This window comes from Sphaerisporangium sp. NPDC005288, assembly GCF_040607475.1.
GTDB classification, from domain to species: domain Bacteria; phylum Actinomycetota; class Actinomycetes; order Streptosporangiales; family Streptosporangiaceae; genus Sphaerisporangium; species Sphaerisporangium rhizosphaerae.
Window position 1 is genome coordinate 1 of record NZ_JBEXGT010000023.1, and the last position, 55,370, is coordinate 55,370.

Consider the following 55,370-nt stretch of genomic DNA (forward strand, 5'->3'; position numbering starts at 1 on the left):
GCCTCGGCCAGCTCGCGGGCGAACGCGGCGCGGTCGGCGGCCGAGGCGAAGCGGATCTCGCCGTCGATGGCGAAGGTCGCGACCTTCTGGCGCGCCTTGGCCGCCCCGGTGATCAGCTGCCCGACGTCGCGCACCAGCCGGGAGGCCACCGCCAGCAGCCACCGCGCCGACAACTGATCGGGCGAGCGCGCCGGGTCGGGGGCGACGGCGGCCAGCGCCACCGGCGAGATCACGTAGGACGCCGCGGTGGCGCGCATGACCCGCTCGGTCACGTTGCCCTTGCGCCGCTCTTCCACCAGCTCGACCAGCCCGTACCGCTCAAGGGTCTTGAGGTGGTAGTTCACCTTCTGCCGCGGCAGGCCGACCTTGGCCGCCAGCGTGGTGGCCGACCCGGGGACGGCCAGCTCGGCCAGCAGACGGGCCCGCACCGGATCGAGCGAGACCTCGGCCGCCGCCGGGTCCTCGATGACCGCTACATCCAACATGACTACACGGTCTCAGCCGAAAGTATTAGTTGTCAAGACGCAGGAAGTTGTCGGGCCGATATCCGGGAAATGACCTGGACGTCACGCCTTCCGGACCGTGGCCTGGCGGCGGGGCCACGGTCCGCGGGGCGGCCGGCGCTCGCCCGGTCAGGGAACCTGGGGCAGCGTCGAGGTGGTCGTGGTCGGCGTGGAGGTGGCGGTGGCGCTGACCGGCGTGCCGGTCGAGTTCGGGAAGATCAGGCGGATGTTGATCGCCTGGGCCTGGCGGTTGACGTTGGCGCTGCGGCTGAGGCTGCGGTTCAGGTGGCGGGCCCAGTTGCGCGCCCAGCTGCGGGCGAAGGTCCGGTTCCAGTTGCGCGCCCAGTTGCGGTTCCAGTTGCGGTTACGGTGACGGGACCAGTCCCGGTAATCTCCCCCGCCCCCCTTGGTGATGGTGGTCGCCGCGTTCGCGCCGGTGATCGTGGTCGCGGCCCCCAGGCCGAGCATGCCCCCGGTGAGCGCTGCGCAGATCGTCAGCGTGCTCACGAACTTCTTGGCGTTGGGCATTGCGTATCCCCCTTGGACGACTTCGGGTGCTTGAAGGGTGCATTCAGCGGCATCGCGGTGAATGCTGTGGTGACTCAGTGAGTCTCGCTACTTGTCTGTTTTCCTCGGGCGACGTCGGACAAACGAATAACTGCCACTTTTGCGATGTGCTTAATCTCTTGTTGTGGTCTTCGGTTCCATATTTCCCGACTTCAGCGGACTTGCTCGTCTTGATCTTGCTATAACTCGGCACCCTCGGCGGCCTGTGCGCCCGCCGCTCGAACCGCTATTTCGGGGAACCTAGCCCTTAATCCTCATAAGGGCGTTTCCCGCTCAGTGTCCGTTGCGTACGGAAGAAGGATGCTTTCTCGCGCGGAAAGCCGCGACTGGTAATCGCGTGGAGAAGTGCCTGGATATCGGGACAAGGGCTGTCATGTCCGTCAGGCCGGATCTCTGGGCCCATGGACCCCGGTGCGGCAGCACGCGCCGGTACCACATATGGTCCGGTGCATGACTGCTCATTATGACGTCGTGGTGGTCGGAGCCGGCCCCGGTGGGTATGTCGCGGCCATCCGGGCCGCCCAGCTCGGCCTGAGCGCGGCCGTCGTCGAAGAACGCTACTGGGGCGGTGTCTGCCTCAACGTGGGCTGCATCCCCTCCAAGGCGCTGCTGCGCAACGCCGAGCTCGCCCACCTGTTCACCCAGGAGGCCAAGACCTTCGGCATCCACGTGGAAGGCAAGGTCACCTTCGACTACGGCGAGGCGTTCAAGCGCAGCCGCAAGGTCGCCGACGGACGCGTCAAGGGCGTCCACTTCCTGATGAAGAAGAACGGCATCACCGAGTACGACGGCCGGGGGACCTTCACCGACCCCCACACGCTGCAGGTGGCCCGTTCGGACGGCGGCGCCGAGACCGTGACGTTCGACCACTGCATCATCGCGACGGGCGCGACGACGCGGCTGCTCCCGGGCACCTCCGTCAGCGACCGGGTCGTCACCTACGAGGAGCAGATCCTCAGCGACGCCCTCCCCGAGAGCATCGTCATCGCGGGCGCCGGCGCCATCGGCGTCGAGTTCGCCTACGTCCTGCGCAACTACGGGGTCAAGGTGACGATCGTCGAGTTCCTCGACCGCATCGTCCCCCTGGAGGACGAGGAGGTCTCGGCCGAGCTGGCGCGCAGGTACAAGCGGCTCGGCATCGAGGTGCTCACCTCCACCCGGGTGGAGGACATCGACGAGTCCGGCGAGAAGGTCAAGGTCACGGTGTCGAGCGGCGGCGAGCGGCGCACGCTCGAGGCCGACAAGGTGATGCAGGCCATCGGCTTCCAGCCGCGCGTCGAGGGCTACGGGCTGGAGAACACCGGCGTGCGCCTCACCGAGCGCGGCGCCATCGACATCGACGGGCTCTGCCGCACGAGCGTGCCGCACATCTTCGCCATCGGGGACGTCACCGCCAAGCTCATGCTGGCGCACGCGGCCGAGTCCATGGGCATCGTCGCCGCCGAGACCATCGCCGAGGCCGAGACGATGGAGCTCGACTACGTCATGATCCCGCGCGCCACCTACTGCCAGCCGCAGATCGCCAGCTTCGGGTTCACCGAGGCCCAGGCGCGCGAGAAGGGCTTCGAGGTCAAGGTGGCGAAGTTCCCCTTCACCGCCAACGGCAAGGCGCACGGGCTCGGGGACGCCGTGGGGTTCGTCAAGATCCTCAGTGACGCCCGGTACGGAGAGCTGCTCGGCGCGCACCTGATCGGCCCCGAGGTCACCGAGCTGCTGCCGGAGCTGACCCTGGCCCAGCAGTGGGACCTCACCGTCAACGAGGTGGCGCGCAACGTGCACGCCCACCCGACGCTCGGCGAGGCGGTGAAGGAGGCGATCCACGGGCTGGCGGGCCACATGATCAACATGTGATTCCCCGGGACGCGCCGACGTGTCAACCGCACCGGTGTCATCACTTGGCGTGTAGCTTCGACTACCGAGAGTAGCGACGCGTACACGTGAAAGGGATCGGACATCATGCGGGGGAAGTTCATCAGAGCGGCTCGGACGTTCGCGGTCGCCTCCGGTTGCGCGGCGGTCCTCGCCGCCGCGACGGGCGCCTCGCCCGCCGTGGGCGCGGCCGCGGCGCCCGGCCCCATCCGCAACCACGCCAACTGGCGGTGCCTGGACGCCGATCTGAACACCATCGGGCCCAACGGCACCAAGGTGCAGCTGTGGAACTGCAACGGCTGGAACAACCAGAAGTGGACCTACGACGTGCGGACGCACACGATCCGCAGCCAGTACAACGGCCGCTGCCTGGACGCCGACCTCAACACCATCGGCGGCAACGGCACCAAGGTCCAGCTCTGGGACTGCAACGGCTGGAGCAACCAGAAGTGGATCTACGACGCCATCAGCCACACGATCTACAGCATGTACAACGGGCGGTGCCTGGACGCCGACCTGAACGGCATCGGCGGCAACGGCACCAAGGTCCAGCTCTGGGACTGCAACGGCTGGGCCAACCAGAAGTGGACCATCTGAGGGGCCTGAGATGCGACGCCACCTTCTCGCAGCGATAAGGACGCTCCTCGTCGCGGCGGGCTGCCTCGCCGCCACCGCCACCGCCGCCTCGGCGACCGCCGGCGGCGGCGCCGGGAGCGGCCCCATCCACAACCGCGCCGACGGCCGCTGCCTGGACGCCGACCTCGGCCGCATCGGCAGCAACGGCACCCGCATCCAACTGTGGAGCTGCAACGGCTGGGCGAACCAGACCTGGAGCTACGACCCGGCCACGCACACCATCAGGAACCTGGTCAACGGCCGCTGCCTGGACGCCGACCGCGGCAACCTCGTCAGGAACGGCACCCGGGTGCAACTGTGGGACTGCAACGGCGGCGCCAACCAGCAGTGGCTGTACGACCGGCGCAGCCACGCCATCTACAGCCTGGCCGGCGGGCGATGCCTGGACGCCGACCTCAAGGGCGTCGGGAGCAACGGCGCCCGCGTCCACCTGTGGGACTGCAACCGCTGGAGCAACCAGAAGTGGAGGCTGTGACCGCGCGGGCCCGGCACCAGCATGTTCACCGGTCCGGAGGGTAGAGGCAGGCGCAACGACCGGACCGAGGAGAACGCATGAAGAAACTGCTGAAACTCGTGGTGACCCGCTGGCTGGCCCGCACGCCGTTCGGGCTCGTCGTCCTCGGCGTCGGATGGTGGCTGATGCGCAAGCGCCGCGGCGACCAGCCCGGCGAGCGTCGCGACGCGCTGCGCGAGCCCGGCCGCTCGTCCCGCAACCCGTACACCGGCCGGCGTCCCGTGGCGGGCGGCCGCCGGTAAGGGGCCCGGGCTCCGGCGGTCACACCCGTTCCTGGCGAGGGAAGACCACTTCTCTCACCAGGAGCAGGACCGCGGCCGCCAGCGGGATGCCGAGCAGCGCGCCGACGATGCCGAGCAGCGCCCCGCCGAGCAGCGCGCCGATGATCGTGGCGATCGGCGGCACCGCGACCGACGACTTGAACACCGGCGGTGAGATCACGTAGTTCTCGATCTGCTGGTACACGATGAAGAAGATCACACACGCGATGCCGACCTGCACCGAGGTCAGGAATCCGACGCCGGAGGCCACCACGGCCCCGGCCACCGCCCCGACCATGGGGATGAGGTCGGTCACGGCCACGAAGATGGCCAGGGCCAGCGCGTAGGGCACCTTGAGCACCGACAGGAAGACGAAGGTCACCCCGCCGGCGATCAAGGAGATGATCAGGTTGCCGGCGACGTAGCCGCCGATCTGCCTGAGGATCTCGTCGCCGAGCAGCCGCACGCGCGTCCGCCGGGAACGCGGGACCAGCCGGTACCCGGTCTCCTTGATCGAGTGCAGCGAGCCGAGGAAGTAGAGCGTCAGCACCAGCACCGTCAGTCCGCTGAACAGCGCGCTGATCACGACGCTCGCCACGCCGAGCAGGCCGCCGAACATCTGGCTCGCGAGACTGCCGCTGGTCACGTACTGCTGCAGCTTCTCCAGCACCTGGTAGCGCTGGTCGACCGAGCGGATCACCGGGTGGTTCTGCAGTTGCTGGACGTACTCCGGCAGGTGCTGGATGAAGCCGGTGGTCTGGTCGGTGAGCGGGGGCACGATCGCCAGCCCGAAGGCCACGAAGAACGCGATGACCCCGCCGAACACGATCGTGATCGCCAGGCGGCGCGACAGGTTGCGGCGCTGGAGCGCCTCCACGGCCGGGTTGAGCCCGATCGCCAGGAACAGCGAGACGATGATCAGCACGATGGCGGACCCGGCGGAGGCGATGGACTGCACGAGCAGCCAGGCGGTGAGCACGCCCAGGGCGGCGGTCAGGCCGAACATGAACGGGTTGCTCCGCAACGGACGGCCGGGCCGGCCGAACGGCTGCTCGTACTCCTTGGGGTCGATCTTGCGGGGTTCTCCCGCGCCGTCGCCGGCCGGGTCGCCGGCCGTGCGGGACACCTCGGAGGAACCGGAGGGCGCCGCGGGGCGGGGGTCGCCCGCCACGCCCGCGTCCGTGGGTGCGGCGTCGGACGCGCCGGGGTTCTCGGCGCCTTCCGCGGGGAACGAGGGGAACACGCTGGAGATGTCTGCGCGCTCGGAGCTGCCAGTGTCGGACACGCGTCCTTGCTGCCCGGCGGAGGCGGGTTCAGTCCCGCTCCCTGCCTGATAAATGCCGGAATTTCGCGATCTGGACTATCGGCTGCGGCGCGTGACCGCCCCCAGGACGGCAGGAAGCGCCCCCCGGATGCTCCGGAGGGCGCCTCGCCGCTCGGTTCAGTACATCTTGCGCGAGGTGTCGTCGGCCCTCATGCCGCCTTCCTCGGCGCCGCCCATGTCGTCCACCCTCTCGCCGGGCCACCTGCTGGCATCGGCTCCGGTGTCCTTCATGGTGTCGGCCCACTGGCGGCTGTTGTTGCGGTAGAGCACGATGCCCACCGCGCAGGCCGCCACGCCGGCCGCCAGGGCGAGCATCGACCAGCGGCTCCGCCGTTTGATCGACGGCGCCGGATCGACGCGCTCGGCGGCGCGGGCGAGGAACGCGCTGACCTTCGGCGCGATCTCGTCCTCGACCGAATGAGCCGCACGGTCGAGCATGGGCGCCGCCCAGACGCGGGCGTCCTCGATGCGGTGCGCGGCGACCTCGCGGGCGGTGTGCGCCATCGGACGGACCTGGTCGGCCGTCCGCATGGCCTGGGTCTTCATCCGATCCATCCGCGTGGCCGCCATCGGTATGACCATGCTCACACGGCGTCTTCTCAGTGTCAGGGACACGATAACCTCCCCTGTCCTCGGGGCCCCGCAGGCTCACCTTCCCGATCGAAAGCGGCTCAATCCTGACGCGGCATGGGAGGATGCGGGGTAGGCCATTGCGCCATAGTGGACGAAACAACGCAAATCCGACGGGTAACCCGACATATCGAAGGGGGCAGCCCCCGTGGCTGAGAATCTCATCGCAAAACTCCGCACCACTCTGGGTGACGTCAAGCTCCGTCTTTTCCCCGACCACGCGCCCAAGACCGTGCGCAACTTCGTGGAACTCGCCGAGGGCACCCGCGAGTGGACCCACCCCGAGACCGGGCAGAAGACCAACGACAGGCTGTACGACGGCACGATCTTCCACCGGGTCATCCAGGGCTTCATGATCCAGGGCGGCGACCCGCTCGGCCAGGGCATCGGCGGCCCCGGCTACGACTTCGACGACGAGATCCACCCCGACCTGCGCTTCGACCGCCCCTACCTGCTCGCCATGGCCAACGCCGGCAAGCGCTTCGGCCGGGGCACCAACGGCTCGCAGTTCTTCATCACCGTCGTCCCCACTCCGCACCTCAACGGCGCGCACACAATCTTCGGCGAGGTGATCGAGGGGCAGGACGTCGTGGACGCCATCGTCAAGACGCCGACCCGGCAGGACCGCCCGCTCACCGACGTCGTCATCCAGGAGGTCGTGATCGAGCGCGTCCAGTCCTGAGGCGGCCGCGCCCCGGCGGCCTCGGCCGCGAGGCCGCCAGGGGCACACCTCCACGGCCGCACCCTGATGCGGCGATCCACGGCCGCACTCGGATGCGGCGATCCATGGCACCGCGCGCTCGCCGGCGTGCGTAGGGTGGCAGTCTGTGGATAGGCGCGCACAGGTGAAGGGGCCTCGAACAGGCGATGACCACTCAGCCAGACCACCCCAGTCCGTCCGACCGGCCGCAGGACCACTCCGAGCCCGGTCCCTCTGACGCGGTCCCCACCTGTTACCGGCACCCCGACCGCGAGACCTACGTGCGGTGCCAGCGGTGCGAACGGCCCATTTGTCCCGACTGCATGCGCGAGGCGGCGGTCGGCCACCAGTGCGTCGAGTGCGTGCGCGAGGGCAGCCGCACGGTCCGCCGCGCCGAGGCGCCCTTCGGCGGCAGGCCGGTGACCACTCCGATCGTGACGTGGGCCCTGCTGGCGATCAACGTGCTCGCCTACCTGGGCGAGGTCGTCGCTCCGGCCCAGGTGCTCGGCCGCTTCGAGATGTCGTCCTACGACGTCGCCATGGGCGAGTGGTGGCGGCTGATCACCGGGGCCTTCCTGCACGCGCCCCCGCCGTCCTACTGGCACATCCTGTTCAACATGTGGGCTCTGTTCGTCATCGGCCCGCAGCTTGAGAGGATGCTCGGCTCGGTGCGCTTCGCGAGCGTCTACCTGCTCGCGGCGCTCGGCGGCTCGGTCGCCGTCTACCTGTTCGGCTCGGCGGCCGTCGGCGCCTCCGGGGCGATCTACGGGCTGTTCGGCGCGATGTTCGTCGTCGCCCGGCGCCTGGGCTACGACGCCCGGGGCGTGATCTGGCTGATCGGGATCAACGTGGTGCTGACCTTCGTGATCCCGGGCATCAGCTGGCAGGGCCACCTCGGCGGCCTGGTCACCGGAACGCTGGTGACCGCGCTGTTCGCCTACGCGCCCTCGGGAAACCGCAAGGCCGTGCAGCTCGGCACGGTGCTGGTGGTGCTCGCGGCCTGCGTCGCCCTGGTGGCGCTCATGCCCCCGCTCGGGGCCTGAGCGGGGGACGCTTCCCGGAGGAGCCCCGGGCTTGCTTCCCCAGGTTGTGGATAAAACCTGTGGAAAACGTCACTCGCCGTGCGCGTCCGGTCGTGACCGGTTCGGCCGCCGGCGAGTGGACACGCCTCAACGCCAGCGGGTGGACAGCACCACACCGAAGATGATCAGGACGAAACCGACGCCCAGGTTCCAGTTGCCCAGTGCGGCGATGCCGGGCGTGGTCGGGGCGATGTAGAAGACCGCGATCCACAGGATGCCGATGATCCAGGCGACGACCATCGTCGGCGCCAGCCAGCGGGGGCTCACCTTGACCTGCTGCGACTTCTGCGGCGGAGTGTAGACCGCCTTCTTGCGGGTGTTGGACTTGGGCACGGCAGCTCTCCTGGTGGGGCCCGCGCGGTGTCGCGGGCACTGGCAGCCAGCGTAATCGCTGGCCTGTGAAGACCGCAGTAAGCCTAGTCGGCGTAAGCGGCGAACGGCGATTCACGCGCAAAAAGTAAGTCAAGCGCCGATCGTCGCCGGGACGCCGCGAGGGGTCCTGCCTACGCTGGCTTGCGCAGGCGTGGTCCGCACGCCTCCTCCGCTACTCCGGATATGTCGTGATTATGCCTTCTGGCGGTGGATATGAGGACCCTGCTGCGCACCTGCGGCGAGCTCAGCGTGACCGCCGGGGTGGCCATGCTCCTCTTCTGCGCCTACCTGCTCTGGGGCACCGGCTCCTACACCGAGTGGTACCAGCACGTCCTCAAGCAGCAGCTCCAGCAGACCGCCAAAGTGGCCAAGCTCGGCAAGATCCACCTCGGCGACGCCGTCGCGATGATCCGCATCCCCCGCCTCGGGCGCGACTACGAGTACGCCGTCCTGGAGGGCGTCGGCCAGGAGGACCTGCGCCGCGGGCCGGGACACTATCCGGGCACGGCCCGTCCCGGCAAGGTCGGCAACTTCGTGCTGTCCGGCCACCGCACGACCTACGCCGCCCCCTTCAACCGCATCGACGAGCTGCGCCGGGGCGACGCCATCGTCATCGACGCCCCCGAGGCCCGCTACACCTACCGCGTCTCCGGCAAGCAGGTCGTCACGCCGGACCAGGTGGACGTCATAGCGCCGGTGCCCGGCCGCCCGGGCGCGCGTCCCACCGAGGCCGTCATCACCCTCACGACCTGCCACCCCGAGTACTCCGCCCGGGAGCGGCTGGTCGTCTACGGCGTCCTGTCCGCCAAGCGCGACCGCCGCACCTGAGGGCGGCGCCCCTGCCCGACACTCCCACCGGATCTTTCAGGAAGCGAGGCGGCCGATGTACGGATGGCTCTGGCGGGTCATCCCCGGCGGAACCGGGGTCAAGCTGGCGACGATGCTCGTGCTGGCCGGTGCGGCGGGGGTCGTACTCTGGTATTTCGTGTTCCCTTCCTTGGAGCCGCACATGCCCGTCGACCGGGCGACCGTAGGCCGATGAGCCGCGTGCTCGTGGTGGACAATCACGACAGCTTCGTCCACACGATCGTGCAGTACCTCCGCGAGCTGGGCGCCGACTGCGACGTCCGGCCACGCGACCATGTGCGCCTCCAGGACGCCGAGGGCTTCGACGGCGTGCTCATCAGCCCCGGCCCCGGAACACCGGAGGCCGCCGGGGTGAGCGTGCCCCTGGTGGGCTTCTGCGCCGAGCGCGACCTCCCCCTGCTCGGCGTCTGCCTCGGCCACCAGGCCATCGCCGTCGCCTACGGGGCCGCCGTGGCCCGGGCCCCCGAGCTGATGCACGGCCGCACGAGCGAGATCGTCCACGACGGCGAGGGCGTGTTCGCCGGGCTGCCCTCGCCGGTCACCATGACCCGCTACCACTCGCTCGCCGTGATCCCCGGCACCCTGCCCGAGACGCTGACCGTCACCGCCGCCACCGGCACCGGCGTCATCATGGGCGTGCGGCACGCCACCGCGCGGGTGGAAGGCGTGCAGTTCCACCCCGAGTCCGTCCTCTCCCGGCACGGGCACGAACTTCTCGGAAATTGGCTCGCCCAAATCGTGTAACGCCGGGCGGGTCTGAGACGACTACCGAATGAGGGTCTCCGCCGTCGCCCCCGAGCGGCGGAGACCCTCTTCTCATGTCCGGCCCCGCGCGCCCCCGCCGCCGGCCGCCCTCCCCGCCTCATCGGGCAGCCCCGCCATCTCCGGCAGCCCCTTCGCCCCTGTCGGTCGCCTTCGCGCACACGGGAAAGCCCCTCCCCGGACGCCGAGAAGGGGCTCACACCGCGCTGAGCGGACGGCGCGTCAGTTGCCGAAGTTGTCCGGCGGCGGGTCACTGAACGGGTCGTCGGTGGGCTGCTCGTTCGGGTCGGTCGGCTGCTGGTTCGGGTCGGTCGGCTGGTCGGTGGGCTCGTCGGTCGGGAAGGTCTCCTCCGGCGGCCCCGAGGACACCACCAGCGTGATCGTCATGCCAGGGGTGAGCTTGGAGCCCGGCTTCGGGCTCATGCTGATGACGTTGCCCTGGGGGACGTCCGCGCTGGTCTGCTCGACGGTCCTGACCTTGAAGCCCGCGCCGCGCAGGGTGGCCGTGGCCTCCTTGGCGGTCTGGCCGGTCACATCCGGCACCTCGGTCTGCGCCTTGGGCACGTAGATCTTGACGATGCTTCCCTCGTCGACCTTCTCGCCCGCGGCCGGCTTGCTCTGGAAGACCTTCTGCTGCTCCTTGCCGGAGACGACGCTGACCACCTGCACGTTGAGATTGTTGTGCTTGAGCGTCTCAGTGGCCTCGTCCACCGTGCTTCCGACCACGTCCGGCACGACCGCCTGCTTGATGCCCTTGGAGACCTTCAGCTGGACGGTGGCGCCCTTGGCGGCCTTCTCGCCGGCCGCGGGCTCGGTGCCGATGACGGTGCCCTTGTCGACGTCGGAGCTGAACTCCTGGACGACCTCGACCTTCAGGCCCTGGTCTTCCAGCTTGGCCTTGGCGGCGTCCTCGGTCTGCCCCTTCACCAGCGGGATGGAGACCTCGCTCGCGGTCTGCTGCCCGCCGCCGTCGGAGCTCAGGAAGGCGTAGCCGATGCCGATGAAGGCGCCGATCACCAGCAGCGGGATGAGGATCCACGCGGCGGTCTTGAGCGCGGTGTTGCCGCCGGAGGCGGCCCGCCGGCGCTCGTACCGGCCGCCGCCACCCGCCTGCGTCGGGGCGTACTCGTAGGGCGGCACCGCGTTCGTGCGCTGGGTGGCCGGCCCGCCCGGCGCCTGCAGCGTGCGGGTCTGCTGGCCGGTGTAGTTGTTGTTGCTGATCGCCATCGTGTGCGCGGCGTCGACCGGCATGCCGCTCAGGGCCCGCTGGATGTCGGCGCGCATCTCGGCGGCGCTCTGGTAGCGGTGCGCCGGGTCCTTGGCCATGGCCTTCAGGACGATGGCGTCGGCCCACTTGGGGATGTCGGGGTCGATCTGCGACGGCGGGATCGGGTCTTCGCGCACGTGCTGGTAGGCGATGGCCACGGGGGAGTCGCCGGTGAAGGGCGGCTGGCCGGTGAGCAGCTCGTACAGCACGCAACCGGTGGAGTAGATGTCGCTGCGGGCGTCCACGCGCTCACCGCGGGCCTGCTCGGGCGAGAGGTACTGGGCCGTGCCGATGACCTGCGCGGTCTGCGTCATGGTCGCGGCGGAGTCGGCCATCGCGCGGGCGATGCCGAAGTCCATCACCTTGACGTCGCCGGCGAGCGTGATCATGACGTTGGCCGGCTTGATGTCACGGTGGACGATGCCGCCGCGGTGGCTGTAGTCCAGCGCGCGCAGGATGCCGTCGACCAGCTCGGCCGCGCGCTCCGGCAGCAGGCGCCGGTCCGCCCGCAGCAGGTCGCGCAGGGTGCGCCCGTCGACGAACTCCATGACGATGTACGGCACGGGGGTGGCGTCCGTCATGTCCTCGCCGGTGTCGTACACCGCGACGACCGAGGGGTGGTTCAAAGACGCCGCGGACTGTGCCTCGCGGCGGAAACGGGCCTGGAAGGTGTGGTCCCTCGCCAGATCAGAACGGAGTGTCTTGATCGCGACAACCCGGTCCAGCCGGATGTCCCGGGCGCGATACACCTCGGCCATGCCGCCGCGCCCGACGACTCCGTCGAGCTCATAGCGACCACCGAGTAGCCGAGGCTGAGTCATTTCCTGCACAGTCCCTTGCCGTTCATCTTGGGTACCGGCCCGCGGTGCGGCTGCCGGTGTCCATCATCGACCCCCCACCGCATTACGTCTCCCCGTTCGGGGGGATTGTGGTGCTTGCGGATGCACTGGGGCTTGGCGTCTCACTCGGCGTGGGGGTCGGTGTGGGCGTCGGAGTAGGGGTCGGAGTAGCGGACGGGGTCGGCGTCGGCGTGCGCGGCCGGGTGGGCGTGGCCGACGTGCTTACCGTAGCCGACCGTGACGCCGACGGCTTGACAGACTTCACCGGTTTGGGTCGAACGGATGCCGCTGACGTGCGCGTCGGCGACGACGACACCGGGCCGCCGGTCACCGGATCGGACGGCGCGCTCGGCCCGCCGTCCGTCCCCAGCTCGGGGATCCCGCCGGTCGCCAGCGCCCCCAACCCGACGGCGGCCGCGCACCCCGCGGCGGCGAACAGCCCGATCGCCCGGCGCCGGCGGCGGCGCCCCGGCGGCGGAAGCGGCCGGGGATGCCCGGGCCCGGGGCCGGGGCCCGCCGGAGGACGGCCGATGCGGGTGGGCGTGGCGGGCGGGACGTCCGCGGTGGTGTCGTCGTACAGACCGCCGAAGCCGTCGGCCGCAGAAGTCACCGCGCCGGCCGCCGGAGTGACCGCGCCGGCACCCGGAAGGACCGCGCCGGTCGCCGGGAACGCGGCGCCGGTCGGTGGGACGGGCGCGGCGCCCGGCCCGGACGGCCGGCCGGACTCCTCGACGGCCCTGCGCACGGCGAAGCCCGACGGATCGGTCAGCATGCTCAGGTGCGAGTCGTGGGCCTTCACCAGCGAGTCGCGCAGCACCATCGCCCGGTCGGCCAGCTCGCGGGCGGTGGGCGGACGGTGCTCGGGGGCCTTGGCCAGCATGGCCGCGACCAGGTCGCGCACCGGCCGCGGCACGGTCTCCGGCAGCGGGGGCACCTGCTCGTTCAGGTGGCGCAGGGCGATCGCGACCTGGTTGCCGCCGGTGAACGGCGGCTGCCCGGTCAGGCACTCGTAGGCCACCACGCCGAGGGAGTACAGGTCGGTCGAGGGGGTGAGCGTGCTGCCGGAGGCCTGCTCGGGACTGACGTACTGCGCGGTGCCGAGCACGGTGCCCGTCATGGTGATGCGCGAGCCCTCCAGGGCCCGCGCGATGCCGAAGTCGGTGACCTTGATGAGCCCGGCCTCGGTGACCAGCAGGTTGCCCGGCTTGACGTCGCGGTGGATGATGCCCGCCCGGTGCGCCGTGTGCAGGGCGCGCGCGGTCTGGCCGATGACGTCGAGGGTGGCCTCGGGGCTGATCGTGCCGTTGCGGCCGAGGATCGCCGACAGCGGCTCGCCGGTCACCAGCTCCATCACCAGGTAGGCCAGGTCGTCCTGCTCGCCGTAGTCGAAGATCTGGGCGATGCCGGGGTCGGACAGGGCGGCGGTGATGCGCGCCTCGTTGCGGAAGCGCTCGCGGAACTCCGGGTCGGCGGCCACGTGCCGGCGCAGCAGCTTCACCGCGACGTCGCGGGCGAGCAGCCGGTCGGTGGCGCGCCAGACCTCGCCCATGCCGCCGGCGGCGATGCGCCCGGTCAGCCGGTAGCGGTCGTTCAGCACCCGGTCGGCGAAGCTCACTGTCCGAGCACCGCCTGCATCACGTCGTGCGCGATCGGCGCCGCGACGACGCCGCCGGTGGCGTCGTTGCCGGCGCTGCCGGACTCGACGAACACCGCGACCGCGACCTTCGGGTCCTCGGCGGGGGCGAAGGCGATGAACCAGGCGTGCGACGCGGCGCCCTTCGCGGTCTCGGCCGTGCCCGTCTTGCCGGCCACGGTGATGTTCGGAAGCTGGGCGGCGGTGCCGGTGCCGTTCTGCACCACGCTGATCATCATCTGGCGCAGCTTGTCGGCGACGTCGGGGCTGATCGCCTCGTCGAGCTCCTGCGGGCGCGCGCTCGCGATCTCGTCGTTGTCCGGGCTGACGATCTTGTTGACCAGGTAGGGCTTCATGACCTTGCCCTCGTTGGCCACGCCGGCGGCCACCATGGCCATCTGCAGCGGTGTCATCTGGTTGCTGCGCTGCCCGATCGCCGTCTGCGCCAGCGCGGCCTTGCCCTCGTCGGGGCCGATGTCGCTCTTGACCACGTTCAGCGGGATGTTCATCTCCTGGCCGATGCCGAACTTCGCGGCCTGCTCCTGGAGCTTGTCGTAGCCCATCTCCAGCGCCATCGTGCCGAACGCCGTGTTGCACGAGATCGTCAGCGCGTCGATGAGCGTGGCCCGCCCGCCGCACGACTCGCCGTGGTAGTTGCGCAGGCCGATGGTGGTGCCCGGCAGCGGCAGGATGTCCGGCGCGTCCACCGTCGTGTTCACATCGCGCGACTCGTCCTCGCTGAGGTAGGCCGCCGAGGTGATCACCTTGAACGTCGAGCCAGGGGCATAGGTTTTGCTGGTGGCCCGGTTGATCAGCGGCTCGTTGTCGTCGGAGTTGAGCTTGTTGTAGACCCTGGCGGCCTTGGCCTTGTCGGGCACGGCCATCGGGCTCGGGTCGTAGCTCGGCACCGACACCATGGTGAGCACCGCGCCGGTCTTAGGGTCCAGTGCCACCACCGCGCCGCGCTTGCCGCTCTTCTGCAGGCCCTCGTAGGCGACCCGCTGCGCCTTGGGCACCAGGGTCAGATCGATCGCCGCGCCGCGCGTCGGCTTGCTGGTGATCAGGTCGACCGTGCGGCGGACGAACAGGTCGGGGTGGCTGCCGTTGAGGTACTCGTTCTCGGCGTTCTCGATGCCGCGCTCGCTCTCGGGCGCGAAGAACCCGATGACCGGCGCGAAGACCGGGCCGTCGACGTACTTGCGCTGGAAGCGGAAGTCCTTCCCCGCGCCGGTGTCGACCGACTTGGCCAGCGTCTCGCCGCCCGCGGTGATCATGCCCCGCTCACTCTCGTAGCGGGCGAAGAAGCTGCGCTTGTTGCGGTTGTCCGCGCGAAGCTGGTCGGCCTTGACCGCCTGGAGGTAGTTCACGTTGATCATCAACAGGGCGAACATGGCCAGGCAGGCGACCGCCGCCCGCTTGAGCGTGCCGTTCATCGCTGGAACACCTGCGTCAGCCCCTCGTCCTGGATCGCCTGCGGCGGCGGCCGCCGTGCCGCGTCAGACATGCGTACCAGAAGCGCGATAAGAATCCAGTTCGCCAGCAGGGCGGACCCACCCTGCGACATGAACGGCGTGACCAGGCCGGTCAGCGGGATCAGGTTGGTCACGCCTCCGACGATGATGAACACCTGCCAGGCCAGGATGAACGACAGACCGCCCGCCAGCAGCTTGCTGAACGGGTCGCGGGCCGCGATGGAGGTGCGCAGGCCGCGCTCGACGATCAGCGCGTACACCATGAGCAGCGCCATCAGGCCGGTGAGCCCGAGCTCCTCGCCGGTGGCGGCGAAGATGAAGTCGGAGAACGACAGCGGGATCAGGTACGGGTGGCCCTGGCCGAGCCCGGTGCCGAGGATGCCGCCGGACCCCATGCCGAACAGGCCCTGCATGAGCTGCTCGCTGCCGCCCACGCGGTTGAACAGCTCAGGATCGCCCGGGTTCAGCCAGACCTGGAAGCGGTCGCCGACATGGCTGAACAGCTGCCCGGCGACGAACGCGCCGCCCGCGAACAGCAGCACGCCGATGAGCACCCACGACGTGCGCTGGGTGGCGACGTAGAGCATCGCGATGAAGGCGCCGAACAGCAGCAGGGAGGTGCCGAGGTCCTTCTCCAGGACCAGGACGCCGACGCTGACGACCCAGGTGATGAGCACCGGGCCGAGGTCGCGGGCGCGGGGCAGGTCGATGAAGAGCAGACGGCGGCCGGCCAGCGCCAGCACGTCGCGCTTGGCCACCAGGTAGCCGGCGAAGAACACGACCAGCGCCAGCTTGGCGAACTCGCCGGGCTGGATGGAGAAGCCGCCGACCTGGACCCAGATGCGGGCGCCGTTGATCTGCTTGCCCAGAAAGGGGGTCATGGGCAGGATGAGCAGCCCCAGGCCCACGAAGCCCGCGGTGTAGGTCATGCGCTGCAGCGCCCGATGGTCGCGCAGCACGATGAGCGTGGCGGAGAACATTACGACGCCGAGCGCGGTCCAGAAGAGCTGGGTGTTGGCCGAGGCGAGCTTCGTGGCCAGCTCGAGGCGGTAGATCATCACCAGGCCGAGGCCGTTGACCAGCGTCACCAGCGGAAGAATCAGGGGGTCGGCCCAGGGGGCGAACTTGGCCAGCACGAAGTAGGCGGCCAGCATCAGCCCGCCGAGGCCGAGCCCGTAGCCCAGCATGCCGGCGGGAACCTTGCCGCCCTCACCCAGACCGACGTTGGCGTAGGCGACCATGACGATCGCGACGGCGAAGGCGAGCATGACAAGCTGCGCCCCGCGCCGTTTCGCGGTCATGGGGACGGCCGCGTCGTCTACGGCACTCACTTACGAGGACTCCGTGGGGGTCGGGGAAGCCGTCGGCTGCGTGGTCTTCTGGTCGCCGCCGGACTTGGCCTTGAGGTCGTTGATCTTCGTCGTTCCTGCCTGGAGGTCGGCCACCGGAATGCCCCGGCGCACCTGCTCGCGCTCCGGCTCGGGGATGGACGACACCGAAAGGCCGGTACTCTGCGCGACGGAATTCAGTTGGATCGGTCCGATGGTGGTGTCAACCCCGCGAAACAAGACTAGCTCGTCGCCTTTGGCGCCGACGTAGTACTGGTCCTGTGTCCAGCGGTACCCGAAATAGCCACCACCTCCCACGGCCACCGCGAGAAGCCCCACCACGACCACGGCCATCGGCCACGCGCGCCGCCGCTTGACACGCCGCGGGGCGGCCACGGCGTTCGCCGCCGGGCCGCCCGCGGGTTCGTCATCCAGGTCGTCGTCCACGATCACAGGCTGGGGAGCGGTGATCGTGGACGCGCGCCCCGCCGGCGTGTCGGGAGGCTGGGAACGCAGCCGGTTGGACCCGGCGGCGCCCACGACCGCGGCGTCACCCGCCACGACCTGGCCTTCCTCGATCTCGACGACGTCGGCGACGATGCAGGTGATGTTGTCGGGGCCGCCGCCCCGGTTGGCGAGGTCGATGAGCTGGCGGACGACCTGGTCCGGCTCGTCGACGGTGGTCAGGGTGTGGTGCAGGGTCTCGGCGCTGACGACGCTGGACAGGCCGTCCGAGCAGAGCAGATAGCGGTCGTTGATCTGCGCTTCGCGAAGCGACAGATCTGGATCGACCTCGCCGCTGCCGTCGAGGGCGCGCAGCAAGATCGAGCGCTGAGGATGACTGGCGGCTTCCTCCTGCGTGATCCTCCCGTCGTCCACGAGCGACTGCACCAGGGTGTGATCGTGTGTGATCTGGTACAGCTCGCCGTTGCGGAGAAGGTAGGCGCGGGAGTCGCCGACGTGGACGAGGGCGACGCGGGTGCCCGACCACAGCATGGCCGTGAGTGTGGTGCCCATGCCCTTGAGGCTGGGATCACGGCCGACCATCTCGTGCAGCTTGCGATTGGCGTCGCGCACCGCGGCCTCGATGGCGCTGAGCAGGTCACCCCCGGAGGCGTCCCGGTCGAGGGACGACATGGCGGTGATGGCGACCGAACTGGCCACCTCACCGTGAGCGTGCCCGCCCATGCCGTCTGCGACGGCGAGCAGGCGCGGGCTCGCGTACGCCGAGTCCTCGTTTCCTTCGCGGAGGAGGCCGACGTCCGAGCGGGCGGCGTAGCGGAGTGCGATTGTCATTTGCGCAATTCGATGACGGTTTTACCGATGCGGATCGGCTGGCCGAGGTGCACCGGAGTCGGGCGGGTCACTTTGGAGCGGTCGAGATAGGTGCCGTTGGTCGAGCCGAGGTCTTCCACGATCCACTGACCGTCCTGGGGGAACAGCCGGGCGTGCCGGCTGGAAGCGTAATCGTCGCTGAGAACCAGCGTGGCGTCATTCGCCCGACCGATAGTGATTGGCGTCTCCGTGAGGTTGATGATGGTTCCTTGCAGGGGACCACCCGTAACGACCAGTTGTTTCGGCTCCCCCTTCTTCGGCTTGGCTGGTTGGCGAGCGGGCTTGACGGGTTTGCGCGCGGCCGCGGGAGCGGTCGAGCGTGATCCGAACAAGTCTGTCCGGATCACTCCCACCGCGGCAATCACAAAGAACCACAGCACCGCGAGGAACGCGAGCCGGATCAGCAGCAGAGTGAGCTCGGACATGGACCGTCTGTCTACCCTTAATCGCGCCGGAACACCAGAGTCGTGCGCCCCAAGGTCACGCGGGTGCCGTCCTGGAGCTCGATCCGGCGAACCGGCTGGCCGTTGACGAATGTGCCGTTGGTTGAACCGAGATCGACGAGGGCCACTGTCGGCCCCTCGACCCTGAGCTCGGCGTGGTGCCTGGAGACGCCCGGGTCCACCAGCCGCAGATCGCAGTCGGTGCCCCGCCCGAGGAGCGTCACAGGGGTCGTGAGGTCGAAGGACCGCTGCCCCTGCGGGTCGTCCTGGGTGGACACCAGCAGGCGCGGACGGCCGGCGAACGCGCTCGGCTTGCTCGCCGGGAGATCACTGACGGGCTGCCGGATCTCGTCCTGCTCGACCGTCGCCCCTCTGATCACCCCCGAGCGGATGCGGAACAGGCCCACCGCCAGATCGTCGGCGGTCTCGAAGCGCACCCGGACAGGTCCCACGAACGAGTACCCCTGTTCCTTGGCGTACTCCCTGGCGAGGTTGGCGAGCTCGTGGCCGATGCTGTCGGCGTACACCTCCAGCCGCTCGCTGTCGGTCGTGGACAGCTCCACCACGAAGTCGTTCGGCACAAGCGTGCGGCCCTGCGCCACGATCGCGGCCCGTTCGTCCATCTCCCGCTGAACCGCGCTGGCGACCTCGACCGGCTGAAGGTCAGATTTGAACGCCCGCGCAAAGGCCCCCTCGACCAAGCCTTCGAGCCTTCGCTCGAAGCGCTGAAGGACTCCCACCGGGTACCTCCCTTCCTCCATCGTCTAGGAGGATCGTATCCGGGTTCGGTGGCATGCACGGATCCGTGCTAGCCTTTGGACCGCACTCAACAAGGGCGAGTGGCGGAATGGCAGACGCGCACGGTTCAGGTCCGTGTGTCCGAAAGGATGTGAGGGTTCAAATCCCTCCTCGCCCACTCGGGCCCCGCATGGTCGAAGCCTAAGCTTCCTCCCCGGGGCCTTTGTGTTACCCCAGGGGGACACCCCCTGGAACCCCCGAGCCCCGCATGGTCGAAGCTGGTGCTTCTTCCCAGGGGCGTTTTTTGTGCGCCTGGGTGGTTCGGTGGTGGTCATCGGTCCTCCGGGGTTGCGTCGTCCAAGGAGTCGACCCCTGGAACCCCCGAAGGTTCGAGGTCCCGCGGCTCCCGATGGGCGTTACCCCGCAGGAGGCGCAAGACACCCCTGTGATGAAAGGGCTTCGATCAAGGTAGTCCGCGGTGCCCGGCGAGAGAAGCCCCGCCGGGCGCGCGATGGCCCGTTCTTCACATCCGATGTGGTCGATCCGCTCACGGATGTCTAGCCGTCCTGGCTTTCAGCCCGCTTTCGGGGTGCTTGCACGAGCGTTCAGCAGCTCGCCGACCAGGTCGCCCAGGCTCACCATGCCGGCCACCCGCCCGTCCCTGCCCGTGACGAGGCCCAGATGGGCGTGGGCGTCCTGCAGGCGCTCCACGGCCTCCGGGATGGTCGCCGACGCCGGAAGGCGCGGAGCGGGGCTCATGAGCTCCTCCGGCGGCGTGCCGGGGTTCAGGAGCGTGTCACGGACGTGCAGCACGCCGAGCACGTCCTCCGGGGCGCCGCCGTTGACCAGCAGCCGCAGGTGGCCGGACGCCGCCGCCGTCCGCCGCACGACCGCCTCCGGGGCGCCGGCGGGCACGGCCGTGGCCCGCCCGATGGGCACCGTCAGCCGTTCCACGGTCTGCGACTGTACGCGGAGCGCGCTGGTGAGCAGGTCGTGCTCGTCCCGGTCCAGCAGCCCCATGCGGGCCGACTCGCCGACGAGCATGGCCAGCTGAGGCGGCGTCCGGGTCGTGGCGAGCTCGTCGCGCGGCCGGACGCCGAAGGCGCGCAGCAGGCCGTTGGACAGCCCGTTGAGCGCCGCGAGCACCGGCCGGGCGATCCAGGTGAAGCCGCGGAACGGCAGGGCCAGGCCCATGGCCGTCCGCTCAGGGCGGGTCAGCGCCCAGGACTTGGGCGCCATCTCCCCCACGACCATGTGCAGGAAGGTGATGACCGCCAGGGCGATGACGTACGCCACGCCCACGCGCGCTGACTCGGGAAGCCCGACCAGCCCGAACACCGGCTCGAGCAGGTGCTCGATCGCCGGTTCGGTGACCATGGCCAGGCCCAGCGAGCACAGCGTGATGCCGAGCTGCGCGCCGGCCAGCATGAGCGAGAGCTCCCGCCCGTTGCGGAGGGCTGCGCGTCCGGCCGCCTTGGTGAGGCGGCCTCCGCCCGCGGCGGCCTCCTCCAGGCGGTGCCGGCTGCCGGACACCACGGCGAACTCGGCCGCGACGAACAGGCCGTTGCCGACGAGCAGCACGACGCCGAGCAGGAGGGCGGTGACGGAGTTCACCGGGCCTCACCGCTCATGACCGCCGCGTCGGCGGCCCGGGGCACGAGCCGCACCCGGTCGGGGATCCTGCGCTGGACGTCCAGCACGGTGACCACCGCCTCCCTCCCGGCCGGTTCGCCGGCCTCCAGAAGGTCCTGCTCGTCGGTCAGGGGGACGCTCACCTCGTCCCCGGGCTCGGCGAGGCGGCCGAGGCGCGACATGATCAGCCCGGCCACGGTCTCGTAGTCGTCGCTTTCGGGCAGGCGCAGACCGGTCGCGCGCTCCACCTCGTCCAGGCGCAGGGTGCCGCGCACGTCCCAGGTGCCGTCCTCCAGCGCGACGGCCTCGGCCGGGTCGGGGTCGTTCTCGTCGACCAGCTCGCCGACGAGCTCCTCGGCCAGGTCCTCCATCGTGACGACGCCGGCGAGCCCGCCGTACTCGTCGATGACGCACGCCAGCTCGCGGCCGGAGGCGCGCATGCGCTCCCGCAGCGCGGGCAGCGGGAGCGTGGTGGGCACGAGCAGCGGCGTGACGCTGATGCGCTCGATGGGCACGTCGTCCGTGGGCGCCCGCAGCAGTTCGCGCAGGCCGGTCACGCCGACGACGTCGCCGCCGTCGGCGCCGAGGACGGGATAACGGGAGTGGCCGGAGGACTTGACGGCGTCCAGCAGGTCGGAGGCGGGTCGTCCCGCACGCAGCGAGACCACGCGGGGACGGGGCACCATGACGTCCTCGGCGGTGCGGTCGCCGAACTCCAGGGCGCGCTCCAGCAGGTCGGACAGGCGCCCGGACAGCTCACCGGCCGCCTCGGACTCGGCGATGATGCGCGACAGCTCCTCCGGGGTCGCGCCGCGCTCCACCTCCTCCACCGGCTCGACGCCGACCAGGCGGAGCAGGCGGGAGGCGGAGGTGTCGAAGAAGCGGATGACCGGTCCCGCGACGGCCATGTAGGCCAGGGTGGGACGGGCCAGCCACTTGGCCGCCGGCTCGGGCCGGGCGATGCCGAAGTTCTTGGGCACCAGCTCGCCGAGCACCATCTGCACGACGGTGGCGGCGACCAGCCCGAGGATCACGGCGAGGCCGGGGATCGCGGCCTGCGGCACTCCGGCGGCGGCCAGGCCAGGGCTGATCAGCGGAGTAAGCGCGGGCTCGGTGATGAAGCCGACGAGCAAGGTGGTCACGGTGATGCCGAGCTGGGCGCCCGACAACATGAACGAGAGCCTGCCGGTGACCTTCAGGGCCCGCTCGGCGGCGGCGTCGCCCGCGGCGGCCTGCTGCCGGAGCGCCGCCCGGTCGGAGGCGACGAACGCGAACTCCTGGGCGACGAAGAAACCGGTCGCCAGGGTGAGAACAAGGACGGCGGCCAGACCGAGAACGATGGTCACAGCTCAGCCGTCCGATATTTGACGAGGCCCGTGCCGTGGCACGGGCAGGTACTCCATGGGTCCGGAGCGGACACGACTGTCCTTTCGCTAGATGTCGTCGTACACGCTAACGGCCGGGGGGCGGGCAATGTTTCCCGCGACCCAACATTGGTGACTTACTGTGACTCTGCGTACTTTTACCGGAGAAAACCTTGGTGAGAGAGCTACCGTCGCCTCCGCGACGGCGTAGCTTCGATGCAGAGATGGCTCTTGGCACAGGACGGGGACGGGAAAGTGGGCGATTGGCCGGGAAACGGCGGGTCGGGGGGATCCGACGAGACCCTGGAGGGGCCGACGCGGGCTCTCCGGCGCCCTGCTGGGGCGGGCGGCGAGGGCGCGTACGGCGCGCCGGCCGCGGGCCGGGCGGATGGCCGGGCGGAGGGTCAGGCGGCGGGCGGGTACTCCGCCGGTCAGCCCGCGCACCGCTTCCCGCAGGGGGCGCCGGCTCACGAGGGTGAGCGCGGGCGCGGCGGCGCGTCGGCCGGCGGTCCGGACGACGACGCCACCGTCCTGCAGCAGTACGGCGCGGGAGCCGAGGCCCCGCCCACCGCGCCTTCGGGCGAGGGCCGGGGCAGGGCGTCGCGCGTGTACGGCAAGCCGCGCGCGGGGCAGGCGCCGGTGCGTCCGCTGCCCGGCACGCAGCCGCCCGGCGGGGGAAGCGGCTCGGGCGGCGACCAGCCGCCTCATCCGCCTCGTCCTCCCCGGCGCATCGGCCGTCTGGTGCTCCGCGTCCTCGCGGTCGTGCTGGTGCTGCTGATCGTGCTCGTCGTCGGCGGGTTCTTCTGGATCAACTCCCGGCTCAACGTCGTGGACTCGCTCACCGATTACGCCGGGCGCCCGGCGGCCACCCCGGGCGAAGACTGGCTGCTGGTCGGCTCCGACAGCCGGGCCGGGCTGACGGCCGCCCAGCGCAAGAAGCTCGCCACCGGCCGGGCCGTCGGCAAGCGCACCGACACGATGATGCTCCTGCACGTGCCGGCCGGCAGCGGCCGGCCGACCCTGGTCAGCCTGCCCCGCGACTCGTTCGTGCCGATCGACGGGCACGGCAGCGACAAGCTGAACGCCGCCTACGCCTTCGGCGGCCCCAAACTGCTGGCCAAGACCGTGGAGAAGGTCACCGGCATCCGCCTCGACCACTACATGGAGATCGGGTTCGGCGGCTTCGTCGGCATCGTCGACGCGATCGGCGGGGTGAACATCTGCGTCAAGCAGAACATCAAGGACCCCAAGGCCGGCATCAATCTGAAGAAGGGCTGCCAGGACATGGAGGGCGGCACCGCGCTGGGCTTCGTCCGCACCCGGGCGACCGGCGCGATCCCCGACTTCGACCGCACCCAGCGCCAGCGGCAGTTCTTCTCGGCCGTGGTCAAGAAGGCCGCGAGCCCCGGCGTGCTGGTCAACCCCTTCCGCTCGGTGCCGCTGGCGATGGCCGCCACCGACTCGGTCGCCGTCGACGGCGGCACGGGCACCTTCGACCTGCTGTCGCTCGGGATGGCCATGAGCGGCGACCCGGTCGCCACCGCCGTCCCCATCGGCTCGCTGCCCACCATCAACGGCGCCGCGGTCGTCAAGTGGGACACCCAGCGCGCGCTGCGGCTGTTCGGCTCCCTGGCCGAGGACAAGCCGGTGCCCAAGGACGTGCTCACCAAGTAGGCCCGCGGTGAGCGGCCACGCGCGCCCGCCGGCCGCTCACCGGGCGGACCCTCGGTCAGCGGTTAGTGTGATGGCATGCCCGAGCTTCCCGAGGTGGAGTCGCTCGCCGAGTTCCTGCGCGAGCGGGCCGTCGGCCGCGTGGTCGCCGGTGTGGACGTGGTGGCCTTCCAGGCCCTGAAGACCGTGCGGCCGCCGGTCACCTCGCTCGGCGGCCTGGCGGTGACCGCCGTGGCCCGCCACGGCAAGTTCCTGGACCTCGACTGCGACGGGCTGCACTTCGTCACCCACCTGGCCCGCGGCGGCTGGCTGCGCTGGCGGGAGGACCTGTCGGGGGCCAGGCCGGTGCGTCTGGGCAAGGGGCCGCTGGCCGTGCGGCTGCGGTTCGCCCCCGAGGACGACGGCCGGGCGCCGGGCTTCGAGCTCACCGAGGCCGGCACCCAGAAGCGCCTGGCCGTCTACGTCGTCACCGATCCGGTCGAGGTGCCCGGCATCGCGAGCCTCGGCCCCGATCCGCTGGCGCCCGGCTTCACCCCCGACGTGCTCAAGGGCATCGTGAGCGGCAGTCGCACGCAGATCAAGGGGCTGTTGCGCGACCAGAAGATCATCGCGGGCATCGGCAACGCCTACTCCGACGAGGTGCTGCACGCGGCCAAGATGTCCCCCTTCAAGATCGCCGACTCGCTGAGCGACACCGCGGTCGCCGACCTGCACGAGGCGATCGTCACCACCCTGCGCGAGGCCGTCGAGCGGTCGCGCGGTCTGGCCGCCAAGGACCTCAAGACCGAGAAGAAGTCCGGCCTGCGGGTCCACGGGCGCGCCGGAGAGCCGTGCGAGGTGTGCGGGGACACGATCAGGGAGGTCTCCTTCGCCGACTCCTCCCTGCAGTACTGCCCGACCTGCCAGACCGGCGGCAAGCCGCTGGCCGACCGCAGGATGTCCCGGCTGCTCAAGTGAGGCGGCCTCGGCTCGTCCGGTGGGCCCCGCTCGTCCGGGGCCGTTCCCGCCGCGCGAGTGGTGGTCCCAGGTGGCCGGCCGCGCGGGGGCTCTGAGGTGTTTTGCGGCGCTTCGCCGGTGCGCGAAGGGAAAACTTCCCGGCGTCACGGCGCGACAACCCTCCGTTAGCGGGCGGAAGGCTCGCGAAGCGGGGACAATGGTCGGCATGACCGTCCCAGAGATCCAGGCCGGGGCCGTGCCCGACGACGCCTACCTGCTCGACGTGCGCGAGCCCGACGAGTGGCAGGCGGGCCACGCCCCGACGGCCGTCCACATACCGCTCGGCACGCTGCAGCAGCGGGTCGAGGAGATCCCCGCCGGAGTCCCGGTGTACGTCGTGTGCCGCGTCGGCGGCCGGTCCGCCCAGGCCACCGCCTGGCTCAACCACGTGGGCCGCGAGGCCGTCAACGTCGGCGGCGGCATGCACTCGTGGGAGGCGGCCGGGCGTCCCATGGTCGCCGAGAACGGGGGGCAGCCCTACGTCGCCTGACGGCCGGATGTAATAATCGCGCAAAATACATAGCGCGGGAGCTCGGGCGTCACCGGGCTGAGAGGGCGGTTCCCAGCGAAGGCTGGGCGCGCCGCCGACCGCCGGAACCTGTCCGGGTAATGCCGGCGTAGGGAGCGTGCGATGACGTCCGCCGTCGATGAAGTCCCCCTGACCCTCGACGAGGCCCCTCCGAAGACCCTCGGATTCCTCGACCAGGGCGCCTTCTGGGCCAACCTCGGGGTGAGCCTGCTCGGCTTCTCCGGCGCCCTGTACCTTCTCGACCCGCTGGGCGGCGCGCCGCTGAGCATGGTCGCGGCCGTGCTGGCCGCCGTGGTGGGCAGCCTGGTCGGCACCGTCATGGTGGGCCTGGCGGCCATCCCAGGCGCCCGCACGGGCGCGCCCGCGATGGTGCTGCTGCGCGGGCTGTTCGGGGCCCGGCTGTCGTACCTGCCGACCGTGCTGAACATCGTCCAGATGCTCGGCTGGGGGGCGTTCGAGCTGTGGGTGATCGCCCAAGGTGCGCGGGCTGTCTTCGGCGACTCCGTGCCGTACGCCGTGTGGGTACTGGTGGCCGGGGCGCTGACGATCGCCCTGACCATCCGCCCACTGGGCGCCATCCGCCTCCTGCGCCGCTTCGTGACGGCCGCCGTGGTCGTCGCGATGGTGTGGCTCGCGGTGGCGCTGCTGCGCGAGGCGCCGCACCTGGGCGGCGGGAGCTGGAACGCGTTCGCCCCCGCCGTGGACTACGTGATCGCGCTGTCGGTCTCCTGGGTCCCGGTCGCGGCGGACTACGCCCGGCACTCGCGGTCCGGGCGGGCGGCGTTCGCCGGGGTGGTCACCGGCTACACGATCGCCCAGGTGGCGTGCCTGGTGCTCGGCATCGTCGCCCTCGCCCTGGTCGGCAACGACCCTGAGCGGGTGTGGAACGCGTTCGTCGCGGTGCCGCTCGGCGCGCTGTTCTTCGGCGTCCTGGTGCTGCGGGAGGCCGACCAGTCGTTCGCCAACGTCTACTCCACGGCCATGTCCCTGCAGAACCTGCTGCCCCGGGTCGACCGGCGGGTCTTCTCGGTCGGAGTGGGCGTGCTGACGACCGGTGTCGCGCTGTTCGCCAACGTCAACTCCTACGGGGCCTTCCTCGGGGTGATCGGCGCGGTGTTCGTCCCGATGTTCGCCGTGCTCGTGGTCGACTACTTCGTGCTGGGCGGGGCCGCGCGGTGGGACACCTCGCAGGACGCGCCCTCGCGCTGGGCGATGCTCGTCCCATGGCTGCTCGGCTTCGTGGCGTACTGGGTGTTCACCGGAGCGGCCACTCTGAAGTGGTGGGACGAGCGCTGGGCGGCGCTTCGAAAACTGGTCGGGTTCGAGCGGGAGCCGTGGATGAGCGCGGCGCTGGCCGCGTTCGTCGTCTCGGCGCTGGCGACGCTGCTGGTGGGCCTGCTGAGGCGGCGCGCCCGCGACGGCGCCGCCCTCACCGACGCGCCGGTGGCCCGGTAGCACCCGTCGCCTGGTCGTAGTCGGTGGCCCCGTCGTAGCCGGTCGCCGGCCTCGACCGAGTGCGCCTAGTCCGCCGCGGCCTCCAGGCGGAGCAGGGCCTCCTTGGCGGCGGGGCCGCCGGCGTAACCTCCCGGCCGTCCCGGCGCCTCCAGCGCCCGGTGGCAGGGGACGATGACGCACACCGGGTTGGCCGTCAGGGCGTTGCCGATCGCGCGCAGCGCCTGCGGACGCCCGATGCGCTCGGCGATCTCGGGGTAGGTCGTCACGCGGCCGTAGGGCACGGCCATCGTCATCTGCAGCACCGTGCGGGCGAAGGGCGTGGCCAGCCGCAGGTCGACCGGAACGGTGAACGCGCGCAGCCTGCCGGAGAAGTAGGCGTCCAGTTCGCGCCGCACCGGGTCCAGGCGCCGCGGGTCGGGGCCGATGAACGTGCCGATCTCGCGGGAGACGCGGGCGAAGATGACGTGCTCGTTCTCGTAGCTGCACGCGACCACGCCGCGCGCGGTGACGGCGAGCGCGAGCGGCCCGACCGGCGTGTCGGTGGTGCCGAAGGCCACCTCGGGCGGGGTCTCGCCCACATAGCCGGGAGCGGTCACCCGCACCAGGGCCTCGAGATCCCCTGTCGTCATGGCCGTACCCCTCTCGCCTACCGGCAGCGTATCGGAGGGAGCCCTGCTCCCGGCCGTGCCGGAGGGAGTGGCGCCCATGTCATCGGCCGCTGCGCCGAATGCGATGATTCGCACATCGAAAGTGCCAAGGCGCGGGGGCAAAAACGGGCACGATGGGGGTCATGAGTGACGACAGGGGAGAGAACCTCGATGACGGCTTTGCCCGCGCTGTCATCGCGAGCTCGCCCAATGCCGTCGTAACCCTCGATCGTGATCTTACCGTACTGATCTGGAACCCCGCGGCGGAGCGCCTGTTCGGCTGGTCCGCGGCCGAGATGACCGGGCGCCGGGCGCCGCTCGTGCCGGACGAGCTGGTGGCCGAGCACAACGCGGTGCTGGAACGGGTGCGCACCGGCGGCCCGGTCTCCCTGCGCACCAAGCGCCTGCGCTGCGACGGCTCGCTGCTGGACGTGGGCGTGGACATCAGTGCGCTGCGGTCGGAGGCCGGCGCGCTGCTCGGGTACGTCAGCGTCTACCACCCGGCGGAGAACGACGCGGTCGCCCGCGAGCGGGCCGCCCGCCGCGCGCGCCTCGTGCGGCGGCTCACCGACGTGGTGGGCGACATCAACGCCGAGCTGGAGCTGGAGCCGGTCCTGGACCGCATCGCCGCGAGCCTCACCGAGCTGACCGGGGCCGACGCGGGCGGCTTCGTGCTGATCGAGGACGAGCGGCTGCGGCTGGTGAGCACCCACGGCCTGCCGGAGCGGGTGAAGGGCGCGACCGCCGACCTGCACAGCAGCCTGGTCGGCAAGCTGCTGCGCACCGGCAAGACGGTGCTGCTGGAGACCGGCGACCAGGCGGTGCTGGACGAGCTGATCTGGTCGGAGCTGCCGGGCCTGCACACCATCGCGCTCGGCGTCGCCGCGGTCGGCGGCCGGCCCTACGGGGCCCTGTACGCGCTGTTCGCCGAGCACAAGGCCGGCCACATCGAGCTGGAGCTGCTGGAGCTGCTCGCCGGGCACGCCGGCATCGCGCTCGCCAACGCCATGGCCTACCAGGACGCGGTGCGGCAGCGGGCGCACGAGCGCGCCGTCGTCGACGCCAGCGCGGACGGCATCGCCGTGCTCGACGGGGGCGGGCGGGTCACCCAGTGGAACCCCGCCGCGGAGGAGCTGACCGGCCTGACGGCGGCGGAGGTGATCGGCGTCCACCCGCCGTTCCCGCTGCCCGGGCCCGGCGAGAAGCTCACCACGCAGCTCCCCTCCGGCCGCTGGCTGGACGTGGTCAGCGCCGGGATCGGCGAGACCGCGGAGGTCGTCGTGGACTTCCGCGACGTGACGCTGGCCAAGGAGCTCGAGGAGGCCAAGGACCTGTTCCTGGCCACCACCAGCCACGAGCTGCGCACCCCGATCACGGTCGTCCAGGGCTTCGCCAGCACCCTGGACGCGCGGTGGGACAAGCTGTCGGACGTCGAGCGGCGCTCGGCCGTGCGCACCATCGCCGAGCGGGCGCGCGACCTCGGCCGGCTCATGGACCATCTGCTCCTCGGCGCGCGGGCGGGCGGGGAGAAGTTCAAGATCCGGCTGGAGAGCTTCGACCTGGGCGAGCGCGTGCGCGCGGCGACGCTGGGCATGCCGGTGCTGTCCGACCGGCACCACGTGGAGGTGGACATCCCGGGCGACCTGCCGCTGGTCGACGGGGACGCCCTGGCCACCGACATCCTGCTCGGCCAGTTGCTGGAGAACGCCTTCAAGTACTCGCCGGACGGCGGCCTGATCAGGGTGCTGGCCTGGCCGGAGGACGGCCGCGTCGTCCTGGCCGTGGACGACGAGGGGGTCGGCATCGCGCCGGAGGACCGCGAGCGGGTCTTCGAGCGGTTCGTCCAGGCCGACAGCGGCGACCGCCGGCGTTTCGGCGGCGTGGGGCTCGGGCTTTACATCGCGCGCACCCTCGCCCGTGCGCAGGGCGGTGAGGTGACCGCGCACGCGCGTCCCGGCGGTGGCACCCGAATGCGATTCGTTTTGAGCATCGCCGACGCCTATATCGGATCCGACACACCGAAGCGGTAACGAGCTGGTCACAGATGACCGCGCCTATTGTCGAATCTGCACAAGCAATGATCGCCGCGCGGTTTCCAGAACCATCGAACGGGGCATTTCGGTCGTACTGGGATGTGTTTTCCTCAGGGGGAAATGCAGGAGAACGGGGAAGTGAGGGCGTCGTGCTGTTGCCGTATGCGCCGACCAGCGTCGCCGTCGCACGCCAGCGTCTCAGCGCCGATCTCGAGGCATGCGGGGTGTTCGCCACCGCCATAGAGGACGCCGTCCTGGTGGTGAGCGAGTTGCTGAGCAATGCGTTGCGTCACGCCCACCCCCTCCCATCAGGCCAGATCATGGCCACCTGGGAGTGGGCGGAGGACCATCTCGAGGTCACGGTGAGTGACGGGGGAGCGGCCACGGAGCCCCGCGCGGGCCGGCCGGCCCTGTCCTCGCTGGGCGGCCGGGGGCTCGGCATCGTCGAGTTCCTCGCCGAGCGCTGGGGGGTGCGTCACGACGAAGACGTGACCACGGTGTGGGCGGTCATCCACGCCCCGGTCGCTGTCCTTAATTCGCAAGTTCGGACGCCCGAAATAGGGGCCCTACGCGAGTGCGGCTAGACGCTCCCTGCTTACAGGGCATGACATGCAGCGTGGACCTCCCCGGCCGCTGCCGAGTTCGCTGCCCGCAATTCGGATGACCTTCACACCCGCGGCCTCCAGGCGGGCGTTGGTCTCCACGTTGCGCTCGTAGGCCACCGCCACCCGCGGCGCCAGCGCCAGAGTGTTGTTGCCGTCGTCCCACTGCTCGCGCTCCGCGGTCACCGGGTCCAGCCCGGTGTCGATCACCTTCACCCGTTCGACCCCCATGGCCTGCGCGGCCGCCTCCAGGAACGGCCGGGGCTCGAAGACGCGCAGCTCGCCGCCCTCCGCCGAGGTCACGGTGTAGGCCTGCAGCGAGTAGGCGACCGGCGGGTACATGACCACGGTGTCCAGGTCCACCATCGTGCAGATGGTGTCCAGGTGCATGGTGGCCCGCTGCTGGGCGATCGGCACCGCGAGGACGGTGTGCGCCAGCCCCGCGGCGAAGACCCGCCGGCACAGCCGCTCCACCCCGGCCGGAGTGGTGCGCTCGCCGGTGCCCACGGCGAGGACCCCGGGCGCCATCAGCAGCACGTCCCCGCCCTCCACGTGCTCCAGCCACGGCTCGTACAGGTGGCCGGTGCCGGAGAACCTCGGGTGGTAGGTGTAGATCAACCGGGTGAGCAGGCTCTCGCGGGTGCGGGCGGGCATGGCAAGGCTCGTCACGGCCACCCGGTCGCCGATCCACACGCTGGAGTCCCTGGTGAACAGCAGATTCGGCAGCGGGTCGATCACGAAGTCGTGGCGGTCCATCAGTTCGTACACAAGACCCCGGCCGGTCTTCAGCTCCTCGCGGGCCAGGCCCGCGATCAGAGTCTGGGTCAGGTCCTCGGGGTGCAGCTCCGAAAGGTGGCGGCGCGCCAGCTCGGCGAGCCGGTCGCCGAGCTGGCGCTCCTGGAGGACCGCGCCGATGATCTCCTCACGCCCGGCGTCGTACTCCAGCGTGTCCTGGAGCAGCTCGGTGAGGTAGAGCACCTCGACGCCGTGGTCGCGCAGCGCCTGGGCGAAGGCGTCGTGCTCCTCCTGGGCCCTGCCGACCCATGGGATGCCGTCGAAGAGCAGCTTGTCGCTGTTGCGGGGGGTCAGCCGCTTGAGTTCGGCGCCGGGACGGTGCAGGAGCACCGTCTCCAGCCGTCCGACCTCGCTGTCGGCACCGTTCATCGTTCGGACCTCCCGGTCGGCGTGCGGTCATCGTTCCCGGCATTCCACGTTAATGGCGTACAAACCTCCATGAGGGCGCGAGGTCGCCGTATCGGGCCGGCAGGGGGTGCCCGGGACCGCCGGGTCAGACCGGACGGGGGTACAGGACCGCGCGCTCAGCGGCCGTCCACGCGGTGCTGACCAGCAGATACAGCCCGGCCGCGAGCGGCAGGACGGCGGCGGCGACGATCGTGCCGAACGGCAGTAGGCGCAGCGCGCGCGGAGCCACGGTGTCGTCCATCCGCCGCCAGGTCAGCCAGGCGACCACCGCCAGCAGCGCGAACAGCCCGGCGAAGACCAGGACGGGCGCGCTGAACAGGCCGCCGGACGCCAGCGCGGCGGCGAAGTGCTCGCCCAGCGGCACGCCGAGGGCGCTCTGGGCGAGCAGCAGGTTGGCATGGCCGGCGATCGTCGCCGAGACGAAGACGCGGTAGACGACCATGAAGAACGGCGCCTGCGCCAGGCCGGGCAGCAGCCCGGCGAACATCGAGGTCCCCTCGGCCGCGTACAGCTTGGAGGTCTCGCGGACCAGCCGCTCGGGATCGCGGGCGAAGCGCTCGCGCAGCTTGGCCACCTGCGGCGCCAGGCGCAGCCGCGCCTTGTGGGCGGTCGCCTGCCGGACGCTGAGCGGCAGGAGCAGCAGGCGCACCGCGATGGTGCACAGGACGATCGCCGCGACCGGCCCGGTGAACGAGCCGACGGCGCCGATGAGCCGGTAGGCGAAGTCGATGACGGTGTCGAGCAGTGAAAGCATGAAAGAGCCCCATTCGTCGGTGTGCGGACATGACGAGGCGCCCGTCAGGCGTCCGGCGCCGCCGGTGGCGGGCGGGACGCCGCTCGCGCGGCCACGCTCTGGTGGCCGGCGCGCTAGACGGGCGCGGGGCTGAGCGAAGGGGCTCTGGGCCGGGGACGGCCGGGCGCGGCGGGGTGGCTGAGCCGGACGAAGACCGCGTGCGCCGCGCGCGGGCGCATGCCGGCGGCCACCGCCACGGCGGGCTGCGAGGCCGGCCGGGCCAGCGCCCAGGCGAACAGGATCAGCGTGACGCCCACCAGGCCGACCGTCGCCAGCGTCCCCGGGCCGGTCTGATCGGCCAGGAGCTGCGCGAGGAGCGCGAAGGTGGCGTGGAGGGCGGTCATGTCACTTCGTCAGCTTGCCCACCACCGTGACCGCCGCCACGGCGACGACACCGATCACGGCGATGATCAGGAAGATCTTCAGGATGCCGGTGATGAGGGGGATGAGGAGCCCGAACACTACGTAGAGCGCGAGGAGGACTCCGAGGATGGTGAGCACAATGCGGGCCATATGCAGAAGGTACGTCGCACCGGCCCCGGCCGCGAGGCGACACCGATCTTTCCCCGGATCGTGACCTTCCGGACGGCAACGCACCACACGGCTCTTACGAAGTGATGACGGGTGTGGTGGCGCCCTCCCGGACGGGCTCACTGTGCGGTGTCATTGTCCGTGGGGGACGGTCCATTTCGCGTGTCGTCTGTTATGTCGGTTTTACCGGGTAGTCGATTCTGTTATTCCAGGTGCTTTGTGGCGATAAAATGTGACAAATTGGGCGAGCTGGGGGGCCGATGATGAGTACCGCTTCCCCGCCGCGCATCCTCGTCGTCGACGACGACCCGACCGTGGCCGAGGTCGTCGTCAGATACCTGGAACGTGACGGGCACACCGTCGAGAGCGTCGGCGACGGGGCCGAGGCGCTGCGCAGGGCGCTCGCCGACCCGCCCGACCTGCTCGTCCTGGACCTCATGCTCCCCGGCATGGACGGCCTGCAGGTCTGCAAGAAGCTGCGCGAACGCTGGCCGGTCCCGGTGATCATGCTGACCGCCCTCGGCGAGGAGATCGACCGCGTCGTGGGCCTGGAGACCGGCGCCGACGACTACGTCACCAAGCCCTTCAGTCCGCGCGAGCTGGCACTGCGCGTCCAGTCGGTGCTGCGGCGCGCCCGAGGGGCCCTGGTCACCTCCGGGACGGGCGTGCTGCGCGACGGTGACCTGCTGGTCGACGTGGGCGCCCACGAGGTGCGCCTCGGAGAACGCGAGATCACCCTCACGGCCCGCGAGTTCGACCTGCTCGCCCACCTCATGCGCAACCCGCGCCAGGCGTTCAGCCGCGCCGCCCTGCTCGACCAGGTGTGGGGCTGGTCGTTCGGCGACACCTCGACGGTCACCGTCCACGTCCGCCGCCTGCGCGAGAAGATCGAGCCCGACCCGGCCGCGCCCCGCCGCATCGTGACCGTGTGGGGGGTCGGATACCGGTACGAGCCCGTGGACGACGCGCCCACCACGGAGAAGGACGCATGACGGGGGCACGCCGGCAGTCGAAGTGCCGGTGCGGAAGCGGGCTCCGATGATCCTGCAGATCGTCGCCGTCACCGGCGGCCTCGGACTGGTGATCGCCGGGCTGGGCCTCGCGGTGCTCCGGCTGCTGCGCGGCCGGTCGATCGGCGTCATGCTGGCCGTCGTCGCGGTCGTGACCGTCGCCGCCACGCTCGCGGGCGTGGTCGCCATCACCATCGAGATGATCATCGACGGCCACCCCAAGAATGTCGTGCTCACCGTCGTCGCCGTCGCCGGGCTCGTCGGCCTCGGCGTCGCGCTGGCGGTGGCCCGGCAGGTCGTCGCCGCCAGCAGGAGCCTGGTCGCGGCCGTGGAGGACGTCAGCCCCTCCAGCGACTTCGTCCCGCCCGCCGGTCCGCTCCCGGCCGAGCTCACCACCATCGCCGAGGCGCTGGCGCAGGCGTACGAGCGGCTGCGCGAGGGACGCGAACGGGAGAGGGCCCTGGAAGGGGCGCGGCGCGAGCTGGTGGCCTGGATCAGCCACGACCTGCGCACGCCGCTCGCCGGCATGCGCGCCATGGTCGAGGCGCTGGAGGACGGCGTCGTGGAGGACGCCGAGACCGTGCGCCGCTACCACAACCAGATCAGGCACGAGGTCGACCGCCTGTCGCACATGGTGGACGACCTGTTCGAGCTGTCGCGGATCCACGCCGGCACGCTGCGGCTCTCGCCGCACCGCGTCGGCCTCGGCGACCTGGTGGCCGACGCGCTCGCGGGTGTGGAGGCCGTGGCCAAGGCCAAGGGCGTGCGGCTGACCGGCGAAGCCGAGCCGGTGCTGCCGATCTACGCCGACGCGGCCGAACTCGGGCGCGCCCTGCGCAACCTGGTCGTCAACGCCATCAGGCACACCCCCGAGGACGGCGCCGTGGTGGTGCGGGCGGAGGCCGACGAGCGCACCGTGCGGCTGTCGGTGGCCGACTGCTGCGGCGGGATCCCCGAGGACGACCTGCCGCGCGTCTTCGACGTGGCCTTCCGCGGCGAGACCGCGCGCACCCCGGGCAAGGACGGAGGCGCCGGCCTCGGGCTCGCCATCGCCCGCGGCATCGTGGAGGCCCACGAAGGCGCCATCGCGGTCGTCAACGACGGCCCGGGCTGCCGCTTCGAGATCAGCCTGCCCATCTCTGAGTCGACCGCCTGACCGGACGGGCGCGCCGGGCCCTTCACAGGTGCGCGGCCACCGGACGGGCGCGCGGGCCGTTCACAGATGCGCGGCCACCGGACGGGCGCGCTCGCGGGTCACAGGTGCGCGGCCATCGGACGGGTACGCCGGGCCTTCACAGGTGCGCGGCCACCGGGCGGCCGGGCGCGACCGCCTCCAGCGGGCCGGGGGCGTCCACCTCGGAGAAGCCGCCGAGGGGGACGCCGGCCAGGACGGCCTCCTCCCGCGGGATGGCGGGCGGCAGGGACTCCAGCGCCTCGGACATGGCGCGGAACGTCGGGCACGGCCAGCGCCACATGCAGCTGCGGCAGCGCAGGATCGGATGCGCGGCGTCGCTGGTGATGCCGCCGGCGTCACGGGGCTGGTGCAGGTCGAGCAGGCGCAGGCCCAGCTCGGCGAAGCACAGCAGTTCCTCGCGCGCGGCCATGAGCAGGTCGAGGTCGTCGACCGTGAGCCGCGTCTTGATCGGGACGTAGCCTTCCCGGTTGAGCAATGACTGCAGCGGGAGGGCGGCGGCTCCCCAGGCGCGCGCCTTCTCGGTGCGGGCGAGAATGCTCTCCAGCCGCTCGCGCATGCATTGTCGTCCAGGATCTTCGGGTATGTCACTGTTCATCGGCGATGTCGGGCTCGTCACGCTCCACGCCCGTCCCTCCCTCTCGAAGTGACGACCGGACGCGGAGGTTCCGGGCCTCCCCCCCTTCCGGCCGAGCCGGTGTCGCATAGCGTCAAGCTTCGCGCACGGAGCGTTTCCATGAGGCCGAAACGGGGAACAAAGGGCGGACGACTCTTCGGTTATAGCGGTAGAGCGTGACCCGGGGGCGGTACGGCGCTAGTGTGCCCGCTGTGGAGCTCAAGGTCTCGACTCGATCACATGCCGGACACGCCATCTTGACGGTCGCCGGCGAAATCGACCTATATACGGCGCCTCGTCTCCAGGCGGAGTTCGCCCGCCTGCTGGAGACCGGGCCCGACAGGGTCGTCATAGACATGTCCGGCGTGGAGTTCTGCGACTCCACCGGCATGAACGTCCTGCTGTCCGCGCTCAAGAGGATGCGAGAACGCGGCGGCGTGCTGGAGGTGGCCTCGCCGCGTCCCGCCGTCCGCAAGATCCTCCAGGTGACGGGGCTGGATTCGGTGTTCACCGTGCACGACACCATCCCGGCCGAGTTGCTCACCGCCGAACATCCCGGCTGACCGCGCGGCCACCTCCCGCCGTCCTGGCCCCCGGCCCGGCCGGCGGGACGTGACCGCGCGCGCAGCGCAGCCGTGCCCTCAGCACAGGGCCCTGGCCGAGCCTCCCACCGCGGCCCCCTGCACGGGGACCCCGGCGAGCCTCGCCCCAGGTCTCGACCCGGTCTCAACGAGGTCTCGGCGAAAGCCCCGGCAGAGCCCCCGACGGGAGTCCCTGCAGGGTGCTTGCGAGAGTCCCGGCAGGGCTCTCGGCGGGGGTCCTCATCAGGGTCTCGCCGGGAGTCGCATGCGGGTCCCGCAGGAGGTCCCGCACGGGCTCGGCGAGGTCCAAAAGGACCTCGCACAGGGCCACGGCGGTCCGGGGGGCTCGCATGAAGGCCCCAGCGGGATCTCGGCAGGGTTCGCACCTGGAATCCCGGCAAGGGACTCGGCGGGAGCCTTCGGCATGGTCCCGGCGGGAGTCCCCCGAAGGGTCTCGGACGGGGGCTCGGCAGGGCCAGCAGGGACTCGCACGAGGGCTCGGCAGGTCCTGCAAGGTCTGGCACGGGACCGCGGTAGGGCCTCGGCGAGGTTTCGCATGGAGGTCCGGGCAGGGTCTCGGCAGGGTCGGTCTCGCCTGGAATCCTCGGCAGGGTCTCGCACGAGGCTCGGCACGGTCAGCGAGTCCCGTACGAAGCGGCGGCAAGGCCTCGGCGGCGTTGCGCATGGAGGGCCTGGCAAGGTCTGGCGTGGATCGTCCCAGCAAGGGCCTGGCGAGGTCTGGCAGGGAAGCCCCGGCAGGGGCTCGCACCGGGTCACGGCATGGCCGCGCACGGGGTCGGCTGGGGCCTCGGTGATACGGGCATGGCACTACACAAGAGGCGTGACGCGGCCTCGGTGGTACGGGCATGGCCCGTGCGCAAGGGCGTAACGCGGCCTTGGTTGTACGGCATGGCACTGCACAAGGGGCGTGAGGCGACCTTGGTGGTACGGGCGGCCCCACACGGGGGGCGTGACGGGGCCTTGGTGGTACGGGCATGGTCGTGCACAAGGGGCGTGACGGGGCCTCGCGCCGGTGCTGATCGGTGCTAGCGTCGGTCGACCGTCACATGGCAGCCGACCGGACGAGGAGCGATGAGCGACCCATCCGCACAGCCCGACACCGCGGTGATCATCCCGGCCAAGGACGAGGCCGATCGCATCGGCGCCACCGTGACCGCGGCGCTGGCCATCCCGGGCGTCGACCTCGTCGTGGTGGTCGACGACGGCTCGGCCGACACCACGGGCCGGGTGGCCAAGGCGGCGGGGGCGCGCGTCGTGCGCCACAGCCGCAACCGCGGCAAGGCCGCGGCGATGGAGAGCGGCGCCGAGGCGGTGCGTCTCCTCGACGAGCAGGGGGCTCGTCACCTGCTGTTCCTGGACGCCGACCTCGCCGAGACCGCCGGCAGCGCCGCGCCGCTGGTCGAGCCGGTGCGGGCCGGCTCCGCCGACATGACCATCGCCAGGTTCGCCACCCGGGTCAAGCTGGGCGGGCACGGCTTCGTCGTGCGTCTCGCCCGCGAGGGCATCAGGCGTGCCTCCGGCTGGGAGGCCGGCCAGCCGCTCAACGGGCAGCGGTGCCTCACCCGGGCGGCCTTCGAGGCGGCCCGCCCGCTCGCGCACGGGTTCGGGGTCGAGACCGGCATGACGATCGACCTGGTGCGCAAGGGTTTCCGCGTCATGGAGGTCGAGGTCGAGATGTCCCACCGGGCGACCGGCACCGACTGGCGCGCCCAGATCCACCGGGCTCGCCAGTTCCGGGACGTCGCGCTGGCCATCGCCGCCCGCGAGCGAGTCGTCGCCGACATCGCAAGCGCTGTACGTGGCCCCCGCCGCTGATCTTCACTACACCGGCATGCCCAACACCGCTCGCGAGCGAGTCGTCGCCGACATCGCAAGCGCTGTACGTGGCCCCCGCCGCTGATCTCCACCACACCCGCATGACCAACACCGCCCGCGACCGGCGTGATCAGTGCCCCGGCGTGGCCGGTGCCGCTTCCGTGCCGGTGCCGTGGCCGGTGTCGTGGCCGGTGTCGGTTCCGAGGCCACTGTCTCGGCGTGAGCAGTGTCGCCGCGTTACCGATGTCCCGGCGTGTCCGGGGGGTCGGTGAGGGGTGGCTCGGGTGGGGCCGCGGATGTGCTGGAATCGTGCGGTGACTCGGGTCGGGCCGGTGGGCCGTGAAGGGTGGGCGGGCGTCAGTGCCACGCGCGCCGCGCCCGGCGTCCTGGCGGTCGTCGCCGTCGCGGGCGTCGCGCTCAGCGTCCTGGTCACCGTCGCCATCGGCGCGCTCGGGCCTTCGGCCGCCGTGCCGCCGCTTCCCGGGCCGGGGTGGCAGCCGCCGTACTCGCTCTCCCTGAGGCCGGGCGACCACCTGGTCATCGCCATGGAGGCGCTGGCCGTGCTGCTGGGCGCCGCCGGCCTGGCGGCCGGGCTGCTCGCCCTGCGGCGCGGGTGGGCGCCCGATCCGCGTCTGCTGCTGCTCGGCGGCTGCCTGGCCGCCGTGGTGCTGGCCTTCCTGCCGCCCTCCGGCTCGGCCGACCACCTCAACTACGCGGCCTACGGCCGGATGGCCGTCCTTGGGCACGACCCGTACGCCATGGGCGCGGACACCTTGCCCGGCGACCCGCTGGCCGCCGCGGTCGAGCGTCCGTGGCAGGAGGAGCCGAGCGTCTACGGGCCGGTGGCCACGGCCGTGCAGGCGCTGGCAGCGCTGGCCGGCGGCGGCTCGGTGCGGCTGACGGTGTTCGCGCTCTCCGCCGTCAACGCCGCCGCCTTCGTCGTGACTGCGTGGCTGCTGCACCGCACGGTGCGCGGAGACCGAGCCCGGCAGGCGCGCGCCGCGCTGCTCTGGGCCGCCAACCCGCTCGTCATCTACCAACTGGTCGCCGGAATGCACGTCGACACCCTCGCCATCGCCCTGGTCGTGGCGGCTCTGGCCGCCGGCGCGAGCGGGCGCCGCTGGGCGTCGGGGCCGCTGCTCGGCCTGGGCATCGCGGTCAAGGCCAACGCCGGCCTGGTCGCGCTCGGGCCGGCGTGGGCGCTGCGGTCGCGTCCGAGGTCGCTCGCGGTCGTGGCCGGTACGGCGACGGCGACCGTCCTGGTGGCGTACGCCCTGGCCGGGCCGCACGCCCTCGACCCCGTCCTGCACGCCACCAAGTCGATCTCGCTGGCCTCTCCGTGGCACGTGGTCCTGGGCGGACTACAGGCGACCTTCGGATCGGGGGGGTACCGGGTCTGGATCCAGGCGGGGTCCGTGGCGCTCCTGGTCTTCCTCGCCCTCACGCTGTCACGGGCCCTGCGGGAGCCGTACGGCCTGACCACGGGCCTGCTCCCGCGTACGGCAAGCGCCCGGGACCTGCCCCAGCAGACGGCAGGCCGCGAGGACGACGGCGGGCCGCTCCGGCGGGTGATGGAGGCCGGGGACGGCGATGAGCCGCTCCGGCGGGTGGCCGGCGGTGGGGACGAGGAGGGGTCGCTCTCGCGGGGGACCGGTGCCGAAGCCGATGGTGGGTCGCTCCGGCGGGTGGCGGGCGTTGATCACGAGGACGGGTCGCTCTCGCGGGTGGGGGATGCCGGAGGCGGTGGGGGAGCGCGGGGCGCCTGGAGGGAAGAGACACGGGCGGTTTGGCGGGAAGAAGCCGGGGTCGCGGTCGTCGTTGTGGCCGCCTGGCTGTTCGCGACGCCCTATGCCCTGCCTTGGTACGACGGGCTCGGGTTCGCGCTGTTGGCGGCCGTCCCGGCGACCTTCTTGGACGGTTTCCTGGTGGCGCGGCTGGTCGTGCTCTCGGCGGCCTACCTGCCGGCCCGCCAGGAGTATCAGCCGCAGGACCTGCACAACCTGCTCGTCACGGTGCTGCGGTCCCAGGTGGTGCCGTGGATCCTGCTGGCGCTGACGGTCGCTCTGGCGTGGTGGGCACTGACCTCTGGAGCGCGCGGATCGACGCGGCGAGGGTCAGCGGCACCGCCACCGTGAGCGCCATGGCCGGAATGGCGATGCCCGAGTCGTTGACCAGGAACCCGGCCAGCGCCGTGGTGAGCACGCCGAACAGCCCCGCCCGCAGCGCCGGCGCCTGCGCGTAGGCCAGCCCGAGCGCCGGGGCCCCCCACCGCGACGGCCTGGCCAGGACGAGGAACAGGAACGCCAGGGCGGCCAGCGACAGCACGGTGAGCTGCCAGTTGCCCAGCGTGCCGAGCATCGCGCCGATCTTGCGGCCGACGACCGGCAGCGCCTCGCCGTCGGCCACCTGCTGCACGAACGCGCCCAGGTGGGTGCGCTGGTCGCTCGGCCGCAGCCAGTCGGCCACCGCGATGAGGCCGATCAGCACGGCACCGGCGACGGCGACGGCCGCCAGCCTGACCACCGTGACCCGCCGCCCGGACAACAGCAGCATGAACACCGCGAACCCCAGCACGAACGCCGGGACGCCGCCGAAGTCGGCGCCCCACCCCGGCCACCCGTCGGCGAAGATCGCCAGTAACCCGTACCCGAGGCAGACCGACAGGCCGAGCACGCGCCGGCCCCGTTCGGCCAGCACCTGCGCCACCCCGGCGAGCGCGAGGAGGGTGCCGGTCGCGTACACGGCGAAGGCGATGTTGCTGAAACCGTAGAACCGGCCGCCGGTCACCGGCTCGTACCCGGTGACCGCGTTGACCTGGAGCCGCGAGCCGGTCACCACGTCGGCCAGCAAGGCGAGCGAGGTCACCGCCGCCACGATCGTGAGCGGCCCGAGCGGGTGAGCCCGCCAGGGCCCGGCGAACGCCAGGCCGGCCAGCAGGCCGGTGAACACCATGATCGTCACGATGAGCGCGGTCATCGGACGGCTCAGGCTCCACCAGGGCACGAGTTGCGCGAGGAAGGTGGACACGGCCACGGCCCCGCTCAGCACGGCCATGACCTGTGTGGCGACCGGTACCCACGAAGCCCAGCCGCGCAGCACGCGACGCGCGCCGACACCGGCGCCGGCACGCGCCCCTACGGGAACCCCACGCGCGTCCGGAGCGCCCCCCGCTTTCCCATCCCGCCCAGCGCCCGGTCCGGTACCCGGTGTAGTGCCTAGCCCAGTGCCCGGTCCGGCGTCTGGCCCCGCGCCTGCTTCAGTGCCTAGACCCGCGTCTGGCCGGGTGTCCAGCCTCGCGCCCGGTCCAGTGCCTGGTTCAAGGTCTAGTGCCGCGTCTGGCCCGGTGTCCGGCCCCGCGCCTGATCCCGTGCCCGGTCCAGTGTCGAGCCCCGCGCCTGGTCCGGCGTCCGGTTCAGTGCCTGGCCCCGTGCTTGTGGAAGGGAGTGTGGTGGTGGCCGGCATGCCTGAGCCGGGCCAGCGGCGGCGCATGGCCAGGGCGGTCAGCCCGTAGAACAGGAGCTGGACGGAGACGAAGACGGCGAAGAACGGCGCCCGCACCTGCACCAGCACCCGGCTGGCGAGGTCGGCGTCGGCCAACTCGGTGACGGTGCGCGAGACGTCGTCCGGGGCCGAGCCACCCGAGGTCCAGGGGCGCCCCACGGCCTCGGCGGGGACCGGGGCGCCGAGCAGGCGCAGCACGGTGGTGGTGACGTCGGTGACCGCGACCAATGCGTCCTGGCGGGTCGAGGTGGCGGTGAGGTGGCCGTGGCGGTACGGATCCGCCTGCGGGGACGGACCCTGAGCGATCGCCACGTGGAGGTGGGCGCTGGTGGAGGTGTCGGACAGGCCCGCGACCAGGATGGTGGCACCGGGGGGCACCAGGGGGAGCAGACGGCCGATCGCGCCGTCGGCCGCGGCGGCCGCTCGGGCGCGAGCGTCGGCGTCCAGGTCAGTAGTGGGGGCGTTCGCGGCGGCCGGCGGCCGGGTGATCCAAGCGCGCGCCAGGTCGTCCGCTTCGACGACGACCAGGTTGTATCGGCTCAGGTCACCGAGCGATCCCGCATTATCGGCATAGCGCTGGACGTTTCCGGTCTTGTCGGCTGCGGCGAGCGCGGCTCCCGGACCGACGGCGGCGACCGTGCCGCCGGCGTCGCGCACGGCCTGGCCCAAGGACCCGATCGTCGCGCGGTAGGACGTGGCGGCATTGAACGACGCCAGCGCCGGCCAGCCGGGCACGCTCGCCGAGCCGTCCGGGCTCACCTGGGGAACCGGGAGCGGCGCACACTCGCTCGCCGCCGAGCCGGCTCGCCTGCCCGCCGACACCGTCAGCCATCCGGCGACCGGGCACGTGCTGGCGTGGTCGGGCCGGGGGTAGGCGCGGGTGGACATCGACGCCGAAGCGCCGTTCGCGACGAGCTTCCACAGGTTGGGCGTTCCACTCTGGCTGATGTCCGCCCATTGCAACCCGGGGACCCCGACGAGCACGACCCGCCCGGTGGCCGCCCCGCCGGTACGGGTGTGACCCGGCGCCCGAGGACTCACCCCGGCCCCGGCGGCCGGCGCGTCCGCCATTTGCGCCCGCCCGGCGGCCCGCGGGCCGGCCGTCCCCGCATGGGTGGCGGCTGTGCGCGTGTTCGTCGCCTCCGCGTGGACGGCCTGGGTGTCCGTTGCCCTGGCATGGGCGGCGGTGGCCTGGGGGCCGGTTGTTCCCGCTTGGGCGGTGGCGTGGATGTCCGTTGTGCCCGTGTGGGTGGTCTTTGTGTCTGTCGTTTCTGTAGGTGTGATGGTGGGCGGTGGGGGCCTTGTTCTCGCGTGGGCGGTGGTGGGCAGGACGGCGAGGGCCATGGCGCCGAGCAGCGCTGCGGCCGGGAGCCGCCAGGGGCGCCGCCCGGGACCGGACGCGCGGTCCCCCGGGACCGTCGTTCGCTTGTCCACCGGGAACCTCGCCTCCACGTGCGCCGACCACCTCCGCCCTGCAAACCATAGCCAGAACCCCGACCCCCCTCTCCCACATGCGATCGGCCTGTGGACGGCCGGCGCGCCGGCGCCGCGAAGTGGGTGGAGGCAGGGCGATGTCGGTGGCCTTCTGCGGTGGGTCACGGCCGGGGAAGGGTGCAGGTGGTGGTCACGGCCGGAGAGCGGTGCGGGTGGTGGGTCATGGCTGGAGCACGGTGCCGGTGGTGGGTCACGGCCGGAGAAGGTGCAGGTGGTGGTCACCGGCCGGAGAGCGGTGCTGGTGGTGGGTTACGGCTGGTGCACGGTGCTGGTGGTGGGTTACGGCTGGAGAGCGGTACTGGTGGTGGGGCGTGCTGGTCGGCGTGGGCGGCGGGGGGTGCGGGGAAGGGGGTAGCCTGCCACGTCGTGAGGACTGGTGGGGGGCGCGGGCGCTGGTGGGCGTGGCCGATCGCCCTGCTGATCATCGTGGTGGCCGCGGTCCCGCTGGTGCGTTACTGGCTGACCAACCCCGCCGACCAGCGCCTGGTCGACCTGGACGTCTACCGCACGGGCGGTGAGAGCCTCCTGCGCGGGCTCCCCGTCTACGACGCGGTCACGCCGGCGCCGCAGCTCCTGCCGTTCACCTATCCGCCGATCGCGGCGCTGCTGGCCGTGCCGCTGGCCGTGATGTCGTGGCCCGCGGCCCAGTGGGTGTGGACGGCCGGCGTGCTGGCCTGCCTGGGCGTCACGGCCTGGTTCGGCTTCCGTGAGCCGCTCACGCGGCTGCGGCCCGCCTGGGCGGGGCCTGTCGTGTTCGGCGTGATGACGGCGGCATGCCTGTACCTGATGCCGCTGCGCGACCAGATCCGGTTCGGGCAGGTGGACATCCTGCTGGTCATGCTGTGCCTGGCCGACTGCGTCGCGCGCCGGCCGTGGTGGCCGCGCGGCATGCTGATCGGGCTGGCGACGGCGATCAAGCTCACTCCCGGCGTCTTCCTGGTCTATCTGCTGGTCACGGGGTTCGGGCGCGACGCCGTGCCCGAGCAGCGCCGGGCGTTCTTCATGGCCGTCTTCACCGCCACGCTGCTGACGGTGCTGCCCTTCCTGGTGATCCCGCACGATGCCGCGTCCTTCTGGTTCTCGGCCCTGCTCGACGGCGACCGCGTCGGGGCGAACAACGCCACCACCAACCAGTCCATCCGAGGGATGCTGCTGCGGCTCTACCTGCCGGGGTGGCTGACCTCGCTCATCTGGCTCGCGCTGGGGGCCGTGGTGGCCTGGTACGGCTTCCGCCGCGCCCGGGAGGCCCTGCTGCGGGGCGACCGGATGACCGCGGTGGCGCTGACGGGTCTGATGGCGGTGCTCGTCTCGCCGGTGGCCTGGATCCACCATCTCGCCTGGCTGGTCGTGGTCCTCGCCGCGCTCGCGGGCCGCGCACTCGGCGACCGCACCCCTCTGGCCGGCACCCCTCTGGCCGAGGGTCCGCCGGCCCGCGGTTCGCTGGCCGGCGGAGCACTGATCGGCGGGACCCTGGCCGGCGGAGCCCTCACCGGCGGGCCCGCCGATGGGCGCGATGCAGGCGCCCGAGCCTCCGTGTCGTCCGGCCTGACGGGGGCGGCGGTCGTGGCCGGGGTCTGGCTGTACTACGTGCTGCCCATCCCCTGGTGGGGGGTGTCGCTGCGCGCCGCCGACATCCCGGTGCTCAGCCCGGTGGCGGGGCGCGTCGTCCAGGACGCCTTCGGGCTCGGCGCCGTCGCCCTGGTGTGGCTGCTCGGCCGCCGTCCGGCCGCAGGCGTTTCCGGCCCGGCCGAACCCAGCCCGGACGAGACCAGCCCGGACGAAACGAGCCCGGACGAAACGAGCCCGGACGAAACGAGCCCGGACGAAACGAGCCCGGGCGATGGGCGGCGTCTGGGTTCGCGTGCGATTCCGTGACTGATCCATTACTCTTCGTGATGTGCTCGGAACTGTAATGGCGCTGATCGGCGGCATCGCCGGCATGACCGGGGTGGCGATCGGCCTGCTGGCGCTGCGCAGCGCGCGCGGCGCCGTCGAAGACTGCCTCGACGTGCTGGGCCGCCGCTGCGCGATCGACGGCGTGGTCGACGTCAAGGCGATCCGCGATGTGGCGGTGTTCCGCTACGACGCGCTGGCCGAGATGACCGGCCGCCTGTCCTTCTCGGTGGCCATGATCGACGGCTTGGGCGACGGCGTCGTCCTCACCTCGATAAACGGCCGCACCGAGACCCGCACGTACGCGCGGCCGGTGCGCAGTGGCCGTGGGCTGCAGCCGCTCTCCCCCGAGGAGGAGCAGGCGGTCCGCGCCGCGCGCCTCGGCATCGGCCCCGATGTCGCCCCACAGCGTCTCCGGCGTTAGGGGTCCCCGTCTCCGGGCCGGGTCCTGGCGCGGGACGCGGGGTCGTTCCGGATCATTTCGGATCGTTCGGGGAAGGCGTGGCAAGAAACCGGTAAATATGCCAGGTGGGCGGTGACCTGCGGCAGGTAGCCTTCTGGTATGCCGAAAATCGCCTACCTCGGGCCGCAGGGGACGTTCTGCGAAGCCGCCCTGCGCATCCTCGCCCCGGATGCCGAGCGGCTGCCCTGTGCCAATGTCACGGCGGCGCTCGACGCGGCGCGCTCGGGGGAGGCCGACGGGGCGGTCGTCCCGCTGGAGAACTCCGTCGAGGGCGCGATCACGGTCACGCTCGACGAGCTGGCCTGGGGCGATCCGCTGCTGATCACCGCCGAGTTGCTGCTGCCGGTGGAGTTCTCGCTGCTGGTGCGGCCGGGCACCGAGATGACGCACATCAAGCGCGTCTACACCCACCCGGCGGCGATCACCCAGTGCCGCAACTTCCTGGCCCGTGAGCTGCCCGACGCCGTGGTGGTGGCCGCGCCGTCCACGGCCGCCGCGGCGCTGGAGGTCTCCATGGAGGACTCTCCGTACGACGCGGCCATCGGCCCGGCGATCGCCGGCGAGCACTACGGCCTGGACGAGCTCGCCGCGCGCATGGGCGACCGCGATGACACCGTCACCCGGTTCGTCCAGGTGGCGCGGCCGGGTCCGCCGCCCGTGCCCACCGGCGCCGACCGGACGTCCCTGGTGGCGTTCCTGCGGGACGACCACCCGGGCGCGCTGCTGGAGATGCTGAGCGAGTTCGCGGTGCGCGGGGTGAACCTGACCCGCATCGAGTCGCGGCCGACCGGTGACGGCATCGGGCGCTATTTCTTCCACTTCGACGCCGAGGGGCACGTCGCCGAGGCCCGCGTGGGCGAGGCGCTGTCGGGTCTGCACCGGCTGTGCGCCGAGGTCCGATTCCTGGGCAGCTACCCTCGAGCGGACCGCGTGTCGCCGCAGCTCAAGCCCGGCACCTCCGAGTCCGACTTCACCGAGGCCTCCGGCTGGATCGACAAGATCCGCACCGGCGCGATGTGACGGTGCGCCCGGCGGCGCGTCGCGGCCGGGTGTGACGGATCACATGTCGGGTCGATAGGCGCGCGAGCGCAGCTCGGACATCGGTAGCCTTTGTTACGTGATTGACCTGCGTACCCTTCGTGAGGACCCCGACCGGCTACGGGCGTCGCAGCGTGCCCGCGGTGAGGACGACTCGGTCGTCGACACGCTGCTCGACCTCGATGAGCGCCGCCGAAGCGCGCTGACCGCCTATGAGTCTCTGCGCGCCGAGCAGAAGAGCGTGGGCAAGTCGGTCTCCTCGTCCTCCGGCGACGAGAGGGCCGCGTTCCTCGCGCGCGCGAAAGACCTCGCCGCCGGGGTGAAGGGGGCGGAGGCCGAGGCCGAGAAGCTCGCCAAGGAGCTGGACGAGCTGCTGATGGCCGTCCCCAACATCATCGAGGAGGCCCCGTCCGGGGGCGAGGACGACTACGTCGTGCTGGAGGAGGTCGGTGAGAAGCCGCGGTTCGACTTCACCCCGCGCGACCACCTCGAACTGGGCGAGATGCTGGGCGCGATCGACGCCGAGCGCGGCGCCAAGGTCTCCGGGGCGCGGTTCTTCTTCCTGACGGGGGCCGGCGCGCGGCTGCAGCTCGGCCTGCTCAACATGGCCATGCAGCAGGCCATCGAGGCCGGCTTCACGCCCATGATCACCCCGGTGCTGCTCAAGCCCGAGGCGATGGCCGGCACGGGCTTCCTCGGCTCGCACGCCGCCGAGGTGTACCGCCTGGAGGCCGACGACCTCTATCTGGTGGGCACCTCCGAGGCGCCCATGGCGGCCTACCACTGGAACGAGATCCTCGACGGCGGGTCGCTGCCCCGGCGCTACGCCGGCTGGTCGTCCTGCTTCCGCCGCGAGGCGGGCTCGTACGGCAAGGACACGCGAGGCATCATCCGGGTCCACCAGTTCGACAAGGTCGAGATGTTCTCCTACTGCCGCCCGGAGGACGCCGCCGAGGAGCATCAGCGCCTGCTCGCCTGGGAGAAGGAGATGCTGACCAAGGTCGAGCTGCCGTACCGCGTGATCGACACCGCGGCGGGGGACCTCGGGTCGAGCGCCGCCCGCAAGTTCGACTGCGAGGCGTGGCTGCCGACGCAGAACCGCTATCTGGAGCTCACCTCGACGTCCAACTGCACCGAGTTCCAGGCCAGGCGGCTCGCTGTTCGCTACAGGGACACCGACGAGAAGCCCCGGCACGTCGCCACCCTCAACGGCACCCTGGCGACCACACGGTGGATCGTGGCAATCCTGGAGAACCACCAGCAGGCCGACGGCTCTGTCGTGGTCCCCAAGGCGTTGCGGCCCTATGTCGGACTAGACGTCCTCGAGCCGGTCAAGTAGCTATTTCTTGCTGAGTAAGCCGCTTATCCCCTGATGAGGATAAGCGGCTTACTCTCATACTGTCTGAGACGTATGTCCGGTTTGTCAGGACGTTCGGGTCTGGACAAACACGAAGGCGGGGTTCGCCTGACGCGAACCCCGCCTTCTGTGTGTCAGTGGTCAGACGGCGCGGACCTGCGACGCCTGCGGGCCCTTCTGTCCCTGCGTGACCTCGAACTCGACGCGCTGGCCGTCCTCGAGGCTGCGGTAGCCGTTGCCGACGATTTCGGAGAAGTGCACGAAGACATCCGGAGCGTCACCGTCCGGGGCGATGAATCCGTAGCCCTTTTCGGCGTTGAACCACTTGACGGTTCCCTGAGCCATTAAAGCTCTCCCTGCAATTGATCTTGGGGTTCACACCTCGCGAACCCCGGGTTGTGTCGCACAGCTTCCCGGGGCCGCTCAGACAGTCAAGCTGGTTCTGCACATCGGGTTCAGCTAATACAACGCCACCACATCTAACACCATCAGAGGGCCTTTGTTCCCCCCTCCTGGCGAGAATCTTTTACTCCCAGGGCTGACACCCGAGCTCGGGGCAACACAGGGCAAACTAGAGCTTGTTATGGTCAGCCCCAGACTCGTCGCCACCGACCTGGACGGCACCGCCCTGCGCTCGGACGGCACCGTCTCGCCCCGCACCGCGGCCGCCTTCGCGCTCGTGGAGGAGGCCGGTGCGACGCTCGTGTTCGTCACCGGCAGGCCGCCCCGGTGGATGGGCAACGTCGCCGGGGCGGTGCGCAACCGCGGGCTGGCCATCTGCGCCAACGGGGCGCTGGTGTACGACCTGCACGCCGAGCGCATCGTCGAGTCCCATCTCATCGAGCCCGACGTGCTGTCCGAGGCCGTCGGCCGGCTGAAGGACCGCGTCCCGGGCCTGAGCTTCTCCGTGGAGTACGAAGGGGGCTTCGCCCATGAGACGAGCTTCCGGCTCGGCGGCTGGGACAGCACAGAGGTCTCAGGGCTCCGCATGGGGGTCTCGGGGCTGATCTCGCGGCCGGGCGCGAAGCTGCTGGCCTTCCACCGCTCCATGGACCCCGACATCCTGCACGCCCTCGTGGACGAGATCGTGGGCGACCTGCTCACGGCCACCCATTCGAGCGGCCGGGCGTTGATCGAGATGAGCGCCCAGGGAGTGACCAAGGCGAGCGCGCTGGCCACCCTCGCCGAGCGGCACCTCGTCGGCGCGGCCGAGGTGATCGCGTTCGGGGACATGCCGAACGACCTGCCGATGCTGGGCTGGGCCGGCACGTCCTACGCCGTGGCGAACGCCCACCCGGACGTGCTGGCCGCCGTCACCCACGTGACGGCGGCCAACGACGAGGACGGCGTCGCCATCGTCCTGGAGAAGCTTTTCGGCTGACGCGCCCCGCGGCCCCGGACGCCGGGGGCGGCCGCGCGGCATCGCCTGAGGGATCTCACACGTGCTGACAGGTCTTACAAGGTCTTACAGGTAGGGACCGGAACTGCGGTGGGGCTGGTCCTCCGGGGCCACGGCGCCGGACATGCCGCCGGGCAGGGCTCGGCGCATCTGCTCCAACTGGGCGCGCGCGGCCATCTGCTGGGCGAACAAGGTGGTCTGGATCCCGTGGAAGAGACCCTCCAGCCAGCCGACGAGCTGGGCGTGCGCCACGCGGAGCTCGGCGTCGCTCGGCGCGCTGTCGTCGCCGGTGAAGGGCAGCGTGAGCCGCTCGAGCTCGTCCACCAGCTCGGGCGCCAGGCCGTCCTCCAGCTCCTTGATGGAGCTCTGGTGGATGTCCTTCAGGCGCTTGCGGCTCGCCTCGTCCAGGGGCGCCGCGCGGACCTCCTCCAGCAGCTGACGGATCATGCTGCCGATGCGCATCACCTTGGCGGGCTGCTCCACCAGCTCGGCGACCGAGCGCTCTTCGTGCTGCTCGCCGCCGTCACCCTCGACCGACAGACCGTTGGGGCCCACGACCACGATGTGCGGGGTGCTCTCCTCAGCATTCATGTCATTCAACCTAGCTCACCTGACCAACAGGACTTTTCCGATGTGCTCCCCTGATTCGAGCACGCGGTGGGCATGGGCCGCGTCGGCCATGGGGATGACCGCGTGGACGATCGGCCGGACCGAACCGGCGCCCACCAGGGGCCACACGTTATCGCGGACGCCGCGGAGGATGACGCCCTTCTCGGCGACGCTACGGGTGCGCAGGGCGGTCGCGTGGATCGAGGCGCGCTTGGCCAGCAGTCTGCCGAGGTCGAGCTCGCCCTTGGCGCCGCCCTGAAGCCCGATCACCACCAGCCGGCCGCCGGTCGCGAGCGCCGAGATGTTCCTGGCGAGGTACTTCGCGCCGATGATGTCGAGGATGACGTCCGCCGTGACCTTCTCGGCGAAGTCCTCCTCGCGATAGTTGACCGCCTCGTCGGCCCCGAGCTCCAGGCACCGCGCGATCTTGTCGGCCGAGCCGGCCGTGACGACGACGCGGGAGCCGAAGGCCTTGGCGAGCTGGAGGGCGAAGGTGCCGATGCCGCTGGCGCCGCCGTGGACCAGCAGCGTCTCACCGCGCCGCAGCCTGCCCACCATGAAGACGTTGGACCACACGGTGCAGGCGACCTCGGGGAGCGCCGCCGCCTCCACCAGCGAGACCCCCTCGGGCACCGGGAGCACCTGCTCCCAGGGGACGGCGACCTTCTCGGCGTACCCGCCGCCGGCGAGCAGCGCGCACACCTCGTCGCCGACCCGGAACCCCTCGACGTCCTCGCCCACCTCGGCGACGACTCCGGAGCACTCCATGCCGGGGAATTCCGACGCGCCGGGCGGCGGCGGGTAGTGCCCCTGGCGCTGCAGCAGGTCGGCGCGGTTGAGGCCCGCGGCGGCCACCTCGATCAGCACTTCCCCTGGTGCGGGGCGGGGATCTGGGACCTCCCGCCACTCCAGCACCTCTGGTCCGCCGGGCCGGGTAACAGCGATCGCGTGCATGTGACCAAACTATCCGGGTAGCCAAGTCGGCGGTTGACCACGTTGGTCGTGATAGCGGGCGGTAATCTTCCTTCTATTTGCTGCCCCTTTAGCCCAGTCCCGAGGGGGAACACGGTGGCAAGACACGATCGTGAGGATCCTCATTCCCTTGAAGAGCAGCTCGCCTGGCTCGACGCGATCAAGGAGAACGAGGACACCCCCCTCGCGGTGAGCGTCACCCCGGACGACACCGCCGCCTCGCCGTACCCGAAGGACCCGTGGGGCATGGTGCCCGCGGAGCCTCCGGCGCCCGCGTCCCCGCTGTTCCGCGCCGCGGGCGACCCCGCGAACGGCGCGGGGCAGCACGACGACGGCCTCGCCGGGCGCGCCGAGGGCGAGACGCGCGAGGTGCGCCCGCCTTCGACCCAGGGTCTGGGCACCGGCGCCTGGACCGGCCCGCTGGACCTTCCGCCGTCCGCGGCGCCCGGCAAGCCCGCGTTCGCCGCGCCGATCACGGCGCCCGGCGAGCCGCTGTCACGCGCCGACACCAAGGCCGAACCGCCGCCGGACTCCTCCAGCGCCGGCGCCTTCGGAGAGCGTCCCGCGCCGTCGTCGGGTGCGGGCGCTTTCGGCGGGCTCTCCTCGTCCGGCGCCGGCGCGTTCGGCGAGCGCCCGTCCTCGGGCACGGGGGCGTTCGCGGCGTTCGGCGAGCGTCCGGCTGGGTCCGGCGGGGCCTTGGGCGAGCGCCCGGGCTCCTCGGCGGGCTCGGAGGCCCCTGAGGGTTCCGGCGCCGGGGTCTCGGCCGCCGCCGGCGCCGAGGCCGTGAGCGACGACACCGACAGCTTCACCTTCGGGCCGCTCACCGACAAGCCCGGCGCCGCGCCGAGCGCCGACTGGCTCTCCAAGGACCCGCTCGGCGGCGGCAAGGCCGAGCCGTCCAAGCAGCGTGAGGACCCCGAGCCCGACACGGCCCCGGAGCAGCCGGTGCGCGGCTGGCTGGAGGCCGCGGTGCCCGCCGCCGAGCCGTCCGAGCCCGACCCCGAGCAGGAGCGCTTCAACGCCTTCGCCGCGGGCGCGGACACCGACGACGTGGTGGTCCCCCGCGTCGAGCGTCCGATGTACGAGCAGCCGACCGAGAACCTCGGCCTGCCCGCGCCGCAGGAGGGCCGGCAGGTCGTGGCGCCCCCCGCCGCCGAGCCGCCGGCCGCCGCCCCGGCGGCCCCGGCCCCCGCCTTCCCCGCCGCCTCCCCAAGCCGGTCGGCCCAGGGTTCGTCGGCCGCCACGCACGCCCCTTCCGCGCCGCCCGGCGAGTCGCTGGTGCCCGACCAGGCTCCGGAGGAGCGCGAGCCGTACCGGCCGCGCCGCAGGCAGACCGCCGCGACGCCGCAGCCCGCCCAGCCGGCGTTCGGCGTCCCGGCGCGGCAGCAGCCGGGCGCCAAGGCGGCGGGCGCGAAGGGCGTCACGGGCGTGCGGCCGACGGCCGACAGCCTCGACCCGGTGTCCCTGCTGCGCGGGCGCAGGAACGCTCCCGCGCGTGGCTGGCGCAAGATCGTGTTCAAGGCGTCCGCGGGCCTGATCAAGCCGGGCGAGTCGCCCGAGGTGCGCCGCCGCCGCGAGCTGGTCTCGCGGGCGCGCACCCCCGTCGCCACGGGTCACCACCGCGTGGCCGTGCTCAGCCTCAAGGGCGGCGTCGGCAAGACCACGACGACCGTGGGGCTGGGCGCCACGCTGGCCTCGGTGCGCGGAGACCGGGTGATCGCCGTCGACGCCAACCCCGACCGCGGCACGCTGTCGGACAAGGTCGAGCTGGAGACCTCGGCGACCGTGCGCGACCTGCTCAACGAGCGGCAGCAGATCAAGCGATATGTCGACATCCGCGCCTTCACCTCGCAGGCGCCCTCGCGGCTGGAGATCCTCGCCTCCGACCGCGACCCGTCGGTGTCGGAGGCGTTCAGCGCCGCCGACTACCAGGCGGTCGCGCAGGTGCTGGAGAACTTCTACTCCATCTGCCTGACCGACTGCGGCACCGGCCTGCTCCACTCGGCCATGTCGGGCGTCCTGGGCCTGGCCGACCAGCTCGTTCTGGTCAGCTCGCCGTCGGTGGACGGCGCGCGGGCCGCGTCGGCGACCCTCGACTGGCTGGAGGCGCACCACTACGCCGACCTGGTCAAGGCCGCGACGGTCGTGTTGTGCAGCGTCCGGCCGAGGTCGAAGTCCACCGTCGATCTCGACCGGCTGGAGGCGCACTTCGCGGCGCGCTGCCGTGCCGTCATCAGGGTGCCGTACGACCCGCACCTGGAAGAGGGCGCCGAGATCGACCTCGACCGGCTGCAGCCCGCCACGCGGGAGGCCTACCTGCTGCTGGCGGCCTCGGTGGGCGACGGCTTCGGCGGCGCGCAGGGAGGCCATATCTGAGCGGGCCATATCTGAGCGGGCCGCGTCCGAGGCGGGCCGCGTCTGAGGCGGCGGTCGCATTCAGAGGCGGCGGCCGCATGTGGGCCGCCCGCGTCTGAGTGGATCACGGGAGGCCGGTGGCGGAGGGTGTGGGATTCGAACCCACGAGGCCGTCGCCGACCTGGCCGCTTTCAAGGCGGCTGCACTCGTCCACTATGCGAACCCTCCAGTGCGACACCAACGATAGCGTTGCCCGCCGGGCGTTCGCGCGCGAGTGGCGGGCCCCGCGCCTATTCGTACGGCTCGGCCGGCCGGGCGACCTTGGCCAGTGCGGTGGCCGTCAACGCGGGGGCGGCCGTGCCCTTGGGGAGGCGGTCGTAGGGGACGGGCACCCAGGCGCCCGTCACCTCCACCCAGGTGTCCGGACGGGGCGCGGGCACGCCCAGCACGGCGACCTTCAGCGGGAAGGCGTCGGCCGCGCAGCACCGCAGTCGCATGCGGGCGAGGTACCACTGGCCCTTGTGCTCGGACGGGACGGCGAACCCGGTGAGCTTGACCCGGCGCCCGGCGAGCGTGCGGCCTCCGTCGCTCCAGGCGCGGCCGATGAACTCCCCGACCGGCATGGCCGTGGGCGCGTCCCCGGTCAGGGCGCCGTACCCCCCTGCCGGCCGCGGCTGGGGCCTCTGGTCCCGTGCGGCGGCGAACGAGCCGAGCGCGGGCGGGTTGATCAGGAAGACGGCCACGATCGGAAGGCACAGCAGCCAGGCCACCCGCGGGCCGTGCGAGCGGCGGCGCGTGGCCGCCTCTCCCGAGGGCGGATAGGGCCTGCGCCACTCTTGGACCAGGCCGAAGACGCCGAGCGCGAACAGGATCACGCCGGCCGCGACGAGCGGCGCTCGGAACCCCGGCCTGACGTAGTTCAGGTAGGCGGTGGACAGGGCCGACACGCGAAGCAGCGCGCCGCCCACCAGGGCGAGCACCAGGTTCTGGGCCATGCGGTTCACAGCAGCACCCGTCCCACCAGCACGCCGACCACGATGGCGAGCGTGAGCGTCAGCGGGACGAAGCGCGCGGCGAACGCCCGCCCGAACGTCCCCGCCTGCAGCGCGATCAGTTTCAGGTCGACCATCGGTCCCACGACCAGGAAGACCAGTTTGGCGGTCGGGGAGAAGGTCGTGAGCGAGGCGGCGACGAAGGCGTCGGCCTCGGAGCAGACCGACAGCACGACCGCCAGCAGCGCGAGCACCAGCACCGACAACCAGGGGACCTCGCCGAGGGAGGTGGTCCACGAGCGGGGGACCACCACGTTCAGGGTCGCCGCGGCGAGCCCGCCGATGACCAGGAAGCCGCCGGCGTGCAGGAAGTCGTGGCGCACCGCCGCCAGGAACGCCGCGCGCCGGGTGGCGCCCTCGGGGACGGGCGGTGCGGTGGTGACGCGTGGCGGGACGGGGCGGCCGAGCACCTGCCAGGCCCAGCCGGCGAGCACGGCGACGACGAGGGAGGCGCCGAAGCGGGCCAGGACCATGAGCGGCTCGCCGGGGAAGGCCACGGCCGTCGCCACCAGGACGACCGGGTTGGCCGCCGGAGAGGCCGGCAGGAAGGCGAGCGCGGCCGGCGGGGCGACGCCGTGGGCCATCAGGCGGGCGGCCACCCGGACGGAGGCGCACTCGCGGACGGGCAGCACGAGCCCGGCGGCGCCGGCGACGGGCACGGCGGCGTACGGCCGGCGCGGCAGCGCGCGCTCGAAGAAGGACGGCGGCACGAAGGCGGTGACTGCCGCGGACAGCGTGACCCCCAGCACCAGGAACGGGATGGCCTGCACACAGATCGTCACGAAGATCGTCGACCAGGTGGTGACGGCCGGCGCGGTGAGGTGCGGCGACAGCAGCAGGTTGCCGATCAGCAGGAAACCCGCCAGCGCCGCGAACACCCAGGGCAGCACGTGCGCCTCGGGTGCGCGCCGTCCCCATGTCGGAGGAGGGACCGGACTGTCGGGCTCGGCGGTCCAGTCGAGTGCGGTTCGGTCGCTCATCAAGGTTTGGAGATTTTTCTGGATATTGGGGGATATGCGCGGATAAGGCGTGGGGGGTGGCGGTTCGACGGTCCGACGCTACACCCGCCGGAGTTGGCCGAGCAGCCATCCCGGACCCACGGCCGCGGCGCCCAGCTCGGCGACGCGCCGGCGCAGCTCGCGGTCGGCGGTGACGACCAGAACCCGCTGCCACGGCCTGACCTCGCGGTTCTCCCGCACCGTGTCCACGATCGCGTCGTCCCCACTGGCAGGCGCCTCCACCACGCCCACCACGCCCGCCGTGTCCGCCACGCCCGCCGTGTCCGCCACGCCCGCCGTGTCCGCCACGCCCGCCGTGTCCGCCGTGTCCGCCGTGCCGCCGGACCGCACGCCCTTGGCCGCGCCCTCCAGCACCATGACCACGCGCGGGAACCACATCGCCGGAG

52 protein-coding genes, 2 tRNA genes, 1 pseudogene and 1 riboswitch (1 of these 56 running past the window's edge) are annotated in these 55,370 nt (G+C 71.6%); of the genes and pseudogenes, 27 read left to right on the plus strand and 28 right to left on the minus strand.

Annotation, left to right across the window (positions count from 1 at the left end):
- Both ABZU32_RS21945 and ABZU32_RS21950 read right to left on the minus strand, forming a co-directional pair.
- Nucleotides 1–485, minus strand: a 485-nt coding sequence (locus ABZU32_RS21945) for a helix-turn-helix domain-containing protein (RefSeq protein ID WP_354924630.1), incomplete at its 3' end; no start/stop codon positions are given.
- 147 nt (nucleotides 486–632) lie between these two features.
- Nucleotides 633–1,031 (minus strand): hypothetical protein, encoded by a 399-nt coding sequence (locus tag ABZU32_RS21950; protein WP_354843959.1) that lies wholly within the window; start codon nucleotides 1,029–1,031, stop codon nucleotides 633–635.
- 489 nt (nucleotides 1,032–1,520) lie between these two features.
- Between ABZU32_RS21950 and lpdA the strand changes: the two genes are divergently transcribed.
- The 4 genes from lpdA (at nucleotide 1,521) to ABZU32_RS21970 (ending at nucleotide 4,331) form a co-directional block, all read left to right on the plus strand.
- The gene (lpdA, locus tag ABZU32_RS21955; protein ID WP_354843962.1) at nucleotides 1,521–2,921 is read left to right on the plus strand and encodes a dihydrolipoyl dehydrogenase; all 1,401 of its coding nucleotides are present in this window, start codon (nucleotides 1,521–1,523) and stop codon (nucleotides 2,919–2,921) included.
- Between the two features lie 105 nt (nucleotides 2,922–3,026).
- Nucleotides 3,027–3,536, plus strand: coding sequence for an RICIN domain-containing protein (locus tag ABZU32_RS21960; RefSeq protein WP_354924632.1), 510 nt, complete (start codon nucleotides 3,027–3,029; stop codon nucleotides 3,534–3,536).
- 10 nt (nucleotides 3,537–3,546) lie between these two features.
- Complete coding sequence (locus tag ABZU32_RS21965; protein ID WP_354924634.1) at nucleotides 3,547–4,050, plus strand: RICIN domain-containing protein; 504 nt, start codon at nucleotides 3,547–3,549, stop codon at nucleotides 4,048–4,050.
- Between the two features lie 77 nt (nucleotides 4,051–4,127).
- A complete protein-coding gene (locus ABZU32_RS21970) occupies nucleotides 4,128–4,331 on the plus strand; it encodes a DUF6203 family protein (RefSeq protein WP_354924636.1) in 204 nt (67 codons plus the stop codon).
- Between the two features lie 19 nt (nucleotides 4,332–4,350).
- Here the strand turns inward: ABZU32_RS21970 and ABZU32_RS21975 are convergent, their stop codons facing one another.
- Together ABZU32_RS21975 and ABZU32_RS21980 are read right to left on the minus strand one after the other, a co-directional pair.
- Nucleotides 4,351–5,634, minus strand: coding sequence for an AI-2E family transporter (locus tag ABZU32_RS21975; protein WP_354924638.1), 1,284 nt, complete (start codon nucleotides 5,632–5,634; stop codon nucleotides 4,351–4,353).
- 156 nt (nucleotides 5,635–5,790) lie between these two features.
- A complete protein-coding gene (locus ABZU32_RS21980; RefSeq protein WP_354843977.1) occupies nucleotides 5,791–6,261 on the minus strand; it encodes a hypothetical protein in 471 nt (156 codons plus the stop codon).
- A 190-nt stretch (nucleotides 6,262–6,451) separates the two neighbouring features.
- Between ABZU32_RS21980 and ABZU32_RS21985 the strand changes: the two genes are divergently transcribed.
- A complete protein-coding gene (locus tag ABZU32_RS21985; protein WP_354843980.1) occupies nucleotides 6,452–6,985 on the plus strand; it encodes a peptidylprolyl isomerase in 534 nt (177 codons plus the stop codon).
- Between the two features lie 185 nt (nucleotides 6,986–7,170).
- The gene (locus ABZU32_RS21990; RefSeq protein WP_354843983.1) at nucleotides 7,171–8,046 is read left to right on the plus strand and encodes a rhomboid family intramembrane serine protease; all 876 of its coding nucleotides are present in this window, start codon (nucleotides 7,171–7,173) and stop codon (nucleotides 8,044–8,046) included.
- A gap of 126 nt (nucleotides 8,047–8,172) precedes the next feature.
- Here ABZU32_RS21990 and ABZU32_RS21995 read toward each other — a convergent pair whose 3' ends face one another.
- Nucleotides 8,173–8,418, minus strand: a complete 246-nt coding sequence (locus ABZU32_RS21995) for a cell division protein CrgA (RefSeq protein WP_354843986.1) — start codon at nucleotides 8,416–8,418, stop codon at nucleotides 8,173–8,175.
- A 252-nt stretch (nucleotides 8,419–8,670) separates the two neighbouring features.
- Between ABZU32_RS21995 and ABZU32_RS22000 the strand changes: the two genes are divergently transcribed.
- Genes ABZU32_RS22000 through ABZU32_RS22010 form a run of 3 tightly spaced genes read left to right on the plus strand, consistent with a single transcriptional unit; the run spans nucleotide 8,671 to nucleotide 10,068 of the window.
- Nucleotides 8,671–9,285: a class E sortase gene (locus ABZU32_RS22000; RefSeq protein WP_354924782.1), complete on the plus strand. Its 615-nt coding sequence runs from the start codon at nucleotides 8,671–8,673 to the stop codon at nucleotides 9,283–9,285.
- A 55-nt stretch (nucleotides 9,286–9,340) separates the two neighbouring features.
- Complete coding sequence (locus ABZU32_RS22005) at nucleotides 9,341–9,499, plus strand: hypothetical protein (protein ID WP_354843988.1); 159 nt, start codon at nucleotides 9,341–9,343, stop codon at nucleotides 9,497–9,499.
- Nucleotides 9,496–10,068 carry a gamma-glutamyl-gamma-aminobutyrate hydrolase family protein gene (locus tag ABZU32_RS22010; protein WP_354924640.1) on the plus strand — a complete coding sequence of 191 codons (573 nt, stop codon included), beginning with the start codon at nucleotides 9,496–9,498 and terminating at the stop codon, nucleotides 10,066–10,068. The genes ABZU32_RS22005 and ABZU32_RS22010 overlap by 4 nt, the downstream gene beginning before the upstream one ends.
- A gap of 240 nt (nucleotides 10,069–10,308) precedes the next feature.
- On the opposite strand, the gene pknB is transcribed toward ABZU32_RS22010, so the two are convergent.
- From pknB to ABZU32_RS22045, 7 genes are all read right to left on the minus strand, one after another.
- Complete coding sequence (pknB, locus tag ABZU32_RS22015; RefSeq protein WP_354924642.1) at nucleotides 10,309–12,174, minus strand: Stk1 family PASTA domain-containing Ser/Thr kinase; 1,866 nt, start codon at nucleotides 12,172–12,174, stop codon at nucleotides 10,309–10,311.
- Between the two features lie 82 nt (nucleotides 12,175–12,256).
- Nucleotides 12,257–13,807: a serine/threonine-protein kinase gene (locus ABZU32_RS22020; protein WP_354924644.1), complete on the minus strand. Its 1,551-nt coding sequence runs from the start codon at nucleotides 13,805–13,807 to the stop codon at nucleotides 12,257–12,259.
- The gene (locus tag ABZU32_RS22025) at nucleotides 13,804–15,258 is read right to left on the minus strand and encodes a penicillin-binding protein 2 (protein ID WP_354924646.1); all 1,455 of its coding nucleotides are present in this window, start codon (nucleotides 15,256–15,258) and stop codon (nucleotides 13,804–13,806) included. Before ABZU32_RS22025 ends, ABZU32_RS22020 begins: the two co-directional genes overlap by 4 nt.
- The gene (locus ABZU32_RS22030) at nucleotides 15,255–16,598 is read right to left on the minus strand and encodes an FtsW/RodA/SpoVE family cell cycle protein (protein WP_354844615.1); all 1,344 of its coding nucleotides are present in this window, start codon (nucleotides 16,596–16,598) and stop codon (nucleotides 15,255–15,257) included. Before ABZU32_RS22030 ends, ABZU32_RS22025 begins: the two co-directional genes overlap by 4 nt.
- Nucleotides 16,599–16,628: 30 nt before the next feature.
- The gene (locus ABZU32_RS22035; protein WP_354924647.1) at nucleotides 16,629–17,921 is read right to left on the minus strand and encodes a Stp1/IreP family PP2C-type Ser/Thr phosphatase; all 1,293 of its coding nucleotides are present in this window, start codon (nucleotides 17,919–17,921) and stop codon (nucleotides 16,629–16,631) included.
- Nucleotides 17,918–18,385, minus strand: a complete 468-nt coding sequence (locus tag ABZU32_RS22040; RefSeq protein WP_354844001.1) for an FHA domain-containing protein — start codon at nucleotides 18,383–18,385, stop codon at nucleotides 17,918–17,920. The genes ABZU32_RS22035 and ABZU32_RS22040 overlap by 4 nt, the downstream gene beginning before the upstream one ends.
- Nucleotides 18,386–18,402: 17 nt before the next feature.
- The gene (locus ABZU32_RS22045) at nucleotides 18,403–19,143 is read right to left on the minus strand and encodes a DUF3662 and FHA domain-containing protein (RefSeq protein ID WP_354844003.1); all 741 of its coding nucleotides are present in this window, start codon (nucleotides 19,141–19,143) and stop codon (nucleotides 18,403–18,405) included.
- Between the two features lie 93 nt (nucleotides 19,144–19,236).
- Here ABZU32_RS22045 and ABZU32_RS22050 point away from each other — a divergent pair.
- Nucleotides 19,237–19,319, plus strand: a tRNA-Leu gene (locus ABZU32_RS22050).
- Nucleotides 19,320–19,714: 395 nt separating this feature from the next.
- Here ABZU32_RS22050 and ABZU32_RS22055 read toward each other — a convergent pair.
- Together ABZU32_RS22055 and ABZU32_RS22060 are read right to left on the minus strand one after the other, a co-directional pair.
- The gene (locus tag ABZU32_RS22055) at nucleotides 19,715–20,755 is read right to left on the minus strand and encodes a hemolysin family protein (protein WP_354924648.1); all 1,041 of its coding nucleotides are present in this window, start codon (nucleotides 20,753–20,755) and stop codon (nucleotides 19,715–19,717) included.
- Nucleotides 20,752–22,119, minus strand: a complete 1,368-nt coding sequence (locus ABZU32_RS22060; protein WP_354924649.1) for a hemolysin family protein — start codon at nucleotides 22,117–22,119, stop codon at nucleotides 20,752–20,754. The genes ABZU32_RS22055 and ABZU32_RS22060 overlap by 4 nt, the downstream gene beginning before the upstream one ends.
- 273 nt (nucleotides 22,120–22,392) lie before the next feature.
- Here ABZU32_RS22060 and ABZU32_RS22065 point away from each other — a divergent pair, with 273 nt between their 5' ends.
- The 4 genes from ABZU32_RS22065 to ABZU32_RS22080 all read left to right on the plus strand — a co-directional run bounded on the left by ABZU32_RS22065 (nucleotide 22,393) and on the right by ABZU32_RS22080 (nucleotide 26,788).
- Nucleotides 22,393–23,811, plus strand: a complete 1,419-nt coding sequence (locus tag ABZU32_RS22065; RefSeq protein ID WP_354924651.1) for an LCP family protein — start codon at nucleotides 22,393–22,395, stop codon at nucleotides 23,809–23,811.
- A gap of 75 nt (nucleotides 23,812–23,886) precedes the next feature.
- On the plus strand, nucleotides 23,887–24,765 hold the full coding sequence (locus tag ABZU32_RS22070; protein ID WP_354924653.1) for a DNA-formamidopyrimidine glycosylase family protein: 879 nt from the start codon (nucleotides 23,887–23,889) through the stop codon (nucleotides 24,763–24,765).
- Between the two features lie 196 nt (nucleotides 24,766–24,961).
- Nucleotides 24,962–25,294, plus strand: coding sequence for a rhodanese-like domain-containing protein (locus tag ABZU32_RS22075; RefSeq protein WP_354844016.1), 333 nt, complete (start codon nucleotides 24,962–24,964; stop codon nucleotides 25,292–25,294).
- Between the two features lie 24 nt (nucleotides 25,295–25,318).
- Nucleotides 25,319–25,445: riboswitch (TPP riboswitch) on the plus strand.
- On the plus strand, nucleotides 25,436–26,788 hold the full coding sequence (locus ABZU32_RS22080; RefSeq protein WP_354924655.1) for a cytosine permease: 1,353 nt from the start codon (nucleotides 25,436–25,438) through the stop codon (nucleotides 26,786–26,788). It overlaps the preceding riboswitch by 10 nt.
- 65 nt (nucleotides 26,789–26,853) lie before the next feature.
- Here ABZU32_RS22080 and ABZU32_RS22085 read toward each other — a convergent pair whose 3' ends face one another.
- A complete protein-coding gene (locus tag ABZU32_RS22085; protein ID WP_354924657.1) occupies nucleotides 26,854–27,417 on the minus strand; it encodes a methylated-DNA--[protein]-cysteine S-methyltransferase in 564 nt (187 codons plus the stop codon).
- Nucleotides 27,418–27,578: 161 nt separating this feature from the next.
- Here ABZU32_RS22085 and ABZU32_RS22090 point away from each other — a divergent pair, with 161 nt between their 5' ends.
- Together ABZU32_RS22090 and ABZU32_RS22095 are read left to right on the plus strand one after the other, a co-directional pair.
- Entirely contained in the window at nucleotides 27,579–29,465 is a 1,887-nt protein-coding gene (locus ABZU32_RS22090) for a PAS domain S-box protein (protein WP_354924659.1), read from the plus strand.
- A 152-nt stretch (nucleotides 29,466–29,617) separates the two neighbouring features.
- Nucleotides 29,618–30,052, plus strand: a complete 435-nt coding sequence (locus tag ABZU32_RS22095) for an ATP-binding protein (protein ID WP_354844026.1) — start codon at nucleotides 29,618–29,620, stop codon at nucleotides 30,050–30,052.
- Here ABZU32_RS22095 and ABZU32_RS22100 read toward each other — a convergent pair.
- The 4 genes from ABZU32_RS22100 to ABZU32_RS22115 form a co-directional block, all read right to left on the minus strand.
- Nucleotides 30,035–31,234: an arginine deiminase gene (locus tag ABZU32_RS22100; protein ID WP_354844029.1), complete on the minus strand. Its 1,200-nt coding sequence runs from the start codon at nucleotides 31,232–31,234 to the stop codon at nucleotides 30,035–30,037. The genes ABZU32_RS22095 and ABZU32_RS22100 overlap by 18 nt on opposite strands.
- Nucleotides 31,235–31,358: 124 nt before the next feature.
- Entirely contained in the window at nucleotides 31,359–32,027 is a 669-nt protein-coding gene (gene yidC / locus ABZU32_RS22105) for a membrane protein insertase YidC (protein WP_354924660.1), read from the minus strand.
- A gap of 113 nt (nucleotides 32,028–32,140) precedes the next feature.
- A complete protein-coding gene (locus ABZU32_RS22110; protein ID WP_354924662.1) occupies nucleotides 32,141–32,410 on the minus strand; it encodes a DUF6412 domain-containing protein in 270 nt (89 codons plus the stop codon).
- Nucleotide 32,411: 1 nt separating this feature from the next.
- On the minus strand, nucleotides 32,412–32,579 hold the full coding sequence (locus ABZU32_RS22115) for a hypothetical protein (RefSeq protein ID WP_354844038.1): 168 nt from the start codon (nucleotides 32,577–32,579) through the stop codon (nucleotides 32,412–32,414).
- Nucleotides 32,580–32,860: 281 nt separating this feature from the next.
- Between ABZU32_RS22115 and ABZU32_RS22120 the strand changes: the two genes are divergently transcribed.
- Both ABZU32_RS22120 and ABZU32_RS22125 read left to right on the plus strand, forming a co-directional pair.
- Complete coding sequence (locus ABZU32_RS22120) at nucleotides 32,861–33,589, plus strand: response regulator transcription factor (protein ID WP_354924784.1); 729 nt, start codon at nucleotides 32,861–32,863, stop codon at nucleotides 33,587–33,589.
- Nucleotides 33,590–33,635: 46 nt separating this feature from the next.
- Complete coding sequence (locus ABZU32_RS22125; protein ID WP_354924664.1) at nucleotides 33,636–34,763, plus strand: HAMP domain-containing sensor histidine kinase; 1,128 nt, start codon at nucleotides 33,636–33,638, stop codon at nucleotides 34,761–34,763.
- Between the two features lie 136 nt (nucleotides 34,764–34,899).
- On the opposite strand, the gene ABZU32_RS22130 is transcribed toward ABZU32_RS22125, so the two are convergent.
- Nucleotides 34,900–35,358, minus strand: a complete 459-nt coding sequence (locus tag ABZU32_RS22130) for a hypothetical protein (RefSeq protein ID WP_354924665.1) — start codon at nucleotides 35,356–35,358, stop codon at nucleotides 34,900–34,902.
- Between the two features lie 269 nt (nucleotides 35,359–35,627).
- Between ABZU32_RS22130 and ABZU32_RS22135 the strand changes: the two genes are divergently transcribed.
- From ABZU32_RS22135 to mptB, 3 genes and pseudogenes are all read left to right on the plus strand, one after another.
- Nucleotides 35,628–35,978, plus strand: coding sequence for an STAS domain-containing protein (locus ABZU32_RS22135; protein WP_354844049.1), 351 nt, complete (start codon nucleotides 35,628–35,630; stop codon nucleotides 35,976–35,978).
- 1,110 nt (nucleotides 35,979–37,088) lie between these two features.
- Complete coding sequence (locus tag ABZU32_RS22140; RefSeq protein WP_354924667.1) at nucleotides 37,089–37,832, plus strand: glycosyltransferase; 744 nt, start codon at nucleotides 37,089–37,091, stop codon at nucleotides 37,830–37,832.
- Between the two features lie 545 nt (nucleotides 37,833–38,377).
- Nucleotides 38,378–39,283 (plus strand): annotated as a pseudogene (gene mptB / locus ABZU32_RS22145) (polyprenol phosphomannose-dependent alpha 1,6 mannosyltransferase MptB); the annotation flags it as partial.
- Between the two features lie 556 nt (nucleotides 39,284–39,839).
- On the opposite strand, the gene ABZU32_RS22150 reads toward mptB, so the two are convergent.
- A complete protein-coding gene (locus ABZU32_RS22150; protein WP_354924669.1) occupies nucleotides 39,840–42,404 on the minus strand; it encodes a hypothetical protein in 2,565 nt (854 codons plus the stop codon).
- A 789-nt stretch (nucleotides 42,405–43,193) separates the two neighbouring features.
- On the opposite strand from ABZU32_RS22150, the gene ABZU32_RS22155 reads away from it, so the two are divergent.
- From ABZU32_RS22155 to serS, 4 genes are all read left to right on the plus strand, one after another.
- Complete coding sequence (locus tag ABZU32_RS22155; RefSeq protein WP_354924671.1) at nucleotides 43,194–44,702, plus strand: glycosyltransferase 87 family protein; 1,509 nt, start codon at nucleotides 43,194–43,196, stop codon at nucleotides 44,700–44,702.
- A gap of 37 nt (nucleotides 44,703–44,739) precedes the next feature.
- On the plus strand, nucleotides 44,740–45,144 hold the full coding sequence (locus tag ABZU32_RS22160) for a DUF4446 family protein (RefSeq protein ID WP_354924673.1): 405 nt from the start codon (nucleotides 44,740–44,742) through the stop codon (nucleotides 45,142–45,144).
- Nucleotides 45,145–45,282: 138 nt separating this feature from the next.
- Nucleotides 45,283–46,203: a prephenate dehydratase gene (pheA, locus tag ABZU32_RS22165; RefSeq protein ID WP_354924675.1), complete on the plus strand. Its 921-nt coding sequence runs from the start codon at nucleotides 45,283–45,285 to the stop codon at nucleotides 46,201–46,203.
- A 97-nt stretch (nucleotides 46,204–46,300) separates the two neighbouring features.
- Entirely contained in the window at nucleotides 46,301–47,560 is a 1,260-nt protein-coding gene (gene serS, locus ABZU32_RS22170) for a serine--tRNA ligase (protein WP_354844067.1), read from the plus strand.
- 159 nt (nucleotides 47,561–47,719) lie between these two features.
- Here the strand turns inward: serS and ABZU32_RS22175 are convergent, their stop codons facing one another.
- Entirely contained in the window at nucleotides 47,720–47,923 is a 204-nt protein-coding gene (locus ABZU32_RS22175) for a cold-shock protein (RefSeq protein WP_189164413.1), read from the minus strand.
- A gap of 238 nt (nucleotides 47,924–48,161) precedes the next feature.
- Between ABZU32_RS22175 and ABZU32_RS22180 the strand changes: the two genes are divergently transcribed.
- The gene (locus tag ABZU32_RS22180; RefSeq protein WP_354844071.1) at nucleotides 48,162–48,959 is read left to right on the plus strand and encodes an HAD family hydrolase; all 798 of its coding nucleotides are present in this window, start codon (nucleotides 48,162–48,164) and stop codon (nucleotides 48,957–48,959) included.
- Nucleotides 48,960–49,043: 84 nt separating this feature from the next.
- On the opposite strand, the gene ABZU32_RS22185 is transcribed toward ABZU32_RS22180, so the two are convergent.
- On the minus strand, nucleotides 49,044–49,568 hold the full coding sequence (locus ABZU32_RS22185; protein WP_354924677.1) for a bacterial proteasome activator family protein: 525 nt from the start codon (nucleotides 49,566–49,568) through the stop codon (nucleotides 49,044–49,046).
- A 15-nt stretch (nucleotides 49,569–49,583) separates the two neighbouring features.
- Nucleotides 49,584–50,540 (minus strand): NAD(P)H-quinone oxidoreductase, encoded by a 957-nt coding sequence (locus ABZU32_RS22190; protein WP_354924678.1) that lies wholly within the window; start codon nucleotides 50,538–50,540, stop codon nucleotides 49,584–49,586.
- Nucleotides 50,541–50,654: 114 nt separating this feature from the next.
- Here ABZU32_RS22190 and ABZU32_RS22195 point away from each other — a divergent pair, with 114 nt between their 5' ends.
- Complete coding sequence (locus ABZU32_RS22195) at nucleotides 50,655–52,934, plus strand: AAA family ATPase (RefSeq protein WP_354924680.1); 2,280 nt, start codon at nucleotides 50,655–50,657, stop codon at nucleotides 52,932–52,934.
- 117 nt (nucleotides 52,935–53,051) lie between these two features.
- Here ABZU32_RS22195 and ABZU32_RS22200 read toward each other — a convergent pair.
- The 4 genes from ABZU32_RS22200 to ABZU32_RS22215 form a co-directional block, all read right to left on the minus strand.
- Nucleotides 53,052–53,141: transfer RNA gene (locus tag ABZU32_RS22200), tRNA-Ser, on the minus strand.
- Between the two features lie 62 nt (nucleotides 53,142–53,203).
- Nucleotides 53,204–53,908: a TIGR03943 family protein gene (locus ABZU32_RS22205; RefSeq protein WP_354924682.1), complete on the minus strand. Its 705-nt coding sequence runs from the start codon at nucleotides 53,906–53,908 to the stop codon at nucleotides 53,204–53,206.
- 5 nt (nucleotides 53,909–53,913) lie between these two features.
- Nucleotides 53,914–54,945, minus strand: coding sequence for a permease (locus ABZU32_RS22210; protein WP_354924684.1), 1,032 nt, complete (start codon nucleotides 54,943–54,945; stop codon nucleotides 53,914–53,916).
- Nucleotides 54,946–55,023: 78 nt separating this feature from the next.
- Nucleotides 55,024–55,370: the final stretch of an NUDIX hydrolase gene (locus tag ABZU32_RS22215; protein WP_354924686.1), read on the minus strand. It continues 613 nt past the right edge of the window; 347 of the gene's 960 nt are visible here — the last part of the coding sequence; its start codon lies off the right edge, out of view — the gene reads right to left on this strand; its stop codon occupies nucleotides 55,024–55,026.

Coding starts and splice junctions, on each gene's coding strand:
- ABZU32_RS22115 (WP_354844038.1), bottom strand. CDS start 32,579: ATGGCCCGCATTGTGCTCACCATCCTCGGAGTCCTCCTCGCGCTCTAC.
- ABZU32_RS21965 (WP_354924634.1), top strand. CDS start 3,547: ATGCGACGCCACCTTCTCGCAGCGATAAGGACGCTCCTCGTCGCGGCG.
- ABZU32_RS22000 (WP_354924782.1), top strand. CDS start 8,671: ATGAGGACCCTGCTGCGCACCTGCGGCGAGCTCAGCGTGACCGCCGGG.
- ABZU32_RS22130 (WP_354924665.1), bottom strand. CDS start 35,358: ATGCGCGAGCGGCTGGAGAGCATTCTCGCCCGCACCGAGAAGGCGCGC.
- ABZU32_RS22030 (WP_354844615.1), bottom strand. CDS start 16,598: ATGACCGCGAAACGGCGCGGGGCGCAGCTTGTCATGCTCGCCTTCGCC.
- ABZU32_RS22075 (WP_354844016.1), top strand. CDS start 24,962: ATGGTCGGCATGACCGTCCCAGAGATCCAGGCCGGGGCCGTGCCCGAC.
- ABZU32_RS22205 (WP_354924682.1), bottom strand. CDS start 53,908: ATGGCCCAGAACCTGGTGCTCGCCCTGGTGGGCGGCGCGCTGCTTCGC.
- ABZU32_RS22085 (WP_354924657.1), bottom strand. CDS start 27,417: ATGACGACAGGGGATCTCGAGGCCCTGGTGCGGGTGACCGCTCCCGGC.
- ABZU32_RS22185 (WP_354924677.1), bottom strand. CDS start 49,568: ATGAATGCTGAGGAGAGCACCCCGCACATCGTGGTCGTGGGCCCCAAC.
- pknB (WP_354924642.1), bottom strand. CDS start 12,174: ATGACTCAGCCTCGGCTACTCGGTGGTCGCTATGAGCTCGACGGAGTC.
- yidC (WP_354924660.1), bottom strand. CDS start 32,027: ATGCTTTCACTGCTCGACACCGTCATCGACTTCGCCTACCGGCTCATC.
- ABZU32_RS21950 (WP_354843959.1), bottom strand. CDS start 1,031: ATGCCCAACGCCAAGAAGTTCGTGAGCACGCTGACGATCTGCGCAGCG.
- ABZU32_RS22070 (WP_354924653.1), top strand. CDS start 23,887: ATGCCCGAGCTTCCCGAGGTGGAGTCGCTCGCCGAGTTCCTGCGCGAG.
- ABZU32_RS22110 (WP_354924662.1), bottom strand. CDS start 32,410: ATGACCGCCCTCCACGCCACCTTCGCGCTCCTCGCGCAGCTCCTGGCC.
- pheA (WP_354924675.1), top strand. CDS start 45,283: ATGCCGAAAATCGCCTACCTCGGGCCGCAGGGGACGTTCTGCGAAGCC.
- ABZU32_RS22090 (WP_354924659.1), top strand. CDS start 27,579: ATGAGTGACGACAGGGGAGAGAACCTCGATGACGGCTTTGCCCGCGCT.
- ABZU32_RS22120 (WP_354924784.1), top strand. CDS start 32,861: ATGAGTACCGCTTCCCCGCCGCGCATCCTCGTCGTCGACGACGACCCG.
- ABZU32_RS22040 (WP_354844001.1), bottom strand. CDS start 18,385: ATGTCCGAGCTCACTCTGCTGCTGATCCGGCTCGCGTTCCTCGCGGTG.
- ABZU32_RS22100 (WP_354844029.1), bottom strand. CDS start 31,234: ATGAACGGTGCCGACAGCGAGGTCGGACGGCTGGAGACGGTGCTCCTG.
- ABZU32_RS22160 (WP_354924673.1), top strand. CDS start 44,740: ATGGCGCTGATCGGCGGCATCGCCGGCATGACCGGGGTGGCGATCGGC.
- lpdA (WP_354843962.1), top strand. CDS start 1,521: ATGACTGCTCATTATGACGTCGTGGTGGTCGGAGCCGGCCCCGGTGGG.
- ABZU32_RS22005 (WP_354843988.1), top strand. CDS start 9,341: ATGTACGGATGGCTCTGGCGGGTCATCCCCGGCGGAACCGGGGTCAAG.
- ABZU32_RS22150 (WP_354924669.1), bottom strand. CDS start 42,404: ATGGCGGACGCGCCGGCCGCCGGGGCCGGGGTGAGTCCTCGGGCGCCG.
- ABZU32_RS22010 (WP_354924640.1), top strand. CDS start 9,496: ATGAGCCGCGTGCTCGTGGTGGACAATCACGACAGCTTCGTCCACACG.
- ABZU32_RS22125 (WP_354924664.1), top strand. CDS start 33,636: ATGATCCTGCAGATCGTCGCCGTCACCGGCGGCCTCGGACTGGTGATC.
- ABZU32_RS22175 (WP_189164413.1), bottom strand. CDS start 47,923: ATGGCTCAGGGAACCGTCAAGTGGTTCAACGCCGAAAAGGGCTACGGA.
- ABZU32_RS22210 (WP_354924684.1), bottom strand. CDS start 54,945: ATGAGCGACCGAACCGCACTCGACTGGACCGCCGAGCCCGACAGTCCG.
- ABZU32_RS21970 (WP_354924636.1), top strand. CDS start 4,128: ATGAAGAAACTGCTGAAACTCGTGGTGACCCGCTGGCTGGCCCGCACG.
- ABZU32_RS21960 (WP_354924632.1), top strand. CDS start 3,027: ATGCGGGGGAAGTTCATCAGAGCGGCTCGGACGTTCGCGGTCGCCTCC.
- ABZU32_RS22140 (WP_354924667.1), top strand. CDS start 37,089: ATGAGCGACCCATCCGCACAGCCCGACACCGCGGTGATCATCCCGGCC.
- ABZU32_RS22080 (WP_354924655.1), top strand. CDS start 25,436: ATGACGTCCGCCGTCGATGAAGTCCCCCTGACCCTCGACGAGGCCCCT.
- ABZU32_RS22025 (WP_354924646.1), bottom strand. CDS start 15,258: ATGAACGGCACGCTCAAGCGGGCGGCGGTCGCCTGCCTGGCCATGTTC.
- ABZU32_RS22190 (WP_354924678.1), bottom strand. CDS start 50,540: ATGCACGCGATCGCTGTTACCCGGCCCGGCGGACCAGAGGTGCTGGAG.
- ABZU32_RS21990 (WP_354843983.1), top strand. CDS start 7,171: ATGACCACTCAGCCAGACCACCCCAGTCCGTCCGACCGGCCGCAGGAC.
- ABZU32_RS22180 (WP_354844071.1), top strand. CDS start 48,162: ATGGTCAGCCCCAGACTCGTCGCCACCGACCTGGACGGCACCGCCCTG.
- ABZU32_RS22035 (WP_354924647.1), bottom strand. CDS start 17,921: ATGACAATCGCACTCCGCTACGCCGCCCGCTCGGACGTCGGCCTCCTC.